Origin of the sequence: Engelhardtia mirabilis (assembly GCF_007748095.1) — a bacterium.
Taxonomy (GTDB): domain Bacteria; phylum Planctomycetota; class UBA1135; order UBA1135.
Map to the genome: position 1 here is coordinate 5,016,081 of NZ_CP036287.1, position 57,671 is coordinate 5,073,751.

The following is a 57,671-nucleotide window of genomic DNA, read 5'->3' on the forward strand; positions in this document are numbered from 1 at the left end:
CCTCGATCGAGCCGAGGGGGTGCCGGTGAGCGAACGACCAGGACCCCCAAGATATGGGGGTGCCGAGCAGGGTCAACGCAAAAGGATGGGGTTTCCCGACCGTGAGGACGTCCATCCAGGTGCCGCGCAACAGCCCTCCAGAAGGGGGTCAGGAAGCTGCGCTCCAACGGGGTCGAGACACCCCTCGGGGGCCCGACCGACGCCGAGAGTCCTCGCCGCGCTCGCGCTCGGCCGGATTCGCCCGCGCGAGGTCAGATTCGCGGGGACCGGGGCAACCGAGAGCCGCCCGCCTGGGAGCGCCGGACCAGCTGTCGGGCCACCGGCGGAGCGGCGCCCATGGCCGCGTCCACGGCCTGTCGCAGGCGCGGCCTCGTCGCCAGGCCGAAGTCGGTCGTCAGCCCCGACGGGCCCTCGCGGAAGACCTCGAGCAGGCCGCCGAGATCCTCGATGTTCCCGACGTCGTAGCGCTGCCCCCAACTCCGCAGGGCCGCCGACACTGCAAGCCGATCGCCCCCACCCCGCGCCAGCAGGAATCGCCCAACCCCCTGGGAGGTCAGACTCTCGACCAGCGCCCGGGCGGCGAGGGGGTCGATCGCCAGCACAGGCCCGAGAAAGTCGAGGGGGCACTCGAGCAAGGCGCCGGGGCAGGCGTCCGCGAGCTCCTGGAAGCCGATCGAGGCGCCGCTGAGGGGTTCTGCAGCCAGGCGCAGGTCCTGATTCGAGAAGCCCGACTGGACCAGGATCCGCAGCACCCGGGCGCGCAGCCGGGGGTCCGAATCGAGCCGCAGCCGCGCGCCCTTGTTGCACTGGGCCAGGACGCCGAGGACCTCGTCCAACGAGGGTTGGAAGCCGTCCTCACCGGCCAGCACCACGTCTCCCTGACCGCCGCGACGAATGGGGATCTCGGCCCATCGCACGGTCGAGCCGAGGAAGGCGTCGAGATCCTCACGGGTCCCCACGCCGCGCCAGGTGACCTCGGGGGGCGCGGGGCGTGGCTCTGAGCCCTCCGCAGCTTCGGCGCCGGCGGGGTGCACCACCCCTGCCCGCACCGTGGCGGTGGGGTTCGCCACGGCCAGGTCGGGGGCCGCCACCACGGCGACCTCCGCGCTTCGATCGCCAGCGAGCGTCTCGGAGCGATCGACGGCATCGCTGCGAGCGTCCACCACCACCGCCGGGCGCCAGCCGGCGCCGCGCCAGTGGTTCAGGTCCAGATCGCCAAATCCGAACAGGTCGCCGGGGATGCGGACCTGGTGCGGGGCCGAAAGGGCCCGCAGCCGTCCTAGGGCCTCGTCGCGGCCCCCTTCGCATCGATCGACACTGATCGCCGCGCCACTTCCTGGCTGGTTCTGGAACCAGCGCCAGGTCTCGATCAGCTCCGCCCCACCCTGTGCCGGGTCGGCGGGGAGTTGATCGAGTCGCAGGACGACGAGGAGGCGATCGGCTCGCGCGCTGCGGCGCAGTCGATCGTGGATGGCGGTGGTGACGTCTGCCCAGGTCTGCATGGATGCCGGTCGCGCGGGTCGGGAAGACCTCGCGGCACATTCTTCTACGACGCCCGATACCATCGGCAACGGCCTGACGACGGCTTTGTCACTTCTTCGTGTGCGCTGTCTCCGAATCGATCCGCCAGGACCAGGCGGCCGCGGGGACGGCGACGGCCTGGTCGCAGGGGCCGCGAGGACCGATAGTGCCGGCATGTCGATCGAAGACCTGCGCCGCGAATACGCCCGACACGAGCTGAACGAGGGGGCCGCGGACCCCGATCCCCTCGAGCTGTTCGCCCGCTGGTTCCGGGAGGCGCTCGCGTCCGAGGTCTCCGAACCCAACGCGATGACCCTCGCCACCGTCGACGCGGACGGGGCGCCGAGGGCCCGCATCGTGCTCTTGAAGGGTGCCGAGGCCGACGGATTCCGCTTCTTCACCAACTACGAGAGCGCCAAGGGTCGCGAGCTCGCCGCCGACGACCGCGCCTGCCTGGTGTTCCTGTGGCACGAGCTGGAGCGGCAGGTGCGCGTCGAGGGCAGGGCCGAGCGGCTCCCCGCCGAGGAGTCCGACCGGTACTTCGCGGCCCGACCCCGCGACAGCCAACTCGGCGCTTGGGCCTCCCCCCAGAGCACCGAACTGGTGGGCCGCGCGGCCCTGGAAGCGCACCTGGCCGCGACCATGGACCGTTTCGGACTCGAGGGTCCGGTTCCTCGTCCGCCCCACTGGGGCGGCTACCTGCTGCGCCCGACCGCGATCGAGTTCTGGCAGGGGCGGCCCGCGCGGCTCCACGATCGGCTGCGCTACCGGCGCTCCGCCGGCGGTTGGGAACGTCAGCGCCTGGCGCCCTGAGCGAGCAAGGTCGACGCTCGGGGCACCCTGACGCAGGTCGGACAGGCCCTGCGACAAGGGGGAGCTACCCCACTCCCCCTCTTTGGACGATACTTGTATCCCCGCGTCGTCCCCCCGTCCGACGCGCCTAGGCTGTCCAGCGACCGCTCAACGACGCCGACTCCGACTCCGGCCCCGTCGGACGTCACGCGCGCCGAGCGTGGGATGACCCCAGCCGGACTTGCAGACACGAGTAGAAGAGTCGGGAGTTCGTCGGTACGCCATGCGCCCGGCCAAGCCACAAGCACAAGAGCGTCCCCTCCATGACCGCGCAGCCCGTGTATCGCCCCTTGCATTCCCCTGATTCCAGATCGCTCGCCCGCGGGTGGGCCCGGGCCCTCCCTGAGCGCGCCCTGCCTGTGTTGGCCTGCGCGGCCCTCGCCGCGGCGCTCGCGACCCCCGCCGTGGCCCAGGTCCAGTACGAGTTGGCTGGTGGCTCGATCGCGTCGGTCACGGTCGGCGGCCAGAAGTTGACGCCCGACGAGCTCAGCACGGGTACGTCGACCGGAGCCGTGCAACTGCTCGAATCCGGCGGCAAGCCGATCACCGCTGCCGACAACCTCGACCTCTACAGCTACTTCGCGCGCACGACCGTCTCGCCCGACCTGTGGGCGATCGACCTCGACCCGACCTGGCGGGACACCTCGGGCAGCGCTGAGGACTTCTTCGTCTTCGAGGTGGGCGGCAACGACCCCCTGCGGGTGTCCGCGCGACTGGTGGACGGCTCACTCGGGCAGGAAGTCACCTTCAGTGCTTGGAACGACCTGTCGTTGATCGCGTTGAACGGCCCGAACAGCGGTCAGCACGTCCACGCCCTGTCCTTCTCCGGCTCCGACCTCCTGGACCCCTCCGGTCTGCCCCTCGGCCCCGGTGATGAGCTGAGCGGCATCGAGATCCGCTCGGCCACGGTCGACGGCGCCGCCTTCGTCCATCGCGCCGTCCCGGCCGCGCCCCTCTATCGCCCGACCATCGTCGCCACCCACAGCGCGGTGCCGTTCCTCGACCTGGGTCAGACCCAGGTCACCCTCACGGCCACCCTGCCGGTGGGCGCGCCTCCGCAGGCCTTCGAGTGGTCGATCGGCGAGGCGACCTTCGTCGGCGGCTCGGGCGCCGGCGACCCCCAGATCACGCTCACGACCCAGGCCTTCGATCCGCTCGAGATCGACCTGAAGACCTACCCCCTCGGGCACCCGGAGGACTTCCAGAAGGCCAGCTACTCCCTCGGGCTGAAGCTGCCCGGTGGCGCGGAGCTGCACGGCTCGGCGAAGAAGTGGCAGAAGCTCGAACTGTGGTTCGACGGCCCCCTGCACGCGCAGGAAGACAGCGCCCCGAACCCCTTCTTGGACCTGCGACTGGACGTGCTCTTCCTGCGTCCGGACGGCACGCCCCTGCTGGTGCCGGGCTTCTTCGCCGGCGACGGGCGCGGCTCGGGCACCGGCCGTGTCTGGAAGGTGCGTCTGGTTCCCGATGCGATCGGGAACTGGACCTACCTGACGTCCTTCCGCTCGGGCCCGAACGTGGCGGTGGCGACCAACCCCCTGGTGGGCGTGGGCGTCGCGTTCGACGGCACCCTCGGCGCCCTCGCGATCGAGAAACGGGACACAGACGCGCCCGGCTTCCTGGCCGAGGGCCGACTCGTCTACGCGGACGGGCCCTACCGGCGGCAGGTGGACGGCGGATACTGGCTCAAGGGCGGCACCAACAGTCCGGAGAACCTGTTCGCCTTCCGCGGCTTCGAGGGCACCGAGGACCAGAACGGCGTCGACGGGCTGCACGAGTTCGGTCCCCACGAGGCCGATTGGACCGCGGCCGACGCCGACATCCCCGGGGGCACCTTCGCCGGCGACCGGGCCCTGCTCGGCGCGCTCAACTACCTGGAGAGCCAGGGTGTCAACGGGCTCTACTTCCTGCCCTTCAACCTGGGGGGCGACGGGTCGGACACGGCTCCCTTCCTGGGCTTCGCCAACACCGGCTACGACAAGACGCACTACGCGATCCGCCGCCTGCACCAATGGGAGGCGATCCTGTGGGAGGCCACCAAGCGCGGGATGCACCTGCAGATCGTGCTCGCGGAGACCGAGCCGGCCAACGAGAACTGGCTCGACGGCGGACAGTTCGGCAACGAGCGCAAGCTGTTCTTCCGCGAGCTCGTGGCGCGCTTCGGCCATCACCTGGCGCTGAAGTGGAACCTGTCGGAGGAGAACGACTTCTCCAACGCACAGCTCACGGCCATGGCCGGCTACCTGCGCGGCATCGACCCCTACGACAGCCCGATCTCCTTCCACGTCAAGCCCAACGAAGTGGCTGTCTACCAGGCCTTCTACGGCAGCCCCCTGTTCGAGGCGGCCTCGGTGCAGTTCTCGCCCGACCTGGCCGGCAGCTTGACCGAGGAGGTCCGCGCCAAGTCGATCGCCGCCGGCCGCCCGTGGGTGGTCGACATGGACGAGACGACTCCGGCCGAGATCGGGTTGTCCGACGCCAACGCGCCGGATCTGCGCAAGCGGGTGCTTTGGGACGTGTACCTGTCCGGTGGCCAGGTGGAGTGGTACGCCGGCCAAAGCCCGCTCCCCGTCGGCGGCGACACGACCCTCGAGGACTTCCGCACGCGCGAGGAGATGTGGACCTACACGCGCCACGCGCGCACCTTCCTCGAGGCGCTGCCCTTCTGGCTGATGGAGCCCTCCGACGGGCTGCTCGCCGGCGAGAGTCCGGCCTTCGGCGGCGGCGAGGTGCTGGCCCTGGCGGGCGAGGCCTACGCGGTGTACCTGCCCGATGCCAGCCAAGCGGCCAGCCTCGATCTCTCCGGGGTCAGCGGCCCCTTCGACCTGCGCTGGTTCGACCCGCGCAGCGGTAACTACGGCCCCACCACGAAGGTCACAGGCGGCGGTCTGCTCGCGCTCGGTACCCCGCCCGCCCAGCCGGGCGAAGACTGGGCCGTCGTCGTGCGGCGCCCCTCGCTGTGGACCACGACCAAGTCGGTCTCTTCGGCCACCGGCGGGACGGTCGTGCTCGAGCTCGACGGTACCCCCGCGATGGCAGGCTGGTCGTACGTGGTGCTGGGCTCGATCTCGGGCACGGCTCCGGGGCTGACCCTGGGCTCAGGGCTCGTGTTGCCGCTCGTCTACGACCTCTACAGCCAGCTGATCCTCTCCGGTGGCGCACCCATCAGTGGCGGCGCGGGGCTCCTCGACGAGGCCGGTCGCGCGACCGCGACCGTCGACTTCCCGGCCGCTCCCGCCGTCGTCGGATTGCGGGTCTACCACGCCTGGATCGGCGCGCCGAACCTGGCCGACATACCGAGCGTGGCGACGATGGTCCTCTACGCCCCGTGATCGAAGTTCTGGGTCCGGCCTTCGGCTGGACCCGGACACGAGTCCGGGGCGCCGCGGACTCGGACGCCCCGGCCAAGCGCGCCCACACGGGCCCGGTGGCGGTTAGGCTCGGAACCCATGTACTCCGAGTCCCGGTGCCGCGCCCCCCAGGATGGACCGCGCCAGCCCCTGCATCCCTCGGCCGCGCTGTCCACGGCCTTGGCCCGAGGGGTGCTCGCCAGCTTCGCGTTCGTTGCCGTGTTGGTCGCGCCTGGGCTCGCCCGTGCCCAGTCCTCGTCCCCTGCGGCCGGCGAGCTGCCCGTGGTCGTCGTCGAACGCGATGACACGGTCGTCGACTCGAGCTGTCGGCTGGTCTTCCCCACCGAGGCGATCGCGGACGTGGCCGGAGACGGCGTGGTCCAGATCCGCGGGGACGGCCTGCGGGTGGTCTGCGAGGGCGGCCCCCTGCGCGGCTCGCCGGGCGAGATCGATCCCGACCGGTACCGAGGAGTCGGTATCGACGTGCGCGGGACCGGGGTGACGGTGACGGGCGCCAGCGTGCAGGGCTTCAAGATCGGCCTGCGGGCCAGCAGCGCCAACGGGCTGCGCGTGATCGACTGCGCCTTCGACGACCTCTTCCGCCAGCGGCTCGACTCCACCTGGAGCGCGGAGGACCCGGCCGGCTGGCTCGCCCCCCACGGCAACGACGACGGTCAGTGGAAGGACCGCTACGGCGCGGCGATCGCCGTCGAGCGCTCGAACCGCATCCGGCTCGAGCGGGTGCGCGTGCGCCGGGGGCAGAACGGGATCCTGCTCGACCGCGTGACCGACGCCACCGTGACCCGCTGCGACGCCTCGTTCCTGTCGGGTTGGGGGCTGGCCCTGTGGCGCTCGAGCGACAACGTCGTGCGTGGCAATCGCTTCGACTACTGCGTGCGCGGCTACAGCCACGGTCGCTACAACCGCGGCCAGGACTCCGCCGGGGTGCTGCTGTTCGAGCAGTCCAGCCGCAACCTGTTCGAGCGCAACTCGATCACCCACGGCGGCGACGGCGTGTTCGGATTCGCCGGCAACGAGGCCCTGGGGCAGCCGACGCCCAAGCTCGGCTTCGACCACCGTCGCGCGGGCTGCAACGACAACGTCTTCCGCCTGAACGACCTGTCCTTCGCGGCGGCCCACGGCCTGGAGCTGACTTTCAGCTTCGGCAACCTGATCGAACAGAACCTGTTCGAGTCCAACGCGATCTGCGGGGTCTGGTACGGCTACGGTCGGGACACCTCGTTCATCGCGAACACCTTCATTCGCAACGGCGACGCCGGCTACGGAGCCGAACGCGGCGCGATCAACGCCGAGCACGGCCAGGGCCTCGTCGTCCTCGGCAACGAGTTCCACGGGGACGCCGTGGGTGTGCGCCTGTGGTCGGACAACGACGCCGGCTTGGTGGATTCGCCCTGGGCGCGCATCAACGGAATCGGCGCCCGGGCCAACGCGATCCTGGCCAACGCTTTCGACGGAGTGGACCCGATCGTCGAACTCGTCGCGGCCCACCAGACCACGGTCTCACCGGCGGATCCGGAATCGATCGCGGCCGACGACGTCTCGCGCCAGAGCCTCACCGTCGAGGGCGCGGACGCGGGTATGGACGCCACGTCCGGCGCGCCGGGCCTGGGGTCGCCCGACCGCGGCAGGCTCGAGGACTCCCTGTCCAGGGCCTTCCACGGCCTCGGTCCGGCCGATCGACTGCCCCTGGAACGCGAACGCAGGCGCCTGCCCGACGCGGGTCGCGCCTCCATCGTCATCGGGGAGTGGGGTCCCTACGACTGGTCCGAACCCATGCTCCAGGCCCTGGAGCGTTCCGGCGACCGCCACCGCTACCGCCTGCTCGGCCCCTCGCAGTTCACTTCGATCACCGTGATCGAGGGTCGCAACGACATCGACGTGGTGGTCGATCGCGCCCTGCCGGAGTTCCCCGTCGGCCCCGACGGCCTCGCGCGCGCCGTCGTGACGATCAAGCCCAAGCGCCGAGGCGGCGTCACCCCCTACCGCCTGATCGTCCGCGCCCGCGGCACCAACCTTCCGGTCGAGGGCGTACTGATCGACACCGAGTGGGACGTCACCTGGTTCAGCTCAACGGTCGATCCGCGCGAGGACGCCGAGGCCTGGCGGGCGGCAGCCGAGGGCGCGCCGAGCTACCGGGTGCGGGGCCTCGACCTCTCCTACTCGAGCGGCGGCCCCGCCAGCGTCGCCCACCCCAGCGGTCTGGGCGGTGCGGCCGCCGACGCCCTGGCGAGCCTCGGCGACGATGGCTTCGGGACCTTGGCCAGCACCTCGCTCGAGCTCACTGCCGGCGATTGGCTCCTGTCGACCCTGTCGGATGACGGCGTGCGCGTGCGCGTCGACGGCGAGCTCTTGATCGACAACTGGACCTGGCACGGGCCGACGCGCGATGAAGCCGTGCTACACCTGGACGGCGCGCGTTCCGTCACGATCGAGGTCGAACACTTCGAGCTCGACGGCTACGCCGTGCTCGAATTCGGCCTGCGCCCCCTCACCAACGGCGGTGAGTTCGTCGAAGCCTCACTGCCGGTGGCCCCGACCGGCAGCGAGTGAGCCCGCGCGAACGGGCCCCGAATCGGCTCGATCAGAAGGCATACCCCAGGTAGAGCACGAAGCGGTTGCTGTCGATGTCGGTGTCGATCCCCCCGAGGGTCACGTCCGTGCCGCGCAGGATGCGGAAGTCGGCGCCGATCTCGAAGTGCTCGGTGACCGGGAAGTTGACGCCGACGTGGGCGTAGAAGCCGACCGTAGTGTCGTCGTCGCTGACGGTCGAGCCCAGGAAGTCGCCGGTGACCTCCACCGACGCCAGGGCCACTCCGCCGCCCACGTAGGGTCGCAACTGGAATCCGCCGGGATCGCCGATGGGCAGGCCCAGGCGTAGGCCGGCGGTGAGATCGGTGAACAGCGCGTCCACGTCCACGCCGACGACGTCGGTCGAGTCGTAGGCCAGGCCCACCGCCGTCTCGAGCGCGACGACCCCCTCGTCATCGAGGGCGATCCAGCCCTGCATCCCGAACACGCCCGGGTTGTCGATCCCGTCCCAGGCCGCAGTGTCGTCCAACTTCTGACGGCCGAGGATCACTCCGATGCCGCCAAGAACGCCGCCACCCTGCGCGACGGGTTTCGCCGCGAGGTAGGGAACCGCGGAGAGCGGCAACGGGTAGTTCGAAACAGCACTGGGGGACGCCGCAGCAGCTTCGACCGCAACGGAAGGCTCTGCACCGGACGCCGCCGCAATCGGCATCCCGACGATCGCCGGCGCGTGAACGGCGGTCGACATGGAACCGGTGGCGCAGGACGATGCCGTCAAGATCAGCGCGAAGGCCGCTCCGACGACGAAGACGGACGGGCACGAACGGGACTCGGTGCGGCTCGGGATAGTTGTTTGCACGTCAATCGGTCGCGTCATGGGTTGGCGGGGTCGGGGAAGGTCTGGGCGAGATCATGGATCCCTGCGGTCAACGCGCTCGCAGGTTGGCGGCGCGACGTGTCGGTGCTGCGAGCCTTTCGATGCCTGATGAGGTCGCGCCGCGCGGGCCTCTTCGAGGCCGCGCCCGGAACTTCACTCGTTCAGCGGCCAGGGCGAGGGGATCGACCGCACCGGACCCCGCTCGCCGTAGGCCTGCTGGGGCGAAGACGTGCCCACCTCGGCCGACGCCCCGTAGCGCGCCGCGACCGGATCCACGGGGTAGAAGTAGGCCTGGTCCGGTCGCCGCGCGCCGATCATCAGCACGGCGCAGGGGCCCCGATCGCCACCGACCAGCACGTGGTTGGTGCCCGGCGGACAGTGGAAGTAGTCCCATTGGCCGAGGCGCCGCTCCTCGCCGTTGACGATCAACCGCGCCTCCCCGTGCAGCACCAGGAAGCCCTCTTGGAGCGACTCGCGGTGGTACAGGCAAGCAGCCTGGCCCGGAGCGAGGACGTGGACGTTGACGCCCACGTCGCCGAAGCGCTCGGCGCCTTCGAAGGCCGCCCAACGCCCGAAGCGCTCCGACTCCTTCCAGGTGGTCTGCCGCAGGTTCACGATGAACCAGCCATCGCCCTCGGGCTTCAGGCCGTCGTCGACCGCGATCAGCTTCGCTTCATCCGTCATGGCTCGCTCCGTCTCTCATCGCTCGGGTGATGGGTTCGTTCCGTCGACGCTCGGTTCGGTGGCGGGGGACGGCTGCTCGAAGACCGGCCCGGCGACCACGAAGGCGCGTCCGGACTGCAAGCCGACCACCGCGCTCCAGGCCGAGGTCAGAAGGAAGTCGACGCCGCCATCGCCGTCCACGTCGCCCAGGCCCGTCGCGTCGAAGCCGAGGGTATCGCCCGGACTGGCGCTGGTGTAGGTCGCGAGCAACGAGCCGTCGGCGCCGGAGTAGAGGTAGCACTTGCCGGCCGAGGCCCCGCCCTCGCCGTTCTGCCAGGCGCCCACGATCAGGTCCCCCGCGCCGTCGCCATTCACGTCGCCCGCGTCCGAGACCGAGGTGCCGAAGCCCTCGCCGGGAACCGGTCCGAACAGCTCGAGGAGCAGCTTGCCGCTGGCGCCGGAGTGCACGACCACGCGTCCATTGCGCGTATCGCTGAAGTCCGAGCCGTAGACGTCCCCCACCCCGTCGCCATCCAGATCGCCCGGAAAGGACACGAAGTACTGGCCCATCGAGCGCCCCGTGGAGCTGGCCGGCATGGTGAAGCGGTGCTCCAGCTTCGCGCCTTCGATGGCGTAGACCTCGACGGTTCCCAAACGTCCCATGCCGGCGCCCGGCGCACCGACGGCGACCAGGGCGTCCGCGTTCATGCTTGCCGCCAGGGCCGTGCCGAAGGCGTCACCGGCCTGTTGCCCTTCGAGGGCCGAGAGCACGTCACCCGATGCCCCCGAGTGCAGGCTGACCCGACCGCTGCCGGCCCCAGCCGCACCCGCGAAACCGGGCGAGCCCACCGCGAGGTCACCCTTGCCATCCCTGTCCACGTCGCCGACCCCGCAGACCATCAGGCCGAATTGCTCGGCCTTCTGGGTTCCGGTCAGGGCCAGGAGCTCACTCCCGTCCGCACCCGACAGCACCAGGGCCTGGCCCGTAGCGGGACTGCCCGGATAGCCCGGCGCACCGACGATCACGTCGCTCACGCCGTCACCATTCACATCGCCAGCGGGCGCGACCGAGGCGCCCAGGCGCTGTCCGGTGGTCCCGTCGCGCCGCCACAGCAGCTCGCCCGAATGGCCGGAGAAGACGTCGAGGCGACCGGCCTGGGGACCGTCGTTCTGACGCGAAGGCGCGGTCAGCGCGAAGTCCGCCACGTCGTCGCCGTCGAGATCGCCCATGTTGCGCCCGACCCAGCCGTACTCCTCGCCCGCGGAGGTGCCCTCGATCGTGTGGATCACCCGCACCTCTTCGACCCAAGCATCCGCGCCCCGCGGCAGGTCCGGCAGCAGCGCGGCGAAGCGCGGATCGCTGCGTAGGCTCTGCAGATCCGGGTCGGTGAGCAGGTTGCCACGGTCGAGAGTTCCCGCGCCGCGCGCGCGCTCGAGCCATTCGAAGGCCTCGTCGGTGCGACCCAAGAGCGCGCAGGCGCAGCCGGCGTTGTAGGACGCGGCGGCCGCTTGGGCGGGGAATTCAGCGGCGCGGGTGTGCAGGGTCAGCGCCTCCTCGAGGCGACCTTGGCTGTGCACGGCGAATCCGAGCAGGAACCAGGCGGGCCCCGAGTCCGGGTGGGCCACGGTCGCGGGTCGCAGGATCGCCTCCGCGCCGGCCGCATCGCCGCCGCCGAGCAAGCGTTGGGCCCGGGCCAAGTCGGTGTTCAGGCCAGCCCCCGCTTGAGGGGCAGCGATCGGAGAGGCTTCGCTCTGGAGCGCACCCCCCTGCGCTGCGGAGCCGCCCTGGGGACGGGCTGCGGCCGACTCCGGACCAGGGGCGGCGACAAGCACGAGGACAGCGAAGGCGGCGGCGGGCGAGTGGGCACGGGCCATGGCGGATTCTCCCTGGGAAGGCGCGGACGACCGGGACGCACGGGGGGTCTGGATGCGTACCCGCAATGGAGCCGGGGGCTCCGGCCGCACTACGATCGTCGGCGGGTGAGGTTTCCTCCCCACTGCGTTTCACGCGGCCGCCGAGCGAACTCGGAGTTCGCGCCGCAGCACTGCGCCGATCGCCCTGTCAGCGGTGATGCGCCGTGTGGCGACTGCGACCCCTGAACCGACCTCCCCCATGCTCGACCTCCTGCTGTTGGCCCTGGCCATCATCCCCAACCAGGACGAGGCTCCCGCCCCCGTCCCGGCGACCGCCGGCGTCAAGGCCGAACGCCTCCCGCCCACGCCCTGGCCGGTGCTGGCCTTCGAGGCCGACCAGACCGACTGGGACGGCCTGATCGATCGCATCGGCCAGGGAGCCCTCGATGACCTCGATGTACCCGGCTTGACGATCGCGGTCAGCCTCGGCGACGACGTCGTCTTCGAGCGCGGCTACGGCTTCGCGAACCTCGAGCACGAAGTCCCGGCGGGCCCCGAGACGATCTACCGCATCGGTTCGGTCACCAAGCAGTTCACCGCGGCCGCGATCATGGGTCTCGTGGAGGAGGGCGAGCTCGCCCTCGAGGACGACGCGCGCGACCACCTGCCCTGGTTCGACACCGACGGCAGGCGGGTCAGCGTGCGCCAACTGTTGACCCACACGTCGGGCGTGCCCAGCTACACCGACCTGGGCCTCGAGTGGATGGCCAAGCTGCACCAGGACGTCACTCCCGAGGAGATCTTCGGCTGGGTCTCGGAGGTCCCCTTCGACTTCGAGCCGGGCACCGATTGGCACTACAGCAACACGGGCTACATCCTGCTCGGCGCCCTGATCAAGGAAGTCGGGCGTCGCTCGCCGCGCACGCAATTGCGGCGCACGGTCACCAAGGGCCTGGGCCTCGCTTCGATCGACTACGACAACTACCGCGAGGTCATCCCCCACCGCGCCGCAGGCTACGACCCGGGCCTGCGCGGGCCGATCAACGCCCAGTTCATCTCGATGACCCAGCCCGGCGCTGCCGGGGCGATCATCGCGACCGCCGGGGACCTGCTGCGCTGGCAGCGGGCCCTGGTCAGCGGCCAGGTGATCTCGCAGCACAGCTACGCGCAGATGACCGCCCCCGCGTTCCTGCCCGACGGGCGCAGCACCGGCTACGGCTTCGGCCTCTCGGTCGGGCGACTCAACGGCCTGCGCCGCATCAGCCACGGGGGCGGGATCATGGGCTTCAGCTCGGCCCTGGCCTGGTATCCCGAGGTCGAGCTGGGCGTGTGCGTGCTCACCAACCGCTCCGGCGTCGATGCCACCGGCATCGAGCGCTCGGTCACGCGCAACGTGCTCGGCATGTTGCGCCCCCTCGACATCGACCTGCCCGTGGACGCCGATCAACGGGCCGCGCTGGTGGGCCGCTACGCGTTCCTGTCCTTCGAGCTGGAGGTCAGCGAGGTCGACGGCGAGCTGCTGCGTACCGTCGTCGGGTCCGACACGGTCCCCCGCCGCCTCGTCCACCGCGGCGACCTGGCCTTCGGGCTGGATGAGGACCCGGACCTGTTGATCCGCTTCCAGGCCGGCCCCGACGGGCGGATCGCGACCGCCGTCGTCGAGGAGGACGGCAACGAGCTCGTCGGGGTCCGGCGCTAGTGTCCTCGGCTCGCGGCCAGCTCCAGGGCGACTCCGGAATCTGGCCCGCGATCCAGGATCTGGATCGCCGAGCGCCCGCCCCCGTTCTCGGGGCCCCCCAGGGCGATGGAACGACCTTTGCCCCGGCCCGCGCGGAACCAACCCGTCCCAAGCCCTCATCGGGGATCCGCGTCGCCATGCTCACACCGTTCCTGCTCTCGTCCCTGTCTCTCGTCGCCCCGATCCAGACCACGCCCTGGGCGCTCACCGACTACGTCCTGCCCGACAACGGGCACGAGTTCGCTCGCTTCGGTACCGCCGTCGCCGTCCACGGCAACCTGGCCGTCGTCGGCGCCGAGAACCAATCGCAGCTGCCGGTCGACAATACCGTGGCCGGCGCCGCCTACCTCTTCGAGCGGCAGCTCGACGGCGGCTGGCTGCAGTTGGCGGAGCTGTGGCCCGAGGACCTGCAGAACACCCCCGCGTTCGGCTCGGCCCTGGCCCTGGAGGGCGGCATCCTGGCCGTCGGCGTACCGGGCGACGACTCCGCGTGCCCGGGACAACTGGGCTGCATCTCCGGCGCCGTCACGATCTTCGAGCAGACGCCTTCGAGCGAGTGGAACCGCCTTCCGCTGATCGTGCCCGCCGACACGATGAAGCTCGCCCGCTTCGGCGCCGCCTTGTCCCTCTCGGGACCCTGGCTGGCCGTGGGTGCGCCCGGTGACGGGAACACGGGCGGCGCCGGCGGCGGCGGGAACGGACCGGGCGCCGTGTACCTCTTCGAGCGCACCGCCGCGGGTCAGTGGATCGAGCGGCAGAAGCTCGCCCCCGCCGACCTGCTGGAGGACGATCGCTTCGGCAACAGCGTGTCGATCCAGGGGGACCGGCTCGTGGTGGGCGCGCCGCCGAAGTCCTTCACCGGTCGCGCCGGGAGCGTGTACACCTTCGAGCTCCAGGGCGGTCAGTGGAGCTCGACCGGCCGCCTGTTCGCGCCGCTCGCCGCGGGCGCGGACGAGCTGGGCTTCAGCGTCGCCCTCGACGGCGACGTGGTCGCCGCCGGCGCGCGCCTGACGACGAACGTCGAGGTCTTCGAGCGGACCGGCGGCGGGGCCTGGGCCCCGGTCCAGACCCTCGACGGCGCCATCGGCGAGTTCGGCTACGCGGTCGCTCTCGACGGGGACGTGCTCGTCGTGGGCGCGCCGTCCGACCTGTCCGCGTCGATCCAGGTCCATCGCCGCGACGCCCAGGGCAACTTCGTCCTGGAGCAGTCGATGGACGCCTCCGGCGCCGGCGTGGTCGCCCAGCTCGGACGCGCGATCGCGATCGAGGGGGGCCTGATCCTGGCCGGGGCGCCCGGCGACACCGTCGGCGGGGCCGAGCCCTCGATGGGCTCCGCCACCTCCTGGGAGCTGGACTTCGTGGTGCCCGAGCCCTCCTGCGACGGAATCCTGGAGCTCTTCGACCCCCAGATCGCGCCGGGCCTCGCCACGGCGCTGGGCCAGTCGATCGACGCCTGGTCCGACGACCTCGTGGCCCTGGGCAGTGCCCAGCACCAGGTCGACGTCCTCGAGCGCCAAGGCTCCCGACTCGCCCTGGCTGCGACCCTCACGATTCCCGGCGCGCCCCTCGGCGACGCCTTCGCCTGGAGCGTGGCCGCCTCCCCCACCACCGTCGCGGTGACGGCCTCCGGCGACGACGAGGCCGGTCCGAACGCCGGCGCGGTCTACGTCTTCGAGAAGCCCGCGGGCCAGTGGCTGCAGACCCAGAAGCTGTTCGGCGCGGGCCCCCTGGGCGACGAGGGCTTCGGCACGTCGGTGGCCACCGACGGAGCGACCCTGCTCGTCGGCGCCCAGAACGCCGGAGTCGGCGGCGCGGCCTTCGTCTTCGAGCGCGACGCCACCGGCTGGGTCCAGGTGGCCGTGCTGTCGCCGCCCGACGTCGGCAGCGGCGACCGCTTCGGCTACCGGGTGGAAGTCCTCGGGGACCGTGCGGCGGTGGCCGGCATCCGCAACGACTCGATCACCTTCGACTCCGGCGCCGTCTGGACCTTCCGCCGCGGAACGGACGGCCAGTGGATTAACGACCAGAAGCTGATCCCGCCCCCCGGCGGCGACGGCGCCTGGTTCGGCAGCGACCTGGCCCTCGACGGCTCGCGGCTGCTGATCGGCGCGCGCCTCTTCGACCTGCCCGCCACCAACGCCGGCGCCGCCTTCCTCTACGCGCTCGACCCCGTCGGCGGTTGGGAGCTCGAGGCCACCCTCGAGCCCCTGGACCCGGAGGCCGAGGCCCTGTTCGGCGCGGCCGTGGACCTGCGCGGGGACAGCGCCCTGGTGGGCGCGCCCCAGAACGACGCCCTGGGCCACGACACCGGCGCGGCCTACCTCTTCCACCGGGTCGGCGGGCAATGGGTGCAGACCGAGAAGCTGCACCGCACCGGCGCCGCCATGAACGAGAACCTCGGCGCCGCCGTCGGCCTGACCGAGGAGCTGGCGTTGGTCGGCGCGTCGGCCAGCGGCCACGACGGGACCATGGCCGTCTTCGTCGACGGGGGCCCGACCCCCGCGCCACGCTTGAGCCTCGACCCCGCGCAGGTGGCCGTGGGCCAGGCGTTCGCCTGGACCGTGTGTCGCGGCGAGCCGGGTAACCCGGTGCTGCTCATGCTGACCGCGGTGGAGACCCTGCCGATCTTCGAGCCCGTGGGCGTCGTGGGCGACGAGCTGGCGCTGCAGGCGCTGGTGGGCGTCTTCGACGACCTCGGCGAATGGCGTGTGCCGGCCACGGCGCCGGCGATCCCGCCCTTCACCCTCCGGTTCGAGGCCTGGGCCCTGGGCTTCGACGCCTCCGTCGTGTCCAGCCCGCCGGCCACGCTCGCGGTGCAATAGCGCGCGGTCCGTCGGGGGGCGGCCCGGGCCGAACCGCGCGCCGCCGCGCCAGCGCGAGCGCCGGGGCTCGACCTCCCTCCGGACCGGGACGGGCTGTGGGGAGCGGGCGCGCGGCGGCGTAGGATCGGCGCTGTGGAAGGTGAGCCCCAAAGCGTCCCCGGTCCCCGTCCCTGGCGCGTCGATGGACCTCGGGCTAGTCGCGACCTGGCGATCGCGCTGGCGCGGCGGCACGCGGCGACGGTGCGTGCGGATCCGCGGGAGCTGGCGCATCCCCTGCGGCTGGTGGTCGCGAGCAGCGCGGCGCGACAACACCTCGCGGCGGACCTCACCGCGGCCCTGGGTCACTCCATCGCGGGCCTGTCGATCACGAGCCTCGAGGGCCTGGCCCTCGAGTGCCTCGAGCGGGGCGGCGTGCGCGCGCCGCGGGGTGAGCGCCTGGCAGGCCTGCTCGTGGAGCGGGCCGCCGCGGACGAACGGGAGCTGAAGCGTCCCCTGGGTGACCTCGAGGGCGGCCTGGCGGCGGCTCGCCGCAGCGTGGCCGACCTCCTGGCCGCCGGCTTCCATCCGGACCACGCGGACTCCCTGGCCGAGCGCCTCGACGACGAGGAGCGCCCGGCCGGCAGCCGCGCCGAGCGCGCGCGGGCAAAGGCCCTGGTGCGCGTGGCGCGCGCGGTCGAGTCGCAGCGCGAGGCCCTGGCCTCTGGCGGGCGTCCGGCGCTCCTGGCCACGGCCGCGGCCACGGTGCGCCGCGGGCTGGTGGGCGGACTGGACCGCACGGTCGTCCTGGCCCTCTCCGACGAGCGCGGCGTGGCCTTGGACCTGGTCGAGGCCCTGGCTTCGCGCGGGGCCACGGTGGTGGTCGAGGAGCCGCTGCTGCCCGGTGAAGAGCAAGTGCTCCCGGGCCCCGAGCGCGAACGCTTCGGCCCGCCGATCGCTCCGCCCGCGGAGCTGGGCGACGAGCTGCAGCTCACGCCGGCCACATTCGAGTACGCCGTGGCCTGCGACGCCGACGCCGAGGCGCGCTTCGCCGCCGACCGTGCGCGGCGCGCGATCGCCGCGGGCGTCGCCCCCGAGCGCATCGCGATCGTCGCCCGTGACCAGCGCCAGCGCGGCGCGCTCCTGCGCGCCCAGCTCGACCGCGCCGGGGTGCCCTGGACCCTGGAGCCCGGCGCCGCGCCCATCGACCCGGGCCTGCACGCCCTGCGCGCCCTCTTGACCCTCGCGGTCGAGGACGGGCGCGCGCCCCTCTCGCGACTGGTCGACGCCATCGATTCCGCGACGTTTCTCGAGCGCGGCGGCTTCGACGTCGGGCCCGAGCCCCTGGCCGACCTGCGCGCGGGCTTCGCCACCCTCGGGCTCGGTCGCCTCGCCGACCTGGCGGCCCTCGACGTGGACGCGCGCCTGCGCTCCGCCGACGGCCTGTCCCTGCCGGTGCGCCGCGGGCTCGAGAGCGACGCGGACGACGACGCGTCGCCCGGCGCCCACGCCCCGCGCCGACGGTTGGCCAAGGGCCTCTTGCAAGCCGCCGCGGACCTCGGTCGCGAGCTGCTCGAGTGCTTGGCCGGCGCGGAACAGGACCTGGTGTCGGTCCACGCCGCGCGCCTGGCCGAGGCCTGCGACCTCTTGGGCTGGGACGCGAGCGGCGCGCCCAGGCGGGTGCTGTCGGAGATCTGCGCGGGGCTCGCGCGCGAGCTGCCCGCCGACCTGGCCCTGACGCGCGGCGAGTGGTTCGAGCTCGTCGCGTCCGCCCTCGAGTCCCGCGGCCGCGCCCAACTGCCGGGCGCCGGTGGCGGCGTGCAACTGCTCTCCGCACCCAACGCCCGGGGCCTGGCCTTCGAGCTGACGATCCTGGTGGGCGTGGAGCGCGACGCGTTCCCGCGCACGCCCCGCGAGGACCCGTTGCTCCCCGACCGAGTGCGCGACCGGCTGCGCGAGGTCTTGCCGGACCTGTCCACCGCCCGCGCGCGCCAAGCCGGGGAGGCGCGCCTGTTCGCCTCACTGCTCGCTTCGGCGCCGACGGTGGTCATCAGCCGCGCGGAGGTTGACGAGACGGGCGCCAACCGCGCGCCGTCGCCCCTCTTGGCGCGCATGGGTGGGGCGCTGCCGGAGCCGGTGGACGTGCGACCCGTACACTCCGCGAGAGGCGCCGACGACGCGCCGCGCTCGGGCCTCGACCACCTGATCCGCGCCAGCCTGGCCGGGGACCGCGAGGCCTTCGCGCCCCTGGCCGCCCTGGCCCTGGCCGAGCTGGACGGCTTGGCGGAGGCGAGCGAACCCCAGCTCGCGGTGGCCGCGGCGCGCGCGGCGGTGCTCGGCGAGGTCGACCGCCCGGCCGCCGGGCCCGAGGGCGAGCGCCTGTCGCCCTGGCTCGGCGCCGTGGGTGCGGCGCGGGCCAACGACCCGCGCGGCGCGCGCCTGTTCGCGACGCTTCTCGAGGACGTGGCCGGCTGCGGTTGGCAGGCCTTCCTGCGGCGGATGCTGCGCCTGGAGCCCGTGGGCGATCCGCTCGAGGCCCTGCCGAGCATCGACACGCGGCTGGTCGGGATCCTGGTCCACGACGTGCTCGAGGCCTGGGTCAATCGCGCGCGCTCGGATGCTGCACCGCGGACCTTGGACGAAGCGCGCGAGGCCGGAGCGGTGCAGGTCCCGCGCCCGGGCGACGCGGAGCTCGAGGCGCTGCTCGTCGAGCGCGCCCAGCGCGTGGCGCGCGACGAGGGCCTGGCCCACCCCGGATTGGTGCGCGTGTTGATCGAGCAGGCGCGGCCGATGCTCAGCATCGCGCGCGAGCTCGAATGGCGCGACGGCGCGCCCCTTTCGACCCTGGGCGCCGAGCTCGAGGGCGAGCTGACCCTGGCCGACTCCGAGGGCGCGGAGCGTCCGATCGCCTTCCGGGCCGACCGGGTGGATCTCGTTGGCGACGGCTCCCTGCGCCTGACCGACTACAAGAGCGGCGCGCCCTTCTCGCGCGACAAGACCGACAAGACGCGCAACAAGAAGCTCATGGCCGCGGTGGCGCAGGGCCAGCGCCTGCAGGCCGCGGCCTATGCGCTCGGCACCGGTGGCGAGGGCCGCTACCTGTTCCTGCGCGCGCCCGCGGACGCCTTCCCGGACGACGCGCGCGAGCTGCGCCTCGCGGCCGGCGACGCAGGCCTCGAGGCGGCCTTCCACGGCGCTGGCGCGGCGGTGCTCGACGCCCTGCGCGAGGGCGCCCTGCCCCCGAGGCTGGTGGACGAGCGGGGCGACGAGCCGGCGCGGTGTAGCTACTGCGAGGTGGCCGAGGCCTGCGTGCGCGGCGACTCGGGCGCGCGGGGTCGCATCAGTGCATTCGTCGAGCGCCTGCGCGGCGCCGGGCCGCCGGAGGACATGACGACCCTCGAGGCCACCTGGTTCGCCCTGTGGGAGCTCGCCTCCGCCAAGGCACCGGAAGCCGCCCCGTCGGCCCAAGAGGATGGGTCGAAGGACGCGGGCAGCGCTCCCGAGCTCGAGGCCGCCGCGAAGCGGAAGTCCGCCAAGAAGAAGGCCGCGAAGAAGCCCTCCGAACCCACGGAGGACGGCCAGTGAAGCTCGACCGCGACAGCCTGCGCGCCGCCGACGCCGCGGCGCGGGTCCACGCCACGACCCAGTTCGACAGCCCGATCGTGCTGCAAGCGGGCGCCGGCACCGGCAAGACGGCGACCCTCGTGGCGCGCATCGTGGCCTGGGTCACCGGTCCCGGTTGGGACTGCGCGCGCGAGCTGCTGGGCGAGGTGGCCGACGCGGGCCAACTGGCGCGCCGCACCCTCTCGGGCGTGGTCGCGATCACCTTCACCGAGGCCGCGGCCTCCGAGATGAGCGAGCGCGTCGGCGGTGCCCTGGCCCAACTCGCGGCGGGCGAGCGCCTGCCGATCGGCCTGCACCGCGAAGCGCTGATCGCGGGTGACGACGAGCTGCGCGCCCGCGCGGCCGCCCTGCGCGGGGCCATGGAGCAGCTGGCCGTCAGCACCATCCACGCCTTCTGCGGTCGTCTGATCGCGGCCCACCCCTTCGAGCTCGGCCGGCACCCGGAGGTGGCCGTGGACGCCGAGGGCGACGCGCTCGAGGCCGTGTCGCGCGAGGTGGTCGAGGACGAGCTGGCCCGCGCCTACGGGGATCCGGGCGACGAGGCCTGGCTGCGTTTGGCGCGCGAGGGGCACGGTCCGGCGGAGATCGCCGAGACCCTGTTCGAGCTGCTCCAGGCCGGGGCGCGGCCCCACCACTTCGAGCTCGATCCCCTGGGCGAGCGGCCGGTGCGCGCCCTGGCGGAGCGGGCGAGCGCGGCCCTGCGCGCCCTGCACGAGCTCTTGGGGCCCAAGGTCGGTGACCTGGGGCGCGCCAAGAAGACCATCGAGCTGGCCCAGGCCCTGTCGGCGGCCCTCGGACACTTCGACCAGGGTCCGCTGGAGCTGGCCGCGGTGCTGCACTGCGTCGACGCGGAGCTGCTCGAGGGCAGCTTCGACGCGAAGTTGACCGAGTTCGCCAAGGGCTCGCTCGGCAAGGCCGAGACCGACGCCCTGGGGGACGACAGCGCCGAGCTCGCCGCGGCGGCGCGCGACGTCCAGGCCCTCCTGCGCCACCTGCGCAAGCTCGACCCGGAGCTGCTGGATGCAGGGCGCGCCGTGATCGCGCCGCTGCTGACCGACGCCCGCGAACGCCTGCGCCGGCGCGGCGTGGCCAGCTTCGACGACCTGCTCGCCGACGCGGCGGACCTGCTCCGCAACGACGCCGCCGCCCTGGAACGCGAGCGCCGGCGCATCGACCAGCTCCTGGTGGACGAGTTCCAGGACACCGACGAGCGCCAGTGCGACATCGTGCGCTGGCTGGCCCTGCGCGGACCGCGCGCCGACCGGCCGGGGCTGTTCGTGGTCGGCGACCCCAAGCAGTCGATCTACGGCTGGCGTCGGGCGGACCTGGCGGCCTTCGAGCGCTTCGTGGCCGACGTGGAGGCCGAGGGCGGCTCGGTGGAGCAGCTGGTGGTGAACTACCGCTCCAGCGAGGCGGTGCTCGACGAGGTCGGGCGCGCCATGGAGTGGGTCATGCTGCCCGAGCCCGGGATCCAGGCGCACTACGAGCCCCTGGTGGTGCCGGCCTCCGGCGCCGACCCCAAGACCGCGCCGCCCGAGGGCGAGCCGGCCCTCGAGTACCGCCTGTACGGCGAGCTGGACACCGAAGGCAGCGCCGCCAAGCTCGGCAAGCTCAGCCGCACCCTGGCCACCCGCCGCGACGCCGAGGCGGTGGCCGAGGACATCGCGGGGCTGCACGCAGCGGGCCGCATCGCCTGGGGCGACTGCGCGATCCTGATGCGATCGACCGGCGACCTGGACCAGTACCTGGACGCCCTCAAACGTCGCGGCGTGCCCTACTCGGTGGCGCGCGACAAGAGCTACTACCGGCGGCGAGAGGTGATCGACGCGGCGGCGCTGCTGCGCGCGATCGCGGACCCCGGCGACCTGCTGGCGCTCGTGACCTGGCTGCGCTCGCCGGCGGTCGGTGTGCCCGACGGGGCGCTGCTACCCCTGTGGCGCGCGGGCCTGCCGGCGCACGCGGTTGCGCTCGACCGCCCGGGTGGCGCGGCCCTGGCCGGGCTCGAGGCCGCGGTGGAGCGCGCTCGGGCCGAATTGCCCGCGGGGCTGCCGGGGCTCGAGCACATCGACGGTTGGCACCACGCGGCCATCGACGGCCTGCGCGCACTCGGCGAGCTGCGCCAGAGCCTGCGCACCGATCCCGCCGAGCTCTTCGTCGACCGCCTGCGGCGGCGCACCCTGGTCGAGGGCACCGAGGCCGCGCGCTTCCTGGGCGCCTACCGCGTCGCGAACCTCGAACGCTTCTTCGCGCGCCTGGTGACGGCCCTCGAGGACGCCGCCGGGGACCAGACCCGCGTGGCCCGCGCCCTGCGCCGCGCCGTGGCCGAGTCGCGCGAGAGCGAGGAGGGCCGCCCGCGCGAGGCCGGCGAGGACGCGGTGCAGGTCATGACGATCCACCGCTCCAAGGGCCTCGAGTTCCGCTGCGTGTACCTGGCCCAGCTCCACAAGGAGAGCGCCGGCAACCGCCTGCCGCCGGTGGAGCTCGAGGGCTACCACGCGCCGTCCGGCGAGGAGCACACCGCCTACGTGCTGTTCGGCGCCCCGAGCCTGGATCGCGACCTGCTCGTGGCCCGCCGCGAGCGCACCGAAGCCGCCGAGCGCGTGCGCACCCTGTACGTCGCCATGACCCGCGCCTCCGCGCGGCTGGTGTGCGGCAGCGGCTGGGTCGACGAGCGCTTCGCGGGCGGGAACGGTCCGCAGTTCGCGAAGAGCCACGCGGAGCTGCTCGATGCCCGGGAGGGCGTGCCCACCGACCTGGGGGCGCTGCTCGCACAGCTGGCGGGCGAGGACCCGGCGGAGGCCTTCGTGGACGACGCCCACGGGGCGCGCTTCCGCCTGGTGGCGCCGGACGACGGGGCCACGGCCGCCGGGCGCGAGGAGGTCCGGCCGACGGACCTGGCCCGCGCCGCCCGCGACGTGGCGACCTTGGTCGCCGCCCGCGCAGCGGCCCGCGAGCGCGCCGCGCGACCCCTGGTGGCACCCGCCTCCGCGGACGCCCACCACCTGCTCGAGCGCGCCTTCGCCGAATCGCGCTTGAGTTCGGAGGACAACCGGACAGCCGCGCCCGCCGACGCGACCAGCCTCGGTTCCCAGGCTGCCATGTGGATCGGCTCCGCCGTACACGGCGCCCTGGAAGCCTTGGACCTGGAAGCGGACCTCGGCCCCCAGCTCGACGCCGCAGAAGCCCAGGCCCTCGAACAGCTCGCGGTGACCTTCAGCGGCGAGACCCGCGACGCCGGGCTGGACCGCGCGCGCGCGCTGTTCGAAGCCCTGCGCACGGGCCCGCTACCGACGCGCCTGGTCGAGCTGCGCGAGGGCCTCCTCGCCCGCGAGCTGCCCGTCCTGCTGCCCCCCGCCCCCGAAGAATTCGCGCCGACGGATCCCCTCGGGGCCTGGAGCGGCGCCATCGACCTCGTCTACCGCGACCCCGGCACGGACGAGGTCGTCGTGGTCGACTTCAAGACCGACGCCGTCGAATCGAAGGCCGCGAGAGTCGAGCGCGAGACCGTCTACGCCCCCCAACTCGCCCGCTACGCCCGCGCCGTGCAAGAAGCCCTGGACCTGCCCCGCCGCCCGAGGTGCGAGCTGTGGTGGATCGCGACGGGCGAGATCTCGACCGTGCTCGATCCGATCGGTTGAGGGGGGAGATCACCCGAGACGGTTGGGCGCTCAGGCGTACGCCACCCCTGTGATGGCGTCGACAACGACCGGGGCTGCGGACCTCTACCGCTTCTTCCTGGTTCGCATTCTTGCAGTCGAAGCCGCCTTCTTCCTGGCCGGCCGCTCGCGATCCACCTTGGCCGCGCCGACTTGGTCTCCGCCGCCTCCCCCGAGCCCAGGAGGAATCCTGGGCGTCTCGTCCGGGGCGGTTGCCGACAGCATCTGCATGACCGAGGCGATGACTTGCAGAATTGTCAGCAGACCGGCGACAACGCCGATCGCTATCGCGAGAGGCATCAGGGAGTCGACATACAACACCCCCAAGCGGGTTGCCAGTCCGAGGTAGATCGCACCTGCGAGTCCTGTGTAGACGGCGAGGTCTCGATTGCTCCTGAAGGCTCCCAGGAGCATGTTCGGGAAGCTCGTGAAGCTCCCAAGGAAGTTCGAGCGGCTGCCGTTGTCCTCTATCGGGTGCACCGGAAGTGGTGTGACCAGGTTGGCAGTCGTCCTGCCTTTCACGGGCCATCCGAAAAGCACCGCGAGGACCGCGACACCCCAGACGACCTTCAGCAGCGCCAGGACCATTGCGATCGCAGGCCGGTAGCTCGAGATAGCCATCGCGTCGCCAGCGGCGGCATAGGCCGAGATCTCGCTCGAATAGACGAATGGCTGGGCCAAGCCGTAGGCCACCCCGATGACCAGAATTGCGGAGGTGCCGAATCGAAGGTAGAAAGCCCAGCCGAGCACGATGGGGCTCAGGAACCCCAGGCACAGTGAGAACGACTCGTGCAGCCTGAAGGCCACCGCGGGGTTGAGTCGGAACACCGAATAGACGACCCCCAGGTACCCAACCACGATCGATGACAGCAGAAGCCACGTGTAGACCGCTCGGCGCAGCCGGAACTGATTCCCGCGAGTCACCACGAAGTAGATCACTACCAGCGTGATCGCATTCAGATTGTCGAGGGTCGAAGCCATGACGCTGCGGAGCATCACCCCCCAATCCTCGAGCAGATACAGGCTCAACCACGCCGCCGCCATGAGCACCCAGAAGACGAGCCAAATCGCGACGGCCAAACGCTGATACTCGTGCAGCACCAGACCCTGGGCGCCGTCCCTCTCGGCGCCGAGTCCGTCACGGGCCTGCACGCCTCCGAGTCGCGCGCGTCGAAAGAGCAACAGCACCCCGAGAAGGGTCGCCAGGGAGAGACTAATGGCGAGGTTTGCCCCCTGGGCGAACCGCGCCGCGGGCGAAGACTTGCCCTGGACCTCCCAACGGTTGAGGAGTTCGTTCAGCCACAGGCGGAGCTCCAACCTCTCTCCCGATGCTCCACGCTTGACGTCTACCAGGATCGTCGCCACCTGACCGGATTCGAACTCCGTCTCGTGCAGCGCGATCAGCGTCGCGTTGCTCCACAGCCTCGAACCGACGCTCTCACAGAGACCCTGGGCCGTTACCTGGACCTTGTCGAGGCTCAACCACTTCAGTCCTGGTACGTGGCGAGAGATTGCGACCTGGACGGGCGCGGAGAGCTTCAGATCCAACGGCAGGAGTTCCCCGTCGGACTTGCGAACCCGCGCGACGACCACTCGATAGGGCTCCTCGCTTTCGAGGTCCCGAATCAGCTCGGGGAGCACCAAGCCCTGGATGAGCTCGAGCAACGCCGCCGATTCTGGCGAGTTGCTCGGCAGTACTTCGGTCGCGGCGCCCGCAGCCTGCGGGTGCCCCGGGGCCCCCGCCGATCCCGTGAAATCCGGATCCGCGGGCGGGCCGCCGCCTGCGGACTTGCCGGGTTCGCGCTCCGCGGCACCAGGTCCCATTCCAGGCATGGTCGCGGCGCTGGCCAGCGAAACGGCCAAGAGGGCCGGCACGAGCACACGCCAAACGGACACCAATGCAATCAATCCCATGGTCAGACCCCATTCCTCCACCTTGCTGCCCGCATCGGCCCGAGAGCCGCCCGGCGTCCACGACCCGGCACCTCCATGAACGCAAAGAGAGGGGGCCGTCGGCGGGATTCTCGATCAGGGCTGCGGCGTGGGGCCCTAGGCCGGTCCGCCAGCGACTGTAGAGGGGCTCTGGTTCCGCTCCAGCGCCCGACAGACAAGCGTAAGGCCAACGTAAACCGACAACCGGCTTCGTGCGGGACGCCGTTCCTGATCTGTGGCGGCGCACGGCCGCACTCCTCGTTCCCTTCTGCTCACTCCTCGCGCGCTCGAGGGCGCCCGCGGGGGTCGCGAGGGACCGGAGGCCATCTACCGGGTCCGATCTCCGTCCCCAAAGCCACACCCATGAACCACGGCAACCTGAGCCGCGACATCACCGCTCCGCGTTCGAAGTTCTACCACGGCCCGTTCGGCCGGCTCTTCCGCGAGCTTCCGCCCTGGGTACCGCCGGGCAAGACCGACGCGGAGCGCGAGCGCTACCTTCGCAATGCGGCGTCGACCATGTTCGAGGCGGCTGGAAGCAGTGACAGCTTCGACAACTCGAAGATCCCTGCGGGCTACACCTACTTCGGGCAGTTCATCGACCACGACATCACCTTCGACCCGACGTCGAGCCTGCAGAAGCAGAACGATCCGGACCGGCTGCAGAACTTCCGCACGCCGCGGCTGGACCTCGACAACGTCTACGGCGAGGGGCCCGGCGACGAGCCGTTCATGTACGACCGGCGCGAGGGTCGCGGGGGCGAGTTCCTGCTCGGCAAGGGGCGCAAGCTTCCGGCGGATCTGCAGGACAGCGAGATCGCCATGTCCGAGCTGGAGGCGACCGGTGAAGACGACCTGCCCCGCAACGAGCAGGGCCGCGCTCTGATCGGCGACATGCGGAACGACGAGAACCTGATCGTCTCGCAGCTCCAACTGGCGTTCCTGAAGCTCCACAACAAGGTCCTGCGTCGCGTCAAGGCCGACGAGGGGCTGACCGGTGACGAGGCGTTCGAGCGGACCCAACAGGTCGTGCGCTGGCACTACCAGTACGTGGTGATCCACGACTTCCTGCGCGACCGGGTCGTGAGCAAGGAGCTGGTCGACGACATCCTGCCGGACCTCGACGCGACCGGTCCGCAGAACGCCAACCTCTACTTCTACGACTGGAGCCACCAACCGTTCATCCCGGTCGAGTTCTCCGTCGCCGCCTACCGGCTGGGGCACAGCATGGTGCGGCCTTCGTACCAGATGAACGCCGGGGTGTCGGCGCTGCCCATCTTCCTGCCCGCCGGCGCCGGTCACGACGAGGACCTGCGCGGCTTCAGGCCCCTGCCGGAGGGACGCACCGCGGACTGGAAGACGTTCTTCGAGATCAGTGGCTCGAACCCGCAGAAGAGCCGCAAGCTCGACGGCAAGCTCTCGCCGGCGTTGATGAACCTGCCGTTCGACGGCAACTCCTCGCTGGCCTTCCTGAACCTGGCTCGGGGCTGGCGCATGGGCCTGCCGAGCGGCCAGGCCATCGCTCGGGCCATGGCCCTCCCGGAGGACCAGATCATCCCGAACTCCGAGCTCGGCATCGCCAACTCGGGGGTCAACGAGGCACCCCTGTGGTTCTACATCCTCAAGGAGGCCGAGCTGCAGCAGGGCGGCGAGCGCCTGGGCGCCGTGGGCGGACGCATCGTGGCCGAGGTCCTGATCGGACTGATCCTCGGTGACCCGCGCAGCTACCTGAACATCCACCCGCGCTTCGAGCCGACGATCGGCAAGACCATGGGCGAGCTGCTCGACTTCGCCGGGACGTCGGTCGCTCCCTGAGACGGCGACCTCGCGTCGACGAGAAGGCCCGCCGGCACATTGCGTGCGCCGGCGGGCCTGTTCACTTCAAGGGGCCTCCCGGCCCCTCGGAATCAGTTGCAGATCGTCGCCGCGAAGCCGGGCGAGATCGAGAAGCCCTCGGGCGCGGCCGCGTCGGTGACGAAGGCCTGCACGAACAGGGTCTGGCCGATCAGGCCGGGCGAGTTCGACAGCGGCACCGACAGCGTGATCTGACCGAAGACGTCCAGCAGTACGCTCGGCGTCAGGATCGGCAGGACCAGCAGCGACCCACCCAAGGCCGGGATGTCGGCGGACTGCAGGCCGACCACGATGGTCGCGACCGATTGAGGCCGACCGTTCTTGACCGCCACGACGAACTCGGTATTGCCCGATTGCGCCGGTTGGCCCTTGGCGTCGATGGTCGGTACCTGACCGCCGAGCCCCGCGACGCCCGCGCCGTAGATCGAGGGCTGGCAGAAGCTCGGGCTCGGGTTGAGGGTGAAGATCTCCAGGTCGTCGATGTTCCAGCCGCCGAGGTTGAGCCCGCCGTCGGACTCGAGCCGGAACTCGAGCTCGACGCTCGGGTCACCGTCGGCGGAGGAGATGTCCAGCTCGAAGTTCGTCCAGGCCGTGTCCACCAGGTTGCCGTTCTGCGGGTTCTCCCACACGGTGGCGCCGTTCAGGCGGATCTGGGCCTGGTCGAAGATGGCCTCCTCGACCGTCAACCAGCGCTGGAAGCGCAGGGTCGCGCCGTTCGCACCGCTGAGGTCGATCAGGGGCGAGCGCAGGAAGTTGATCACGTCCGGCTGGTAGGCGCCGTTGAAGCCGTCCGGCCCCAGGTCGTTGCCCCACACGTTCAGGCCGCTCACGGCCTGGTCCGGATCATTCCAGGCGATACCGCTCGAGACGCCGCCCTTGCCGCCCGGGACGCCGCGCTGCCAGTCGTCCTGGGTCTGCACTTGGGCGTGGGTCCAGCCGTTGTCGGTCGGGCCGTCGAAGTTCTCGGAGAACTGCACCTCGAGCTGACCGACGGTGAAGCGCGCCGGCGCGGCCGCGCCGTCCTCGGGCCAAGTCTTGGTGTTGCCGAGGTTGTCGGTCACCTCGACCCAGTAGTCCACCTGGGCGGGTGAAGGCACGCCGGGGATCAAGCCCGCGTAGGTGGCGCCACCATTGTTCGACATGGCCACGGTCTGGACGCCGGCGCCCGCGTCGAACTTCAGCTCGACTTGGGTCAGCGATCCACCGATCAGCGAAGCTGCGACCACGGCCACTCCGTAGGGACCAGCCTCGTCGAGGCTGTCGGAGACCGCAGCCAAGTTGGCGACCGCGATCAACGAGAGCTCGTAGCCGGGGAAGCCCTGCTCCAGGAAGGCCCCGTCGATCTCGGCGTAGTTGGGCGTGCCGTTGTCGATGTTGCCGTCGTTGTCGTCCAGGGTCAGCAACTGGATCTCGATCACGCTGTCGATCGTGCCTTGGTCGTAGCCGTTCATCCAGCCACTCAGGAGCTGGTCGGCGACCAGGCCGCCGACGGCAGTGCCGTACTTGGTCTGCAGGTTGCGCCGCACCTTCCACATGGCGCCCATGTGGACCTGACCGTCGGTGTGCACCGCGCCGTAGCAGCCGCCGTTGCCGTCGCCGCAGTATTGCAGGGTGTTCTCACCGCTGCGGATGATCGTGCTGCCGCCGGAGAAGCCCGAGCCCACGATCGGGGTGTCGAACAGGTACATGGCGAAGACGTCGGCGTTGCCTTCGCCGAAGCCGTCCGAGCCGTTGAAGCTGCCATAGCGGTCGTTCAGCCAGTGGCCCTGCTCGTGGGCGATCACGGTCGAGTAGGCCGTGTTCACGCAGCCGCCGCCGGGCAGGAAGTAGTTGGTGCTGGAGCCGTCGTAGAAGGCGTTGCAGTTGCTGATCGTAAACGTCCCGAAGTCCGTGAAGTCCTCGTTGACCTCGGAGTTGTTGACGAAGTCCATGGCTCCGTCGGTCGGGTTCAGGCTGCGGATCCAGTCACGCATCGCGTTGAGCGTCACGAAGACGTTCGACTGGGAGGTGACCTGGGCGTCGCCCGTCGGGTTCATCAAGACCGTGTTCCCGGTCCCGCTCAGGGACTGGGTGATCACGTGCTCGGCGCCCTGATCGTTGAAGACGTCGTTGAAGCTGCCCTCGTACTGGAAGGTGACGTTCAACGGCCCGCTGACGCCGGGGAAGTTGAAGAAGCCGTTCTGGTCGGTGAAGACCGAGCCGGCCGAGCTGTCCACGCGCATGTAGGCGGCGGGCACCTGGACCTCGGGGTTCGAGGCCGAGTCGGGCTGGGTGCCGGGGGTGGCGTTGGTCAGCACCTGGCCGCCCACGTCGAAGAAGTGGATCAGGTCCTCGTCGACCACCAGGCGCGGGCTGCCCTCGGCGGCCACCGCGTAGCGCCGGGCGAAGACCGCGCCGGACTGCTCGAAGCGCAGGTCCAGCTCCCAGGCGGCGACCGGCGCGCGGAGCTTGCCCTGCTGCTCCTGCACCATGACCAGGCGCGGCTCGCCGACCTCGGTCGGGGCCAGGCCGGTGGTCTGCACGAAGGACGTCACGGCGGCGGCGCGCGCCATGGCGCTCGACACCGTCGGCCGCACCGAGAACTCGGACAGGTTCGGCAGGCCCGTGCTGTCCAGGGCCAGGAGCGTGCCGTCCATGCCGAGCAGCACGTTGACCTTGCCCCCGCGCACGGGGATGCCGTCGACCACCTGGCCGAAGCTGACCACGACCTTGTCGCTGCTGCCGCCGAAGCTCAGGGGCAGGTAGGTCACGGTCGGCTCGCCGAGGGCCTCGAGGTCCACGCCGAGCAGGCCGTGGGCGCTCTCGAGGAAGCCCAGGGCCTGGGCGACGTAGTCACCGTCGACCCGGGGGGTGGTGCTGGCGGCGACGCTGCCGCCAAAGAGGAAGGCCGCGTGGCCGGTGCCCGCGTCCCGGCGCAGGTGCCAGGAGGGCCCGTGCTCGGCGCGCCAGGTCGCCAGGCCTGCGGTCAGGTCCGGCGAGCGATCGGGGAGCCCCTGGGCCTCCAGTTGGCCGGCGTGGGCGGAGAGGGCGAGGGGTACGCAGAGGACGGCCGCCGAGAGGGCGGTCAGGGTCGCTCGAGTCATGGGTCGGGGAGGGACGGTTGCGGCGCCGCCGGGGAGTGGGGGGTAGCGGCGCCGGGGGGAACGGCGGGGCGCGGTTGCGGCCGATCGGACGGGACTCCGCCCGGGCAGTCCGGCCGCAGGGCCCCGGACCAGTCTTCCCGACGATCGGGAGCGCGCCCTCGGTTCCCCTCAATCCCCGCAGGAGGGACGCCACACCCGCCGCCTGGCCGTCGTTCCAGACCACGCGCACGCCCCGACCGTCTCCGGTCCGGTCGCCGGTTACGCCGATCGAACAGGCCCCGGGGGCCTTCCGGGGGCCGCTTGGGGGTGCCCACTTCGGGACTACTCAACTCGAACGGGTACACGGCGTCCGCTAGGGCCCATGAGCCCTCTCCTAGACCCGTGCCCCCCGAGCAAACATTCCCGCACGAACTCCACGCGCCGATTGCCGGCGCAACAAAAGCTCATGATCGGATCCGCACTCACCTTGTTCGTCGCCGCCCTCCTCAGCGGCTTGATCGGCTACCTCGACCTGATCGGCTCGGCCTCTGTCTTCGCTCAGATGGCCTTCTGGGTCTTCCTCGCGCTCTTCGCCGTGGCGCTGGGCGTCGGCGGCCTACGCCGGCCCGCCTACTGAGCTGACGGTGCAGGGGCTCGGGCCTCGGAGCTCGCGCCTCGGGGGCCTGGGGCGCAGAGACTCGCGCGCAAGCGCTCGAATCCCGTGACTCGAGTTCAGAGGGGCCGACGCAACGCGAAGGGGTGGAACTCCCGACCGTCGCGCACCGTGTACTTGCGCTCGAAGTTGGTCCCGACCATCTCCCCCTCGCGAGCCGACGCCGGGGGCTGGTAGTCGATCCGCTCGAGGGTCGCGCGCTCCAGGACCTCGGCCACCCACTCGGCGTACTCCGGGTGGTCGGTCACGATCCGCAACTGCCCGCCGGGGGCGACGATCCGCTCGAGCTCGGGCAGGAAGGCCGCGCTGACCAGGCGTCGCTTGTGGTGGCGCTTCTTCGGCCAGGGATCGGGGAAGTAGACGTGCACCGCCTGTAGGCTCTGGCTCGGCACGTGGTCGCGCACCAACACCGTCGCGTCCATCGAGGTCGTGCGGCAGTTGAGCAGGCCGCCCCGCCGCAACCGGTCGGCCATGTAGGCCGCGTACTTCCCCATGTACTCGACGCCGAAGAAGCTGACCTCGGGCCGCGCTGCCGCCTCCTGGGCCAGGAACGTGCCCTTGCCCGAACCGATCTCGAGTTCCACGGGCCGCTCGGCCTCGAACAGCGCGGCCCAGTCGATGGGCTTCGCGAGGTCTTCGGGGCGGACGGCGATCGGGCTCGTGTCGAGGAGTCGTTGGAGGCGCATCGTCGGGTTGGGTCGAGGGGCGCAGGATAGCACGGGCTCCCACCGCACCGGACGGCTCGCGACCGCCCTCGTCGGCCTCACCTGCTTGGCCCTGGCGGCCTGCGCAACGCCCGCGGCCGAGGTTCCCTCAGCCGCCGGGCGGCTCGACCGACTCTCGTGGCTCGTCGGCGACTGGCGCCGGTTGGACCGACCCAACGCCGCGGGCGAGCGTTGGTGGCGCGACGGCAACCAACTGCGCGCCGAGGCCTGGCACACCGGCGAGCACGGGCAGGAGCTCGACGAGCGCTTGACGATCGAGGCGCGGGGCGACGAGCTGGTCTACATCGCCGAGGTCGTGGGCAAGGCCGGTTCGCCGACCGAGTTCCTGCTGACCCAGCAGTCCGCCGGCGTGGTCGCCTTCGAGAACCGGGCGCACTTGCGGCCCTGGCGCATCGAGTACGTGTCGAACAGCGCCCTGCTCCTGGCCCGGGTGCACTTCGCGGCCGCCGGCGGCCAAAAGAGCAAGGTGCTGGAGATCCCCTTCGCGCGGCCGGACAAATAGGAGCGCGACGGAGACGAACCATGTCGACCCTCCCGAGCGTCGTGCCGAGCGCAGAGGTGATCTGCGGCAGGCTACTCGGGCCGCGGATCCGTTCCGCCCGCCGGCGCACTTGGTAGGCGCGCCCGATCGCCCGTATCGCCTTGGCCGCGCGAGCGCCGATCGGCCTCCGCGGTGAGGGGACTTCGCGGTCGGAGTCGCCCACGTCCTTCGGCGAGGACGAGAATCCTGCGCCTTCTGATTCAGTCCGGGGCCCGGTCCTCGAACCGCGCGCGGAGCTCGCTCAGGTGCCGCGAGATGTCCTTGCGCTCCAGGGCCTCGAGCCGCCCCAGGACCCGCAGCCCCGCCTCGCGTTCGCCGACCTGCAGGCTGGCGTGGATCAGGTTGAAGCCCGCGGTCGGCCCGTGGACCGCCGGGTCGTAGACGGGCTCGATCAACGCGACCGCGCGGCCGGGGTGCCCGGTGCGACCGAGGTCGCCCGAGATCATCATCAGGGCGTCGCCGTACTCGCGGGCGCGGGGCAGGGCCTGGGCGTAGAGCTCGAGCGCGCGCTCCGGGTCCTGGGCCTCGAGCGCCGTGCGAGCCAGCCAGAGCTGGGCACGCCAGCTTCCGTCGAGGGCCGCGACCCGCTCCAGGGCGGTGATCCAGCCGGCCTCGCCGTCGCGCTCGCGGGCGATGGCCCCCCACCACTCCACGGAGTTGGGCACGTTCGGATCGAGCTGCAGGGCTTCCCAGAGCAGCGCCTCGGCGCCCTCGTGGTCCCCGCGATTCGCCCGCACCTTGGCCAGGTTGGTCAGCACCACACCGCTGGGTCCGGCCGACGCGACCTGGGCCTCGAGCACCGCTTGGGCCTCGTCCAAGCGGCCGGTCTGCATCAGGGCGATGCCCAGCATGGTCGCCGCCCGCTCGCGATTCGGATCGACCTCGATCAGGGCCCGGGCGCTCTCCAGCCCGTCCTCGAACCAGCCGCGGCCGAAGGCGTCGACCAACAGGGCATAGAGCTGATCGGGCTGCTGGCGAACCGACTCGAACATGCGCGGCAGGATCCCCGTGCGGTACTCCTCGGCGTCGATCAGCACCGCGTTGCCCTCGCGGTCGAACATGCGGATCGCGTTCGGCGCGGCCGCGGGCGACTGGGGTTCGACTTCCGCAGTCGCGGACGCTTCAAGCTCCGAGGACGCCGCGTCGAGCACGGGCCGCGATGCCCGCCCCGTTTGATGCGTCGCCTCGGGCGGTTGCCCCGACGCTTCGACCGGACCACGCCGGGCATCCTGCGGCTCCCTTGCGGCGTGCCCGCCGCGGCCGAACAGTCGCTTGAAGATTCCCATGGTGTGCTGCAGATCAAGGGACGCGCGCGGCCGTCGACGCCGAACCGGTCCCGGTGCTCACGCGCCGGTCGAAGCCTCCCAGGCCATCACCAGAACTTCGGAACCGTCCTCATCTCGACGCACCTCGATCGACGCCAAGCCCGACTTCTCGAGGACTCGCTTCGAGGCCAAGTTCTCGGGGCTCAAGGTCGCGATCACCCGCCGCAGCCCGAAGCGCTCGCGCCCCCACTCGATCATCGCCGTGACCGTCTCCGTCGCCAGGCCAGCGCCCCAGTGGGCTCGCAGGAAGGCGTACTTGACCTCGGCCTCCTCCTGCCCGCCGGGGTGCACGAGGCCGCAGTAGCCGACCACCTCGCCGGACTCGGCCAGCACCACGGCCGACATGCCGTAGCCGCGGGTCGCGTAGTTGCGGCGGGTGACCTCGATCCAACGGGTGCAATCCCCGCGCGGGATCGGCTGACCGTCGTCGACCCAACGCATGGCTTCGGGATCGCTGTAGACCGCGAAGAGCGATTCCTCGTCGTCGAAGTCGAGCTCGCGGACGATCAGGCGTTGGGTGGTGAACAGCTCCATGGGGTCCTCGGGTGTGACGGCGGAGCCTAGGACCGCAAGGAGTGCCGTGCCAGCGCCCACGCGCCGATCTGGCCACTCCCCGTGACCGCGGCGTGCCCGCCGCCTAGTCGGTCCCGAGGCCACACGCCCAAGCCCCTCTTCGCCCCGATCGCCCCGATCGGACGTGCCTCGACCAGTCCCCCCACTGGCCCCCGAAGATGCCGATGCGCCCCACTTCCTGGCTCCCGCTCTGTCTGTCGATCCTCGCCGCCCCCGCCCTGGGCGCGCCCCACGACGGCGGGGGTAAGCCACGCCCTCCGGTCGCGATCACCTACGAGCTGGTCGCGGGTTCCGCCGGCGCCACGACGATCAACTACGCGATCGAGCCGCAGCGGCAGGCGACTGCAATCCGCGCGCAGATCCAACTGCCCCACGGCGGCCGAGTGCTCGAGCAGAGCCGTGCGCAGACCGCGTGGCTCGACGCCGGCCAGTCCGTCACCGGCTGGGCTCGCGTGGAGCTGCCCGGCGGTCCGGGGGCCAAGCAGGTCGAGATCGAGGCCAACCTGGTGATCGCGACGCCGGACGGCGGGATTCCGGTCGCGTGGAGCGAGTTCGTGACCGTCGGGACGGGCTCTCTGCCCATTGACGCACCCCTCATGCAGCGCGCCGGCGTCACGACCCGCGAAGTGCGGGCACGCCGCACGCGGGAGGACGGGGACCGGCGGGAGCGGATCCTCGCACCCTGGTCTGAGTCCTCGGCTCCCGTCGTGCGCGGCGTCTTCAAGTACGTCGACCGCGACTACAACATCGACGGCTGGACCGGCGCCGAGCCCGAGCGGCCGATCCGGCTCGCTCGCCTGCAGCTGATCGACACGGCCAGCGACCAGGTCCTGGCGACGGGCGCCACGGCCATGGACGGCAGTTTCGAACTTCCGCTGACCGGCGTGGGCGCGGCGGACCTCCTGGTGCGCTGCGACTCCGTCTGCGAGACCTTCGAACCGGCGTTGCTCGAAGCGACCGACATCGACCTGGTGCCCTACTCGGTGACCAGCGCCACCTTCGCCGGCTGGGACCTCGGCGTCGAGCTCGACGTGGGCACCGTGGTGGCTCAGAAGAGCTTCAGCGGCACCAAGCAGGGCAGCGGCTTCGCCCAGCTCGACGTGATCGTCGACGCGAGCCTGTACCTCGAGCACCTCGGCGCGGCACCGGCAGCAGCCGGGATGCGGTCCATGTGGCCGGGTGGCACCCAGAGCCAAGCGTCGGGCAACAACGTGAACCTCGCCAACGGCGACGGCTACGACGACTCGGTGCTGCTGCACGAGCTGGGCCACGTGGTCGGCTTCCTCTACTCCGACACCGACCACGACGGCGGCGGTCACTTCTTCGGCGACAGCGACCAGTATCCGAGCCTGTCCATGGGCGAGGGCTACGCGAGCTTCTTCGGCGGCGCCGTCCGACAGTTCGCCGGCGTCGAGGACCCCGGGATCTATGCGGATCTGAAGGGCGGACCGTCCACGGGCCTCTCGTCGGTGCAGCTGCGCCTGGACTTCGAGAGCGGTCAGCCCTGGGCCAGCCTGATCGGCGGGGAGGCGGACGAGGTCGCGGTCTGCTGTGCGCTCTGGAACCTGGTCGACACGGCCGCGACCACCGACGGCGACACCGTCGACGACGACGGCATCGACGGCAGTTTCCTGTTCCCCGGCGGCCTCGACGGCGACGCGCTCCTGTGGGCCTCCTACACCGGGCAGACCGTGCTCGAGGCCGAGCAGCTGAACGTGTTGGACGTCTTCGAGGGGCTCTTCGCCGACGGGCACGCGACGGAGTACGACCTTCTGACCCAGGCCTTCGACGAGTGGAAGATCCGCTTCTACGCCGACGCCAGCGAGCCCGACGGCGAACCGTCCCAGGCCACGCCACTCGCCCTGGGAAGCTGGACCGAGACTCACACCCTGTACGCCTCGGACCAGGACCCGCCGGTCCCCGGCGACGGCGACGAGGACCACTACAGCTTCTGGGTCGAAGCCCAGCAGTTGCTCGAGGTGCGCACACGCTACCCCCAGGGTGTCGCCGATGCGGAGACCTATTGCGACCCGCTGCTGGTTCTGATCGGCCCCGACGGACAGATTCTCGAACTGGATGCGGACAGCGGCGTCGGCCGCAACGCGCTGATCGAGCTGGCCACGCCGGTCGCGGGCGAGTACCGCGTCGTCGTCAGGTCCCAGAGCCCCCACCGCCGGACCGGCTCCTACCAATTGCGCGCGCGCGTGACCGGCGCGGTCCAGCCGCCGACCCTGGCGTCGATCGCGCCGGCGGCAATGGTGACCCTCCACGACGGCTCGCTCGACGGCATCACTCTGGCCGGCTCGGGTCTCGCTGCGATCACCGAGGTCAAGCTCGGCTCGACGCCGATTCCGACCTTCTGGATCACGGGCGACGACCAGATCAGCTTCCTGGTCCCGCTGCTCTCGGAGCTGGGCACCCTCGATGTGGTCGTCAGCGGCCCGGCCGGGAGTGCACAGATCCCGATCCAGGTCTCGGCCGCTCCGACGCCGACGATCCTGGCCGGCAACGGGACCCTCTTCTGGTCCCTCGACTCGATCAATGTCCGTGCGGCCGCGGCCCCGGGCGAGACCTTGGTCGTGGTGCTGGCCCTCGAACAGGGCGTGACCCATCTACCGGGCCTGGTCGAGTTCGCGATCGGCAACGGAACCGTCCATCCGATCTGGTTCACGCAACTCAACGCTGCGGGCATGGCCGAGATGGCCTTCCCCCTGCCGCCCGAGTTGGGCGGTGGTCTCGACGTGTGGCTGCAGGGCGCCGCGGTCGCTCCGGGTGGCCCGCTGCCCCTGGTAGCGAGCAACGTCGAGCCCGGGAAGATCTTCTGAAGCCAACAGGGGGGGGCGGGCAGCGAATGCTCGCCCCCCGCGGATCCGGGACACGCCGAGGTCGGGCGGCGCCGCTACCGGGCCCTGGACGGTCCTCGGCTCAAGCCCCGGTGGCGCCGAGCTTGCTGACGATCCAGGCTTCGGCCTCCGGGCGGCTGCGGAAGACCTGGGTCTCCATCGGCGCCGACTCGAGCATGATCTCCCACATCCGGCTGAGTCCGTAGTGGAGGTCCTTGAGCGCCACCACGGCGATGATCATGCCAGGGTTCACCACGCCGGCCCGTCGGTCCCGCTCGGCAATGGCGCGGACCTCGTCCTCCCCGGCCTCGACTTCAGCCACATCCTCGAAGTCGACCAACAGGTAGGTGATCGCTCGCGTGACCTCGTCCGACCCGAAGAGCACCTCCTTGACATCGAGTAGTTGCCGCGCACTGACGGTCCCTCGCCCTCGAAGCAAGATTCCGCCGCCATCCAGCTTTTGAACTTCGATAGCCATTGTTCTAGTCGGCGCCGCTCTGACCGACGCTGCTCCCACGAACCCTCGACGGGTTGATAACACGCAGCGCCGCCAGGGTCCAATGGTGCCGATACACCTCTGCGGCCAGGGGCCCCCTCTGCGGCCGGGCGCCCACCGAGGTCGCGCCATTCGCAGCAGACAGGGCCGCGTCAGGACCTGGGGTCAACTCCAGCGCGACGGCCGGAACGTCGAACCGGCGGTCTCGCACCACCCGCGTGCGATGGCTTCAGGGGTCCAGGAGCTCGCGTAGGCGGGCGATCAGCTCCTCCTCGTCCGGATAGCCGGCGCCGAAGGGGCGCGTGAGCCAGTTGCCGCCCCGCGTCGAGATCAGTTCGCCGTCCGCAGTCAGATCGAATTGGCCCCTGCGCCCCGGCTCGAGGGTGACGTCCTGGCCCAACCATTCCTTGATGGAGGCAGCGAGACCCGCTGCCCTACTCTGGTTGCCGCTTCAGGTCGGGCAGTAGCGGATGGTCAGCTTCATGGTCTGCGCCGGTTGTAGTTCGATCGCGCCGTCCATTCAACGCGCCTCGTCGCTCAGCCTAGCGGCCAGGTCTCGCCTGCCGCGTGGGTCAGGTCCAAGCGCGGCGAGAGCTCGTCGTCGAAGCTCACGTCCCACTCGAGCACCGTGCGTCCGTCACCGACGGCGCTGGGCGCGGGCTGGTAGGGGGGCGCCGACGACGCAGGGCGCATCCAGCACTCGGGGATGTAGACCTCGACCCCCTCGCCCGCGGCGCTGCTGCCGTGCAGGAAGCGGGTGGCGCCGTCATCCAGACGCGCGAGCTCCGGCCGCAGCTCGTAGCACACTCCGCCGGCGCCCTCGATCCAGGCCACGACCTCGTCGATCTCGGCGTGATCGAAGAGCTGCCCGATCAGTCTCACCGCCTGGGATCCCGCCAAGGGTCGATCGAACTCCAGCACGAAGAGCCCTTCGGCCACCTCGCTCAGCCTGGCCCGTCGCGGACCGGGGCGCTCGTGCTTGCAGGCCTCGGACAACTCCAGGGTGGCCCGCTGGATCGCCGCCGGTTCCGCGGTTTGCAGGAGGAAGAGATTGGGCTGGCTCATGGCGCGGCGTGGGCCTGGCGACCAAGTTGTCGAGCGCGACGGGACCCGTCAAGCGACACCAAAGACGCGTCTGCGAAGGCGTCTCCCACAGGCGAAACGCCCGGTTGGCGGCTTTCGAGCCCGACAGGCGCTACGAAGACCGGCTCCAGTGACCGCCAGAGGTCCGTGAGCGATGGCTCGCCGGGCTAGACTCGTCCCATGCTCGCGCCCCCGGGTCTACTGACCTTCGTCTGGTTCCTCTGCTCGGCCGCCACGCAACAGCTCGCGGTCCCGAGCGCTCCGGTCGTCGAGCTCGAGTCCCTGCACTTCGAGCGCATCGTGCTCGATGTCGACTACCACAGCGAAGGTGTCGGCGTCGGAGACTTCGATCGCGACGGCGACCTGGACGTGGTCGCCGGACCCTATTGGTACGAAGCGCCCGACTTCCTCGAGCGACACGCGATCTACCCCGCCTTCGCCTACCCGATCACCTTCTACGCCTTCGACAGCTTCCTGACCTTCGTGGAGGACCTGAACGCGGACGGCTGGGACGACATGTTCGTGGTCGGCTTTCCGGGCACCGCGGCCAAGTGGTACGAGAATCCGAAGGGCCGGTCCGGCCCGTGGGCCGTGCACGTCGTCCTCGACGGCGTCGACGGCGAATCACCTCTGTTGGCGGACGTCGACGGCGATGGAATCTCGGAGCTGGTCTGCGCTCACCAGGGTCGCCTGGGCTTCGCCGAGCGTGATCCGGTCGATGCGACCGCCCCTTGGACCTTCCACCCGGTCAGTGACCCGGCCGGCCCGACACTCTGGGGCCCGTTCTTCCACGGGCTCGGCCTCGGGGACGTGAACGGCGACGGTCGTGCGGACCTGCTGACGGCGATCGGCTGGCTGGAGCAACCGCCGTCCCTCGCGGGCGATCCGATCTGGCCGCTGCACCCGGCCATGCTCGGTCTGGGTGGAGCTCAGATGTTCGTCCAGGACGTCGATCTGGACGGCGACGGGGACGTACTCGCGGGTTGGGCTGCCCACGGCTACGGCCTCCACTGGTACGCCCGGTCCGAGACGCCCGGCGGTACCGTGTTCGAGCCCCGGACGATCATGCCCGCAGCGCCCCCGAGCACCTTCGGCGGCGCCGCGGCCCCCTTGCAGTTCAGCCAGCTCCACGCCCTGGCCTGGGCGGACGTGAACGGCGACGGCCAGCTCGACCTGGTCACGGGCAAGACCTTCTACGCCCACAACGGCACGGACCCGGGCTTCGACGACCCGGCGCTCCTGGTGGTCTGGCTGCTGCGCAATGGCGGCCAGCGCGCGGACTACCGCCCGGTGATCGTCGACGTGGACTCAGGCGTCGGGCGTCAGGTCATGGCCCGCGACATCGACCTGGACGGTCGGGTCGACATCGTCACCTCCAACAAGAAGGGCACCTACGTGTTCCTCCAGCGCTGAGCCGTGGCTGGGGGCGCCGGGGCGCTGTGCCCGCCCGCCGTCGATCTCAGGTAGTGAACGAGAAGCGCGTCATCGGCGCCGCGGCTTCCGGTTGCGTGCGCCGGGGAGCGTGGCCGACGAGGGCGCGCTCGTAGAAGCCGATCGCCGTCGAGTTGGCGTCGAAGACGTCGATCGACCAGGTGCCGGTCAGCTGCGCGCAGATCGCCAGCAGGGCGCGCCGGGCCAGGCCCGTCCCCCGCTGCTCGGGCCGCACGAACAGGTCGTAGAGCACCCATTGAACGTCCTGGCCGATAGCGGCGGCGTAGCGCTCGCCCATGACGAAGGCGAAGCCGACGGGGACGCCGCCGTGCTCGATGACGAAGGGAAACAGGTCGCCCGGACGCTCGACCCAGTCCGCCTGTAGAGGCGCGTCGGCGTCGATGCTCGAATCGAAGCTTGAGATGGTGCGCCGATAGTCGGCGAAGAACCCGCGCAGGGCCGGCAGGTCGTCGGCGGTGGCGGTGCGGACGCAGCCTTCTCCGTCGAGGTCGAGCGGTTCGGTCATGGCGTCCACAATCTCGCGGCCGAGAGAGCGGGCGTCAAGCCCGGGATCGTGGAGGTCTACCGTCCCGGGGGGCGGCGAACCGCGGCCCTCCGCCGGCGCCGTCGGCGGCCCGGCGTCGCTCGACGAGTCCGCGCTCCTGCGCCTCCTCGCCCTGCTCCCATCGGGCGCGGATCGATCCCTCCACGGCCGGAGCCCTGTCCTGGGGCCACGTTGCGCCGCGATGAGCGTGGGCACGCAACGCCTCACCGAGCTCTGGGGATCGCGGCCCGACCGCCCCAATCTTCGCCTGACCCGCCCCTCGCGGGAGCCCCGACGGTCGCCCATGAGTGCCCCCATGTCCGCCCAAGTCCCCCAGAACCGGATCACGTCCCTCAACGGCCGCCCCATCCGAGCCGAGGGCGAGTTCGTCCTCTATTGGATGATCGCCAACCGCAGGCCGCGCTGGAACTTCGCCCTGCAACGGGCGGTCGAGCTGGCCGCGGAGACGGACCGACCGCTCCTGGTGCTCGAGCCCCTGCGCGCGGGCTACCGCTGGGCCAGCGATCGCCACCACGCCTTCGTGCTCCAGGGCATGGCCGCCAACCGCAAGGCCTTCGCGGGCACCCGGGCGACCTACCGGGCCTACGTCGAGCCCGAGCACGGCGCCGGAGCGGGCCTGGTGGAGTCCCTGGCCGCGCGGGCCTGCGCCGTGGTCACCGACGACTGGCCCTGCTTCTTCCTGCCGCGCATGACCGCCGCACTGGCCGGACGCGTCGACGTGGCCACCGAGGCGATCGACTCGAACGGCATCTACCCCCAGCGCTCCACCGATCGGGTCTTCACCACCGCGGCCAGCTTCCGGCGGCACCTGCAGAAGAACCTCTACCAACCGCTGCAGCGCTTTCCCCTGGAGGACCCGCTCGCGGATGCCAAGCTGCCGCGCTTGGGCAGCTTGCCCGCGGAGCTCGATGCGAGTTGGCCGGAGCCGAGCGAGGCCCTGCTGAGCGGCTCGGCCGAAGCCCTGGCGGAGTTGCCGATCGACCACGGCGTGACGCCGGTCGACGATCGTCCGGGCGGCTGGCGCGCGGGGCGTGAGCGCCTGGCTGCCTGGCTCGAGTCGGGCTTCGCGCGCTACCACGAGTCCCGCAACGATCCGGTCGACGAGGTCGCCAGCGGACTCTCACCCTGGCTGCACTTCGGGCACCTCTCGGCCCACGAGGTCTTCGCCGCCATCGCCCGGCGCGAGAAGTGGTCGCCGGACGACGCTGCGGACGTGGCCAGCGGCTCGCGCGAGGGTTGGTGGGGCATGTCGCCGCCGGCGGAGTCGTTCCTGGACGAGCTGATCACCTGGCGTGAGATCGGCTTCAACCGCTGCACGTTGACCGACGACTACGACCGCTTCGAGAGCCTGCCCGCCTTCGCGCGCGAGACCCTCGAAGAGCACACCAGCGATCCGCGCGAGCACCTCTACGGGCTCGAGACGTTCGAGCGTGCCGAGACCCACGACGAGCTGTGGAACGCAGCACAGACCCAGCTCGTGCGCACCGGCCGCATCCACAACTACCTGCGAATGCTGTGGGGCAAGAAGGTGCTCGAGTGGACGGCCACGCCGCGCGAGGCCCTGGACGTCTTGATCGAGCTCAACAACAAGTACGCCCTCGACGGCCGCGACCCGAACTCCTACTCGGGCATCTTCTGGACCCTGGGTCGCTACGACCGCGCCTGGGGACCGGAGCGGCCGGTGTTCGGCAAGATCCGCTTCATGAGCAGCGACAACACGCGCCGCAAGCTCAAGGTCGGCGCCTACCTGGAGCAGCACGGCCCGGGCCAGCTGTTCAACTGACCGCCGGGCACCGCGCGGCTCCCGTGGGACCTCGACCACTTGGCGCGCGCCCCCCCGGTCCCGGGCGGCGTCGACCTGTCGCGCCCGCGCCACGCCCTGCCCGATGCCCCGACCTTCTGGGTCCTGGGCCCGTCGACGCTGGACCTGCCCCGCGCCCTGCGGATCCCGGTCTGGCCGATCGACCCCAACGACCCCAGGGGTTCACCGCCACCCGGGCCTCCACGCTCGACGAGCCGTAGCCGCGCCCCCGAGGTGGCGGTGCACGGCCCCGTGCTGCTTCCGCCGTGCAGCTTCGCGGCGACCGTCGCTGGTGTGCTCGGTCTCGCCGGATCCGCTTGGCGGGTCACCGGGACCTTCCACCCCGACGCGACGGAGCGCCCACCATGCACACTCGAGTCCACGCCGCCCTGTTCCTGTCCCTCTTCGCAACGCTCGCGGCCGCGGCGGCGTCCGCCCAGACCCTGTACACGTTGCACGGCAGCTTCGTGGACGAGCAGGTGGGTAGCGCGGGCCCCTGCGGCTATCCCAACGGCCCCTACCAGGGCTCGTTCCAGACCCTCGCTCCCTTCGGCTGCGCCACGGTCGGGACCTTGCCCGCCCCGCCGAGTCTCCTGGGCGACGTGGCCGTGGACCGCGTGGGCGATCGCATCTGGGTCACGGACGGACCCACGATCACGGGCTACGCCGTCGGCGGCGGCACGCCCCTGGCGTCCTTCGGCTTCGGCGCCGTCCTGCCGACGTTCGGCCCGCTGACGGGCCTGGGGTGCGACGGTGCGAGCGGCATCCTGTGGGTCACCGACGGCGTGCGCGCGGCCGGCCTGCTGCCACCCACGACCGGCTGCGCGGCGTTCCTCGCGGTTCCGAGCTGGACCCTGCCGGACCTGTTCACGACCTACACGGACGTGGACCGCGACCCCGTGTCGGGGGACCTGTACTTCTCCAGCGCGAGCGGCATCGTCGTCGTCCAGCCCCCCGGCGGCGGCCCCTTCGAGAGCTTCGCCCCGGCGGTCACCGGCGCCCTGCCGCCCCACTACGGCATCGCCATCGACCACAGCGCCGGCGCGGGCACCTCGACCCTGCTGCTCACCGACGGCGCGCTGATCGAGCGCGTCGCGCCCGGCGGGGCGCCGCCGACCTTCTACTGGCCCCAACCCGTGACGCCGGTGGTCTTCGGCGCCACCTGCGGCCTGGCCTACAGCGCCCACGGCATCACCTTCGGCACGGCCTTCCCGCCCGTCGGCCCGGTGCACGACTCGCGCGGGCAGAGCACGAGCCCCGCCCCCGGCTTCGAGCTGGGTCTGTTCGGAGGCCCGGCCGGCGCGCCGGCGTTCTTCTTCCTGGCCAACCAGCCCAACTGCCCCAGCACGCCCCTGCTCGGCGGCCAGCTCTGGATCGCCCCCTCGGCGACCCAGGTCGGCCAGGGCCTCGTCCCCGCCAGCGGCGACCTCCTGTTCCCCGCGCCGATCCCCCCGTTCCTGCCGACGCCCCTGACCCTCTACACCCAGGTCCTGGTCTTCGACGCCGGCAGCGCCTCATGGAAGGTCACCAACGGCCACGCCTTCTCCATCGCGCGGCCCTGAGCGGCGACGCCACGCGGGGCGTCAGTTGCGGAAGGCGAAGTACACCGCACCTACAAGGCACAGGGCCGCCCACAGGTAGTCGAGCTTCAGCGGCTCGCGCAGGTAGAAGAGCGCGAAGGGCACGAACACCGTGAGCGCGACCACCTCCTGGAGCAGCTTGAGCTGGGCCACCGAGAGCACGGTGTAGCCCATGCGGTTGGCGGGCACCTGCAACAGGTACTCGAACAGGGCGATGCCCCAGCTCACGAGCGCCGCCACGATCCAGGGTCGGTGCCCGAGTTCCTTCAGGTGGGCGTACCAGGCGAAGGTCATGAAGACGTTCGAGAGGGACAGCAGCAGGACGGTGGCGAGGATCGGGTGCATGTTCGGACGACCTTCGAAGCGGGGGGCGCGGTCGCAACGGCCGCGAGACTATCCGTCCCGCGGCTCCCGGGCGCCACGCCGGCGCGCACCCTGGCGCTCGACGCGCTCCCCCCACCTCGCCCCTTGTCGGCGGCCGGGCGCCACGGCAACCTCGCGCGGGTGAAACGCGACGAATCGATCGACCTGCGGGCCCACTCCCGGCGTGAGGTCCCCTTCGTGGTGGAACTCTGCCTGGAGGCCGCCGCGCGACTGGGTTGGAACACCGAGGTCCTCGACCCGGCCTTCGGCTACCTGTGGGAGGTCGAACTCCCCGGGGGACGGCGGCGCGCGATGGTCGGCGCCAAGACGCCCATCAACGACGCGGCCGCGGCCCAACTGGCGCTGGACAAGCACTACGCCGGGGTCGTGCTGCGGCGCGCGGGGTTCGGAGTGCCGGCCGGGGTGCGCGCCCTGTCGCCCAAGCACTTCGCGGACACGCGCTACGCCAAGGACGTGGGTCTGGATCCCGCCCTCGAGTTGGCGCGGGCCAAGGGCTTCCCCCTGATCGTCAAGCCCAACCGCCTCTCCCACGGGCGCTTCGTGCGTCTGGTCGAGACGGAGAAGGAGCTGCGCCGTGGCATCGAAGCGATCTGGGGCCTCGACCGCGTGGCCCTGGCTCAGACGGTCGTCGACGGCCGCGAGCTGCGGGTGGACGTGCTCGACGGTGAGCTGCTGGCGGCCTACGAACGGCGCCCGTTCACGGTGGTCGGCGACGGCGAGCGGGACGTGGCGACGCTCCTGAGGTCGATCGACTCGCGCTTCGAGTCCTTCGACCCCAAGACCCTCGCCAAACGCCTGGGTGAGACGCGCGAGGCGCGCTCGTCGGGGGGCGGCACGGGCCTCGCCCAACGGGTGCCGGCCCAGGGCGAGAAGGTCACCCTCGACGAGCCGATCCTGAACCTCAATCGCCTTTGCACCGCGGAGCTCTTGCCGCAGCTGCCGGACCGCTGGCGCGACTTCGCCGTACGCGCGGGGCAGGCCCTGGGCCTGCGCCTGGCCGGCGTGGACCTGCGCGTGCGCTCCCTGGCGGCCGACCCGTCGGAGGCCACGGTGATCGAGGTCAACGCCACGCCCCTCTTGGCGCAGTTGGCCCACATGGGGCACCGTGAGTTGGCCGTCTCCGGCCAGGCGCGGATCCTCGAAGCGCTGCTGCGCTCCTGAGGGGCGCACGGGCCGCCGCACGCGACGTCGCCGGCCGGCCCCGCGGGCGCGGGGTGCGTGCTACGCTCCCTCGGCCATGCTCGACAAGCTGCTATCCAAGCTCGGCCAGGGGTCCGGATCCAAGCCCGAGGGCAACCAAGCCGCCCTTCCGGAGCTGCCCTGGTACGACCTCCCGGGCGCCGATGAGCGCCTCGAGTCGGAGGTCGACGCGACCGACCGCGCGACCATCCGCACCTTCCGCACCAACGGCTTCGTGCAACTGCCCGGGGCCGTGGAGCCCGAGCGCCTCGACGCACTCCTGGCCAGCATCGACGAGATGTGGACCCTCGGCGATCCGCGCGTCTGGGTCGAGCACTACAAGCGCGAGCTGGTCGACGGCAAGCTGACCGAGGAGGTCCTGTGCGACCCGGTCGGCCCGCGCTGGCGCGGGGACCCGCACAAGATGCTGGACCTGCACGTGCACTCGGCCGCCGCCCGCGAAGTGCTGGCATCGCCGCAGTTCGCGCGCTGGCTGCACCTCTTGCTGGGTCCGAAGGTGGTCGCGTTCCAGAGCCTGGTCTTCGACCGCGGCACCGAGCAGGGCATGCACCGCGACACCAACTTCGTCGGGCTGCGTCCGGCCTGGCAGATGATCGCAGCCTGGATCGCGCTCGAGGACATCGAGGAGGGCTCCGGCGAGTTGCAGTACTTCACCGGCAGCAACCACCTGCCCGACTACACCTTCCCCCACGGCGGCAACTACCTCGGCGTGGGCCAGCCCCTGCCCGGCGACTACTGCGACCACTGGCACCTGTCGGCGGCCGAGCGCGGCCTCGAGTGCCAACGCTTCCTGCCCAAGAAGGGTGACGTGCTGATCTGGCACGCGGGCCTGGTCCACGGTGGCTCGCCAATCACCAAGCCCGACGCCACGCGACGCAGCTTCGTGACCCACTTCGCACCCGAGGGCGCGGTCCCGGCCTACATCTGGGGCGGCGGCGAGTGCCACCGCGTACGCCAGGACGAGGGTCTGTCGATGACGGCCGTCGTGCGCGGCGCCTGACCTCCATGGGCCTGGTCCGCACTCCCCTGCGCGTCGCCCGCGAGGCTGCGCGGCGCTGGGTGGTCCAGCCACTGTTCCGCGCGCGCGTCGACCCGCGGCTGGGCGAGCGGCCCTGGTACGACACTCCCGACGCCGAGCGGCGACTCGCGGAGCTGAAGTTGGACGCGTCCGACCGCGCGCGGCTCGAGGCTTGGCGGCGCGATGGTCTGATGGTCCTCGAGGGCGCCATCGACGAGGCGCGACTGGAAGCCTTGAGCGCTGCGGTGGAGGCGGCCTGGTCGGGGGCGAATCCCCGCGTCTGGGTCGAGCACTACACCGCCGACGAGGTGCTGTTCGACCCACTCCAGCCCCACTGGCGCAGCGAGCCCCACAAGTTGCTCGACCTGCACCTGCACTCCGCGGCGGCCGGCGCGGTCCTGGCTGCCCCGGGGCTCGCGCGTTGGTTGCACCTGCTGCTCGGCCCTCGCGTGGACGCCTTCCAGTCCCTGGTCTTCGAGCGCGGCACAGAGCAGGCCATGCACCGCGACACCAACTTCGTGGGCCTGACTCCGCCCTGGCAGATGGTCGCCACCTGGATCGCCCTGGAGGACATCGAGCCCGGCTCGGGCGAGCTCGAGTACTACCTGGGCAGCAACCACCTGGCGGACTATCGCTTCGCGGACGGCGGTCACTACCTGGAGCCCGGCGCCCCGGTCCCCGACGACTACTCGGATCACTGGCACGGCCTCGCGGCCGAGCTCGGCCTGGAGCGGCGCCGGTTCCTGCCCAAGCGCGGCGACGTCTTGATCTGGCATGCGGGCCTGGTCCACGGGGGTAGCCCGGTTACCGTCGCGGACTCCACCCGGCGCAGCCTGGTGACGCACTTCTGCCCCCGGGGAGCGGTGCCGGCCTACGCCTGGGATCGCCGGCGCCGCCTGACGCGCCGTCTGGACAGCGGCCTGCGCCTGACGGCCTTCCCCCGCCGTCGCCGCCGGGAGCGCCTGACGGGATAGGATCGAAGGGCCCATGGGTGTCCCCTCGTCCCCCCCCTCCCGCCGTCGCCCGCTGCTCGCCGTCGCCCTCGGCCTCGCGGCTGCCCTGCTCGCCGCCGAGCTGGTGGTGCGCCTGGCCCCCGAGCGCTTCGGCCTACCGCCGAGTTGGAATAGCGTCCAGGCCGGAGCTCCCGACTTCGAGGCGCGGCCGCACCTGCTCTACACCCACCGTCCCGCGGATCCGGCGGTGAACGAGCGCGGCTTCCTGGGCGCGGAGTGGCCGGGCGAGAAGGGCGCCGGCGTGCTGCGCGTGCTCTGCCTGGGCGCCTCGACCACGGAGGTGGGCAACGACGGCGGTCCCGAGGCCTCCTATCCGTTCTTCCTCGAGCGCGGCCTGAACCCGTACTTCGAAGGCAGCGGCGAGAGCGTCGAGGTCGTCAACCTGGGCCTCGCCGGCTGGACCACGGCCGAGACGTTGGTGCACTGGTTCCTCGCGGCCAAGGACCTGGAGCCGGACCTGGTCCTGATCCACCACGCCGCCAACGACGTGGCGCCGCGCATGTGGCCCGGGTTCCGCTCGGACTACGCCCACTACCGGCGGCCGTGGAGCCTGGAGCGGGGGGACCGCGGCCTGTTCTCTGGCAGCGCCCTCGTCGCGGCCATCGCCGGTGCGCCGCCCACGCCGACCCTCGACGACGCGGTCGTGCGTCCGAAGCGCTCGGAGGTGGCGGAGCTCGCGCCGGCCGGCCGCGCCGCCTTCCGCCGCAACGTCGAGTCCATCGCCCGCGACGCCACCGCCCAGGGCGCGCGGGTGGCGCTGGTGACCCTGCCCATCGCCAGCCGCGCGCAGTTCGGCTCCGCGGACCTCGAACCCTGGCGCATGGGCATCGCCGAGCACAACGACGAGTTGCGGTCGCTGTGCGCGCAAGAGGGCTACCTGCTGATCGACCTGGCCGCCGAGGCCGAAGCCGGCCACGAGCTGCTCGACGGCGCGTTCATCGACCTGGTCCACGTGGACGCGGACGGAAACCTCTGGAAGGCGCTCGCGATCGGCGCGGCGCTCGCGCAGGGCTGGGAGCCGTTCGCGCGCGTCGCGCAGACGCACTGAGCTCCGCGCGCACGGCGAGGACAGTCGTGGATCGCCGCGCCAGTGATCGTGGCACAAGGCCTGCGCGGCGGCGCTGCCACGGCCCGCGAAGATCGCCCGGACATGGGGGTTCCGGACCTGGACCTCGACGTGATCGAGGGCAACCACGGCCTGCGCGCTGCGACGGCTTGGCCCCTCCGCTCGCCCACCTCGAATGGGGCAGTGCCGAGCTGCAACCGGGCGATCGGGTCACGCTGGGCGACCTGCTCGGGCGGATCGATGCTCCGGACGGTCGATGGCCGCGTGGTCGTGAGGGACGTGGTCTCCGACGCCGCCCCCCGCAAGACCGGCCGAGATTCGGGATCGTCCGAGACACGGCAGCCGGGTCCCTGATTCCCAGCTCTGGCGGCGCCGCAGGGGCGCTCGCCCCAGCATCCAAGGAGTCCAACCCCATGACCGCCACGCGAACCTGCGCCGCCGCCCTCCTGCTCGCCCTCTCCGCCCAGGCCCAGACCGGCCCCTTTGCCGACGGTGAAGTGCTGGTGCGGGGCAATCTGATCGCCTTCGACTACGGCCTGTGGCGCGTGAACTTGACCACTGGCGAGGCGGACACGGTCGTGACCGGGCTGCTCCCCAGCTACAGCAAGTCCGGCTGGATCGCCTACGACCCCTGGCGCGAGGGGGTCCTGGCCTACACCTCCTGGGCCCCCGTGGGCATGTTCTCGGCGAGGCTGTACCTCTTCCGCGCGGACAAGACCGTGACCCAGCTCGGCTTCGTGGGCGAGAAGCTCACCGACCTCGCGCCGGTCGGCGACGGCCGCGTCTACCTGCGCCGCGACGGTGTGCTGCACCTGCTCGACGCCTCCAATCAGCTCGTACCGATCCCCGACGCCGCCGGTCAGCCCGTCGACATCGCGGCGGAACACCTCGTCTACCACGCGCCCAGCAACAGCCTGATCGGTGCGACGGGCACCGGCTACATCCAGCCGTGCAGCGCGTTCAACCAGCTCGTCGTCCACCGCCTGCCCCTGACCGCCGACGGTCTGGCCCTGTCGGGTCCGCCGACCTGCCAGACGTGGAATCACGGCTCGAGCGGCGCCCCGGTCGGCCTCGACCCCCTGCCCGACGGCGGGTTCTTGATGACGATCGCGGGCGGCGTGCTACTCGCCGACGACCGGATGGTGCGCGTCGATCCCTGGACCCTGGCCGTGACCCCCTGGGCCAAGTCGGAGTTCAACGATCTGGACGGCGGCTTCTGGTCCCAGGCGATCGGCGCCGCGGTGGTGCTCGAAGACAAGGACGACCTGCTGCGCGCCTACCAGAAGGGACAGCAGGGACCGGGCACGTTGGTTCCGGTCGCCGTCTCGATCGGCGAGAACACCTCCGGCTGGAGCTCGGACAACCAGATGATCGACATCGAGGTCGGCGCCGACGCCTGCGCCGGGTCCGTGATCGCCTTCGGTCAGGGCTCCAGCGGCAAGGCGGGCGTGGTGCCGCTGCTCGGTGCGGGCACCTGTCCCGAGGTCGGTGGAACGTTGCACCTGACCCTCGGCAACGGCGTGGCCGGGGCCACCGCGGTGATCGCCCTGTCCGCCGCCAGCGCGCCCTACCCCCTGTTCGGCGGCACTGGCTACCTGCTCCCGCCCCTGTTCGCGACCTACCCGCTGACCTTGAGCGGCTCCGGCGCCAGCGCCGCCATCGGCTTCGGCGCCGTGTCGATCCCGATCCCCTCCGTCGCGGCGCTGACTGGGCTGACGGTCTTCGCGCAGGGAGCCGTGGTCGACGCCGCCGCGCAGGAGGGCTTCGCGCTGACGGCTGGCCTGGCGGTCATCATCGGGTGAGGCTAGCGACTGCCCGTGAGCGATAGCGAGCGCACCCGGCGCGTCTCGCGGTGACGGGCGACTCGAGCGTCGGGTCGAGCGATGGAGTCCTGCGCCGGGCTGTCGATCGACGGCCCGGCGCACGACGGCAAGGCCTACTTCGTGACCGTCGCGATCGCATTGCTGGCCGCGAAGCCAACGGGACCGCCCGGATCGAGGATCCAGGACTGGACCCAGAAGGGCACGCCGGCGGGCAGGGTGACCGGCAGGGGCAGGGTGACCAAGAGGCTACCTGTGGCGCCGACCAGTTGAGGTCCGATCAAGAGTTGCGGGTTGGGCACGAGCGTCCCCCCGAACAGGGGCAGTCCGACCGCGTTCGCTCCGATGGCCAGGATCGTCGGGGCGCCGGGCAGCGCATTCGAGAGTTGGAAGACGGCCTGACCGCCGGCCACCAGGGGCGCCGACGAGGCCAGGTACGGCGCGCCGCCTGTCCCGGCGAGGGACTGGCCGAGGTTGATCCAGGGGTTCGGCGACAGGACGCCGACCGCGTCGATGTCGGCTCCAGGGCTGCAGCCCGTGGCGTCGCCCTCGAGCGGGTCGTCGGTGAGCCGCACGTAGCGGTACAGGTCGAAGGGCCCGATCCCGAAGCCGTCGAGGTCCAGACTCGAGGTGGCGCCGAAGACCTTGCCGAGCGACACCCAGCTCACCAGGTCGGCACTGAGCTCGACGAAGGTGTCCTCGACGTCGGGACCGACCTCGAAGATCCAGAGGTCCGGCTCGGGCGAGCCGTCACCGGAGATCGACACGCTCGTGAAGTCCAGCGTGATCGAGCCACCGGAGCCGAGGGTCACACTGGTCGGGACCTGGAGGCAGCAGGCAACCGATGCGTTCGGATCGGCGTCCGGGGCGCCCAAGGAGCGGCTCGAGTCGAGGTTGCAGGGGTTGGGCTCCACTCCCACGACCACCGGCGCAAAGCTGGCGACGGCATTGGCGTAGCTCACTCCCCCTTCAACCTGGACCACGAGCGCCGGCCGCCACGACTCCAACGACGCTTCGGCCAGGTTCAGTCCGAGCCCGTCGGTGGTGTTGGCGAGGATCGCGAGGCCGTGGTTCGGCGCGCCATTGGCCCAGGCCTGGACCGCGGCCGTGATGTCGACGGCCACGGTCTTGCTCGCGGACGTCACGGGGATCGTCGCGACCGCTGCGACCTCGGCCTCGATCCCGTCCGCGTCGACCCCGTCGCCGCCGAAGCTTCCGGCCCAGGTGGCGGTCGCCGCGTTCCAGGGCTTCAGCAGCCGGTGCACCGAGTGGGTGCCGTTGCTCGCCCCCGCTCCGGGCCCGCTCGTGAGGTACAGCAGGGCCCGCTGCACCTGGGCGCCGGTCGGGATCTGCCCGGCCCCCGAGCCCACGATCCCGTCGAAGCGCAGGAGCAGTTGGTGCTCGGGCGAGGAGTCCGAGTACTCCAGCGCGGACGCTCCGAAGGCCGTGGTCGGGAGGTCCGACGCCAGGCAGGTGTCGGCGGCGCCCAGGTAGGGCCCGGCGCCCGCGTCGATGCCCTGCTGGAACTGGAGCAGGCAGGGGGAGGGCACCGCACTGGCCGGGTCAGAGTGCAAGGCGAGCACCGCGGCCGGATCGGCGCCCACCGCGCCGCCATACACGCCCTTGTTGTCGAGCAGCACCCGCCGCACCGTCGCGCCCGGCAGCACGCCGAAGTCCGACAGGTCGATGGCCGCGGCGTTGATCGGCTGGCTGCCGGTCCCGCACAGGTCCTGGGTGAACCCCGTCGCCACCGGCACGTAGTTGCGCGGGGCCGTCCAGGTGCACAGGGACTCGACCAGGATCGACAGGGTGAAGGCCTCCGCCCCGCCGATCTCGAACACGACCAGGTCGGGGCCGGGACCGTTGCGCACGACGTTGTCGACGAAGTCCAGCCGGACCATCAGCTTGCCGAAGCACCAGGCCTCGGTGCTGTCGCCGTCGAAGAGGGCCGAGATGCTCTGGGGCACGGTCAGGCCCGGCAGGGTGTTCGCCGTGACGCAACCGGTCGCGAGCCCGCCGAACTGCGGGTTGGCCCCGGGCTGCAGGATGGCGAGGTCGGGCCCGGCCGCGTCGTCGAAGACGTAGCCGGCGATGGAGATCTGGGCCGAGGCCGCCGCTCCGAGCAGCAGCAGACAGGCGGCCGTCGAGAGGGGCCGAGCGAGGCGGGACATGGGGTTTGGATCCGGGTCAGGTCGCCGTGAGATCCGGCGATGGGGACGGGTTCGGCGTTCGGCGCAACGGCGCCGCTCGCAGGTCCGCGCTCTGAATCCGCGGGGAGGCAGGTGCGTCCCGGCAATACTCGCGGATCGAGCCCAGGTCACCGAGGGCGAGAGGCCACTCAACTGCCCCGCCTTGGTTCACCGCGACTCTCGCGGCCACGTCCGCCCGATCCCTCGGACCGCCCCCTACCCCACCCCCGTCGGCGGGCAGCGACGCACCGGCTCGCCCCACCAGCCCTGTCGGATCCTCGCGCGGACCCGGCGGCGCCCTCGTCGATGACGCCCATCCACCGGTCGTCGCGACCAACTCCCGCGCCAAGCGCCCACTAGCGACCGATCGCCGAGCCGCCCATCCTCCCGATGTGCCAGCGCCCGACCCCTGCCGCCGACCTCTCGATCGAGGGAGCGAACTCCAAGATCGCGCGCCCGCTCTACGCCATCCGGCTCGATCTCGCGCCCGATCCAGTCGGCTCCCAGCCTCGCCCGGAGCCCGAGAGGTAATGCCGACCTCTGATCGAGATTCACTGTCCAGCGCCGTGTTCGCCTTGTTCCAACGGAACAGGTCTTGGCGGCAATGGGGCAACTCCGCTCTCACCAGGGGACGATCGGCCACCCCGCGGAAGCTCCATCGGTGGCTCCAGCTCCAGGACACCAGCCTCCTCGAGAAGCTGGAGAATGCCGTAGTCACGCCGAGCTTCGTACCGCCATTCGGGGTACTCCACAGTCCGAAAGATCCCCGACGGATCGGAGGCGAGAATGCCGACGATCGTCTCGGCAACGATGGTGTTGCCGACCGGGCCCAGGGCGGGCCCCGTCGCGTCTCCGTGCTTCCGAGCCCCCAGCGGGCATCTGCGCTCTGGGGCCTCCCGCAGAACGTACTCCCACAGCGGCAACTCCTCGCCCCCGCGGACCGGCGCCTTGATCGCCTTCGCAAGCGTCTGACCGGAAGGCAACCCCTTCTCGAAGCCGGCCAGAAGTGTCCGCGCCGGCAGCGACGGCGCGCCTCCATCGTGAATCATTCCAAGCCTCGAATCGACGCAAGGAGCAATCCCATGAGCCATCTGAGGCGGCGGATCGACGTCAGAGACCTGAAAGAAGCGCCGCCAGTCCACACTCCAATCGGGTGGAAGCTGCTTGCCGCCCCGCAGGTCCTCCTGCGGATGCACCATCGCGCCCGGCGCGAGAATCGGGATGCCACGGACGCGAGCGTTCAAGTCGTAGGTCGTGCGAACCATCGCGTGCCCGAAGCGGAAGCCGGCCAGCGCGAACTCATCGGGGATCCGGGGCTCCCGAATCAGCGACCCAAGGGACCCGCCCCCGGCCTCGCCCTTCAACACCGTCACGGCCCGCTCGACCACTCGATCCACCACCTCCTTCGAGCAGATCTCCAACAAGTAGTCATGCAGGATGGCGTGTTGGAACCGCAGCCGGACCTGTGACCGCGCCCATTCGAAGGCCTCCGCGTCGCTCTCGTTCTGGGCCGACTCGCGCGCCTCCTGCATGAGGCGGTTGTGAAGCTGCAGGAATGCCAGGTGCATCTGCCCGACGAGAACGTTCTCGTCGTTCCTGGGGTCACCAATGAGGGCCGAAGTACGCAAGATCACGACGGAATCCGAACCACAGCGAAGGATCTCTCCGCCGACGAGCCGAACCCACGGGCCATCCATGGCGGGTAGGTGGCGCAACCGGCCCACGGTCCGCTCGAGGGGCTTCGCCAGCTCTCGGTAGCGCTCCGAACTCATGAGCTCGCGCCTCAGACGCGCGCTCTGAATGACCATGGCTCCGACTCGCGGGAGGTCCCACTCGACACGTGGCGTGGCCTCAGGTCTAGGATTCCACTGGGCGTGCCCGATCCTCAGTCGGTAGCGGTCGTCGTCGTCGTACAGGTGCGGCGACCCATGCGGCCCGTCGCCGTAGACCGAGTCGAGGTCGAAGCACACGCTTCGACGGTTCTTCCCCCCGCCGATGGCCGGACGGTGGAAGCTCACATCGTGGACGATGAATTGGCCGAAGTAGGTGTAGCCGGCCGGGATGCACCCTTCGACGCACTCCGCCGACAAGAGAGCCTCCGCCCGTTGCTCGAGCCAGCGCGTCTGATCCAAACGCCCAGACCCAGGGGGTACGAACGCTGGCTTCAGGCCGATCCAATCGGAGGCGGACTGCATGGTCGTGCCCTCCTCCTACTCGACATCCCGGTAGGTCAAGAGTAGCGCCAGATATCCGATCTCCGCACCTCCCTCGTCCACGACGGGGATACTGCCCGTCTCACCCTGCCGTGAAAGAACGAAACGGTGGTAGCAGTCGGCGGGCCGAGGCGGGATGCAATAGAGATCGTCAGAAATCTCGACCCCAGCGTTCGTCGCCAGGACGAGGCCTGGATCTGACTCTTCCAGCTGCGGAAGGATGCGTATCTCGCCGGCACGCCTCTGCGCCGCGGCCACCACAGCAGCGCGAATCCCTGGCGCACCGACTGACAACGCCTCTTCCACCGACCAGTCGTAGATGTCGATCTTGGTCCGAGGCGTCATCTCACCTCGGAAGATCGCGATGTCTTCGTCAACGATTCGCTTGTGCTCAGCGATCATCGCAGCTGAGGTCGCGTTGCTGTAGACGGCTGCGTCGTTGACGGCGACGAACTTGGTGGTGAAACGGTAGTTCGGCATTGCTCGGGTGGGTCAGGGTTCAGTCGATCGACTTGGCGCACCGGAATCCGACAGTGATCCCGGGCAGAACGACGCGGCGGGGTGAACGGCTCCAGAGGGGCCGCAGAGGGTCCTCGAATGAGCTTCCTAGGGTCAGGACCTCGGTCGGCGACGGTACGAAGTGGTCTTCTGTCGAGCGAGCGAAGTCCCTCACGGGCGAGACCGTCCATTCGCGGACGTTCCCGTGCAAGTCGGCGATTCCCTGGCCGTTGCGATCGGCAACGTAGGTATCGACCGGCGCCACGAGGGCGAGGTAGCGGTTCCAGTTGACAAGCCCCTTGTCCTCGGGCGAAAGCTCGACGAAGACCAGCGACGCGAGAGACGGCGCCGCAGCTCTGCGTTCGGCATCGTAGACCCGAGCCCAATCGACACGCAGTGCATCGGCGGGTACTGGACCGAGGCAAGCGTCGGCCTCCGGTCCGCGGGCAGCGGCATCCCACTCGATAGCCGTGGGCAATCGCTTCCCCGCCCAGTGGGCGTAGGCCATCACTGATGCTAGGTCGAGCCCCACCACCGGCAGATCATCCCAGGCTGACTCCCAGCCATCCGTGGGCCAAGCAATCGGGCGGGCAGCGTCCGGAACGACCTCCAGATAGGCTCGGTACTGCCCATTGGTGACTTCATGCCGGTCGATCAAGAAGGGCGGAACTCGGGGTCGGTCCGGAAGGGCTTCGGCTCCGTCCCACACACCTCGGCGCGCGTCGTGCTCGAATCCACCGACGTTGACCATCGAGGTCAGCACGACATCGTCTGGTCGCTCGGGCGGCAACTCCACGATGGCCTCGTCACCACTTGCGAAGAGCAGTAGATCGACCTCACCTCGTCGATCGCCCGAACTCGAGTATTCCAATCGGTAGTGCCCGGGAGGGCATTCGATTCGATCGCCTGCCTCGACGCTCTCCTCGACCAACGGAATCCCGTTCCAAGGATCAACCGTGACTAGGCGCAACGCGGTGCCCCGAGGAATCGCCGCCAGATCGATCGTGACCCGCGGCAACGCCGCATCTACCGCCTGGCCGCCGATCCACGCCGCGAGGGCCAGGGCCAGAGGGACTCCGACCAAGGTCATCGCCCTCGAGTTCCGTCGGATCCAGTCTTCGCTCCGCTCCACGATCCCCGGAGGACGAGCCTGCGGCTCGCGACCGTCCAAGAAGCGCCGAAGGTCCTCGGCGAACTCCCCGGCCGACTGGTAGCGCCGGTCGGGATCCTTGCGCAGGGCCTTGTGGCAGATCGTCTGTAGGTCCGCCGGGATCGACGGGTTGATGTGGCTGACGAGATCAGGCCGGCACTCTTCGATCAGCGCGAATACCTGCTCCTTGGTCTTGCCATTGAAGGGGCGTTTGAGCGTCAGGAACTCGTAGAGAACCACTCCCAGGGAATAGATGTCGCTGCGAGCATCAACGCGCCCTTGCTGGAGACGAGCCTGCTCCGGGCTCATGTAGTAGGGAGTTCCCACGACTCTGTCGCCGACCGTCTCGCGCGCGAGCTCCTTGGCGATCCCGAAGTCCGCCAGCTTGGGGCTCCCATCGGACCCGATCAGAACGTTGCTGGGCTTCACATCGCGGTGGACGATCCCGCAGCGATGGGAATGCTCGAGGGCGTCGGCAATCTGGGCCGTCACCCGGGCGGCGACCCGAACTGGATCGGACTCGCCTCGCGCCAGCCCGTCCGAGAACGCCTCAATCGCGCGCTGTGGCCCCTTCTCGCGCGCTCGGGTGATGACGTCCTCGAGGTTCTCCCCGTCGACGAACTCCATGACGAAGTAAGGAGTCGCCTTCGATCGGCCGACCGAGAAGATCCTGACGATTCCGTCATGCTCCAGGCTGGAGGTTCGTGCAGCCTCGACGAGGAAGTCGGCCACCGTTGACTCGCTGACGCCCGGCCCCTGCCGAAGAGCCTTGATCGCCACATGACGGCCGAGGACTCGGTCCCGCGCGAGAAAGACTTCGCCGAATGAGCCGGCTCCGAGAGCACGGAGTACGTCGAAGCCAGGGAACGGCTCCTGATCGCCGTACTGATTGCGACCTTCACTACCGTCTTGCCCGCCGCCCTGACCCCAGCCCTTCGCGCCCACCCCACCCCCCGCACCCCTCCCTTCGCTGCCCTCGCTCTCTTCGTCGTCGACGAGAGATTCATCGTCGTCGTACCGCTCCAGGAGAGCCCTGACCCGGCTTGCGATGCTTTGGGACGAGCGCTCGATCTCCGCAAGGCGGGCCGTGCGCTGATCGCCGTTCTGCTCGACGAGCTCGTCGAAGAGGCGCCTTACCTCGGACCATTCGTTG

38 protein-coding genes (1 of these 38 only partly in view) are annotated in these 57,671 nt (G+C 71.0%); 20 read left to right on the top strand and 18 right to left on the bottom strand.

What is annotated here, in order from left to right; translation table 11 throughout:
• Positions 1–251 precede the first annotated feature (251 nt).
• Positions 252–1,502, bottom strand: coding sequence for a hypothetical protein (locus Pla133_RS18465; protein WP_145067948.1), 1,251 nt, complete (start codon positions 1,500–1,502; stop codon positions 252–254).
• Positions 1,503–1,695: 193 nt separating this feature from the next.
• Here Pla133_RS18465 and pdxH point away from each other — a divergent pair, with 193 nt between their 5' ends.
• The 3 genes from pdxH to Pla133_RS18480 all read left to right on the top strand — a co-directional run bounded on the left by pdxH (position 1,696) and on the right by Pla133_RS18480 (position 8,294).
• Entirely contained in the window at positions 1,696–2,334 is a 639-nt protein-coding gene (gene pdxH, locus Pla133_RS18470; protein ID WP_145067950.1) for a pyridoxamine 5'-phosphate oxidase, read from the top strand.
• Between the two features lie 302 nt (positions 2,335–2,636).
• Positions 2,637–5,705 (top strand): DUF5060 domain-containing protein, encoded by a 3,069-nt coding sequence (locus Pla133_RS18475; protein ID WP_145067952.1) that lies wholly within the window; start codon positions 2,637–2,639, stop codon positions 5,703–5,705.
• A 117-nt stretch (positions 5,706–5,822) separates the two neighbouring features.
• Entirely contained in the window at positions 5,823–8,294 is a 2,472-nt protein-coding gene (locus Pla133_RS18480; RefSeq protein WP_145067954.1) for a right-handed parallel beta-helix repeat-containing protein, read from the top strand.
• Between the two features lie 31 nt (positions 8,295–8,325).
• On the opposite strand, the gene Pla133_RS18485 is transcribed toward Pla133_RS18480, so the two are convergent.
• The 3 genes from Pla133_RS18485 to Pla133_RS18495 form a co-directional block, all read right to left on the bottom strand.
• Complete coding sequence (locus Pla133_RS18485; RefSeq protein WP_145067956.1) at positions 8,326–9,150, bottom strand: outer membrane protein; 825 nt, start codon at positions 9,148–9,150, stop codon at positions 8,326–8,328.
• 153 nt (positions 9,151–9,303) lie between these two features.
• Entirely contained in the window at positions 9,304–9,834 is a 531-nt protein-coding gene (locus Pla133_RS18490) for a cupin domain-containing protein (protein ID WP_145067958.1), read from the bottom strand.
• A gap of 15 nt (positions 9,835–9,849) precedes the next feature.
• Positions 9,850–11,688, bottom strand: coding sequence for a TPR end-of-group domain-containing protein (locus tag Pla133_RS18495; RefSeq protein ID WP_145067960.1), 1,839 nt, complete (start codon positions 11,686–11,688; stop codon positions 9,850–9,852).
• Between the two features lie 238 nt (positions 11,689–11,926).
• On the opposite strand from Pla133_RS18495, the gene Pla133_RS18500 reads away from it, so the two are divergent.
• From Pla133_RS18500 to Pla133_RS18515, 4 genes are all read left to right on the top strand, one after another.
• Positions 11,927–13,366 (top strand): serine hydrolase domain-containing protein, encoded by a 1,440-nt coding sequence (locus Pla133_RS18500; protein WP_145067962.1) that lies wholly within the window; start codon positions 11,927–11,929, stop codon positions 13,364–13,366.
• A gap of 176 nt (positions 13,367–13,542) precedes the next feature.
• A complete protein-coding gene (locus Pla133_RS18505) occupies positions 13,543–16,227 on the top strand; it encodes a hypothetical protein (RefSeq protein WP_145067964.1) in 2,685 nt (894 codons plus the stop codon).
• A 132-nt stretch (positions 16,228–16,359) separates the two neighbouring features.
• The gene (locus Pla133_RS18510) at positions 16,360–19,788 is read left to right on the top strand and encodes a PD-(D/E)XK nuclease family protein (protein WP_145067967.1); all 3,429 of its coding nucleotides are present in this window, start codon (positions 16,360–16,362) and stop codon (positions 19,786–19,788) included.
• Positions 19,785–23,465 (top strand): UvrD-helicase domain-containing protein, encoded by a 3,681-nt coding sequence (locus Pla133_RS18515; RefSeq protein WP_145067969.1) that lies wholly within the window; start codon positions 19,785–19,787, stop codon positions 23,463–23,465. Before Pla133_RS18510 ends, Pla133_RS18515 begins: the two co-directional genes overlap by 4 nt.
• 84 nt (positions 23,466–23,549) lie before the next feature.
• Here the strand turns inward: Pla133_RS18515 and Pla133_RS18520 are convergent, their stop codons facing one another.
• Positions 23,550–25,148, bottom strand: coding sequence for a hypothetical protein (locus Pla133_RS18520; protein WP_145067970.1), 1,599 nt, complete (start codon positions 25,146–25,148; stop codon positions 23,550–23,552).
• Positions 25,149–25,778: 630 nt separating this feature from the next.
• On the opposite strand from Pla133_RS18520, the gene Pla133_RS18525 reads away from it, so the two are divergent.
• Complete coding sequence (locus tag Pla133_RS18525; RefSeq protein WP_145067973.1) at positions 25,779–27,230, top strand: peroxidase family protein; 1,452 nt, start codon at positions 25,779–25,781, stop codon at positions 27,228–27,230.
• Between the two features lie 92 nt (positions 27,231–27,322).
• Here the strand turns inward: Pla133_RS18525 and Pla133_RS18530 are convergent, their stop codons facing one another.
• A complete protein-coding gene (locus Pla133_RS18530; protein WP_145067975.1) occupies positions 27,323–30,352 on the bottom strand; it encodes a hypothetical protein in 3,030 nt (1,009 codons plus the stop codon).
• Positions 30,353–30,797: 445 nt separating this feature from the next.
• On the opposite strand from Pla133_RS18530, the gene Pla133_RS18535 reads away from it, so the two are divergent.
• Positions 30,798–30,968, top strand: a complete 171-nt coding sequence (locus tag Pla133_RS18535; protein WP_145067977.1) for a DUF1328 domain-containing protein — start codon at positions 30,798–30,800, stop codon at positions 30,966–30,968.
• 95 nt (positions 30,969–31,063) lie between these two features.
• On the opposite strand, the gene trmB is transcribed toward Pla133_RS18535, so the two are convergent.
• Entirely contained in the window at positions 31,064–31,690 is a 627-nt protein-coding gene (trmB, locus tag Pla133_RS18540; protein WP_145067979.1) for a tRNA (guanosine(46)-N7)-methyltransferase TrmB, read from the bottom strand.
• 181 nt (positions 31,691–31,871) lie between these two features.
• On the opposite strand from trmB, the gene Pla133_RS18545 reads away from it, so the two are divergent.
• Positions 31,872–32,231, top strand: a complete 360-nt coding sequence (locus tag Pla133_RS18545) for a hypothetical protein (RefSeq protein ID WP_145067981.1) — start codon at positions 31,872–31,874, stop codon at positions 32,229–32,231.
• A 239-nt stretch (positions 32,232–32,470) separates the two neighbouring features.
• On the opposite strand, the gene Pla133_RS18550 is transcribed toward Pla133_RS18545, so the two are convergent.
• Together Pla133_RS18550 and Pla133_RS18555 are read right to left on the bottom strand one after the other, a co-directional pair.
• The gene (locus tag Pla133_RS18550) at positions 32,471–33,331 is read right to left on the bottom strand and encodes a tetratricopeptide repeat protein (RefSeq protein WP_419191712.1); all 861 of its coding nucleotides are present in this window, start codon (positions 33,329–33,331) and stop codon (positions 32,471–32,473) included.
• A gap of 282 nt (positions 33,332–33,613) precedes the next feature.
• Positions 33,614–34,129, bottom strand: coding sequence for a GNAT family N-acetyltransferase (locus Pla133_RS18555; protein ID WP_145067987.1), 516 nt, complete (start codon positions 34,127–34,129; stop codon positions 33,614–33,616).
• Positions 34,130–34,332: 203 nt separating this feature from the next.
• Between Pla133_RS18555 and Pla133_RS18560 the strand changes: the two genes are divergently transcribed.
• On the top strand, positions 34,333–36,993 hold the full coding sequence (locus Pla133_RS18560) for a hypothetical protein (protein ID WP_145067989.1): 2,661 nt from the start codon (positions 34,333–34,335) through the stop codon (positions 36,991–36,993).
• Between the two features lie 100 nt (positions 36,994–37,093).
• On the opposite strand, the gene Pla133_RS18565 is transcribed toward Pla133_RS18560, so the two are convergent.
• The 3 genes from Pla133_RS18565 to Pla133_RS18570 all read right to left on the bottom strand — a co-directional run bounded on the left by Pla133_RS18565 (position 37,094) and on the right by Pla133_RS18570 (position 38,572).
• Complete coding sequence (locus tag Pla133_RS18565; protein WP_419195402.1) at positions 37,094–37,450, bottom strand: hypothetical protein; 357 nt, start codon at positions 37,448–37,450, stop codon at positions 37,094–37,096.
• Positions 37,451–37,736: 286 nt separating this feature from the next.
• On the bottom strand, positions 37,737–37,907 hold the full coding sequence (locus Pla133_RS26520; RefSeq protein WP_419191713.1) for a SelT/SelW/SelH family protein: 171 nt from the start codon (positions 37,905–37,907) through the stop codon (positions 37,737–37,739).
• A 137-nt stretch (positions 37,908–38,044) separates the two neighbouring features.
• Positions 38,045–38,572, bottom strand: a complete 528-nt coding sequence (locus tag Pla133_RS18570) for a hypothetical protein (protein WP_145067994.1) — start codon at positions 38,570–38,572, stop codon at positions 38,045–38,047.
• A gap of 198 nt (positions 38,573–38,770) precedes the next feature.
• On the opposite strand from Pla133_RS18570, the gene Pla133_RS18575 reads away from it, so the two are divergent.
• Complete coding sequence (locus tag Pla133_RS18575) at positions 38,771–40,003, top strand: FG-GAP repeat domain-containing protein (protein WP_145067997.1); 1,233 nt, start codon at positions 38,771–38,773, stop codon at positions 40,001–40,003.
• Between the two features lie 46 nt (positions 40,004–40,049).
• Here the strand turns inward: Pla133_RS18575 and Pla133_RS26525 are convergent, their stop codons facing one another.
• On the bottom strand, positions 40,050–40,547 hold the full coding sequence (locus tag Pla133_RS26525) for a GNAT family N-acetyltransferase (RefSeq protein WP_419191714.1): 498 nt from the start codon (positions 40,545–40,547) through the stop codon (positions 40,050–40,052).
• A 334-nt stretch (positions 40,548–40,881) separates the two neighbouring features.
• Between Pla133_RS26525 and Pla133_RS18585 the strand changes: the two genes are divergently transcribed.
• Positions 40,882–42,369 carry a deoxyribodipyrimidine photolyase gene (locus tag Pla133_RS18585; protein ID WP_145068001.1) on the top strand — a complete coding sequence of 496 codons (1,488 nt, stop codon included), beginning with the start codon at positions 40,882–40,884 and terminating at the stop codon, positions 42,367–42,369.
• A 383-nt stretch (positions 42,370–42,752) separates the two neighbouring features.
• Positions 42,753–43,949, top strand: a complete 1,197-nt coding sequence (locus tag Pla133_RS18590; RefSeq protein ID WP_145068003.1) for a hypothetical protein — start codon at positions 42,753–42,755, stop codon at positions 43,947–43,949.
• Between the two features lie 21 nt (positions 43,950–43,970).
• Here the strand turns inward: Pla133_RS18590 and Pla133_RS18595 are convergent, their stop codons facing one another.
• Entirely contained in the window at positions 43,971–44,312 is a 342-nt protein-coding gene (locus Pla133_RS18595) for a DMT family protein (protein ID WP_145068007.1), read from the bottom strand.
• A 159-nt stretch (positions 44,313–44,471) separates the two neighbouring features.
• On the opposite strand from Pla133_RS18595, the gene Pla133_RS18600 reads away from it, so the two are divergent.
• The 6 genes from Pla133_RS18600 (at position 44,472) to Pla133_RS18620 (ending at position 50,450) form a co-directional block, all read left to right on the top strand.
• Complete coding sequence (locus Pla133_RS18600; RefSeq protein WP_145068009.1) at positions 44,472–45,512, top strand: ATP-grasp domain-containing protein; 1,041 nt, start codon at positions 44,472–44,474, stop codon at positions 45,510–45,512.
• Between the two features lie 76 nt (positions 45,513–45,588).
• A complete protein-coding gene (locus Pla133_RS18605) occupies positions 45,589–46,551 on the top strand; it encodes a phytanoyl-CoA dioxygenase family protein (protein WP_145068011.1) in 963 nt (320 codons plus the stop codon).
• A gap of 5 nt (positions 46,552–46,556) precedes the next feature.
• Positions 46,557–47,543 (top strand): phytanoyl-CoA dioxygenase family protein, encoded by a 987-nt coding sequence (locus Pla133_RS18610; RefSeq protein WP_145068014.1) that lies wholly within the window; start codon positions 46,557–46,559, stop codon positions 47,541–47,543.
• Between the two features lie 13 nt (positions 47,544–47,556).
• On the top strand, positions 47,557–48,630 hold the full coding sequence (locus tag Pla133_RS18615; protein WP_145068017.1) for an SGNH/GDSL hydrolase family protein: 1,074 nt from the start codon (positions 47,557–47,559) through the stop codon (positions 48,628–48,630).
• 42 nt (positions 48,631–48,672) lie between these two features.
• Entirely contained in the window at positions 48,673–49,002 is a 330-nt protein-coding gene (locus tag Pla133_RS26530; protein WP_145068021.1) for a hypothetical protein, read from the top strand.
• Positions 49,003–49,061: 59 nt separating this feature from the next.
• Positions 49,062–50,450 carry a hypothetical protein gene (locus Pla133_RS18620; RefSeq protein WP_145068023.1) on the top strand — a complete coding sequence of 463 codons (1,389 nt, stop codon included), beginning with the start codon at positions 49,062–49,064 and terminating at the stop codon, positions 50,448–50,450.
• A 134-nt stretch (positions 50,451–50,584) separates the two neighbouring features.
• On the opposite strand, the gene Pla133_RS18625 is transcribed toward Pla133_RS18620, so the two are convergent.
• From Pla133_RS18625 to Pla133_RS18640, 4 genes are all read right to left on the bottom strand, one after another.
• The gene (locus tag Pla133_RS18625; RefSeq protein WP_145068025.1) at positions 50,585–52,639 is read right to left on the bottom strand and encodes a DNRLRE domain-containing protein; all 2,055 of its coding nucleotides are present in this window, start codon (positions 52,637–52,639) and stop codon (positions 50,585–50,587) included.
• 569 nt (positions 52,640–53,208) lie between these two features.
• A complete protein-coding gene (locus Pla133_RS18630; protein ID WP_145068027.1) occupies positions 53,209–54,852 on the bottom strand; it encodes a peroxidase family protein in 1,644 nt (547 codons plus the stop codon).
• A 15-nt stretch (positions 54,853–54,867) separates the two neighbouring features.
• A complete protein-coding gene (locus Pla133_RS18635; RefSeq protein WP_145068029.1) occupies positions 54,868–55,350 on the bottom strand; it encodes a hypothetical protein in 483 nt (160 codons plus the stop codon).
• A 19-nt stretch (positions 55,351–55,369) separates the two neighbouring features.
• Positions 55,370–57,671, bottom strand: partial view of a bifunctional serine/threonine-protein kinase/formylglycine-generating enzyme family protein gene (locus tag Pla133_RS18640; RefSeq protein ID WP_145068031.1) — the 3' portion only. The gene runs 5 nt beyond the window's last position; 2,302 of the gene's 2,307 nt are visible here — the last part of the coding sequence; its start codon lies beyond the right edge, outside the window; its stop codon occupies positions 55,370–55,372.

Coding starts and splice junctions, on each gene's coding strand:
- Pla133_RS18465 (WP_145067948.1), bottom strand. CDS start 1,502: ATGCAGACCTGGGCAGACGTCACCACCGCCATCCACGATCGACTGCGC.
- pdxH (WP_145067950.1), top strand. CDS start 1,696: ATGTCGATCGAAGACCTGCGCCGCGAATACGCCCGACACGAGCTGAAC.
- Pla133_RS18475 (WP_145067952.1), top strand. CDS start 2,637: ATGACCGCGCAGCCCGTGTATCGCCCCTTGCATTCCCCTGATTCCAGA.
- Pla133_RS18480 (WP_145067954.1), top strand. CDS start 5,823: ATGTACTCCGAGTCCCGGTGCCGCGCCCCCCAGGATGGACCGCGCCAG.
- Pla133_RS18485 (WP_145067956.1), bottom strand. CDS start 9,150: ATGACGCGACCGATTGACGTGCAAACAACTATCCCGAGCCGCACCGAG.
- Pla133_RS18490 (WP_145067958.1), bottom strand. CDS start 9,834: ATGACGGATGAAGCGAAGCTGATCGCGGTCGACGACGGCCTGAAGCCC.
- Pla133_RS18495 (WP_145067960.1), bottom strand. CDS start 11,688: ATGGCCCGTGCCCACTCGCCCGCCGCCGCCTTCGCTGTCCTCGTGCTT.
- Pla133_RS18500 (WP_145067962.1), top strand. CDS start 11,927: ATGCTCGACCTCCTGCTGTTGGCCCTGGCCATCATCCCCAACCAGGAC.
- Pla133_RS18505 (WP_145067964.1), top strand. CDS start 13,543: ATGCTCACACCGTTCCTGCTCTCGTCCCTGTCTCTCGTCGCCCCGATC.
- Pla133_RS18525 (WP_145067973.1), top strand. CDS start 25,779: ATGAACCACGGCAACCTGAGCCGCGACATCACCGCTCCGCGTTCGAAG.
- Pla133_RS18530 (WP_145067975.1), bottom strand. CDS start 30,352: ATGACTCGAGCGACCCTGACCGCCCTCTCGGCGGCCGTCCTCTGCGTA.
- Pla133_RS18535 (WP_145067977.1), top strand. CDS start 30,798: ATGATCGGATCCGCACTCACCTTGTTCGTCGCCGCCCTCCTCAGCGGC.
- trmB (WP_145067979.1), bottom strand. CDS start 31,690: ATGCGCCTCCAACGACTCCTCGACACGAGCCCGATCGCCGTCCGCCCC.
- Pla133_RS18550 (WP_419191712.1), bottom strand. CDS start 33,331: ATGTTCGACCGCGAGGGCAACGCGGTGCTGATCGACGCCGAGGAGTAC.
- Pla133_RS18555 (WP_145067987.1), bottom strand. CDS start 34,129: ATGGAGCTGTTCACCACCCAACGCCTGATCGTCCGCGAGCTCGACTTC.
- Pla133_RS18560 (WP_145067989.1), top strand. CDS start 34,333: ATGCGCCCCACTTCCTGGCTCCCGCTCTGTCTGTCGATCCTCGCCGCC.
- Pla133_RS18570 (WP_145067994.1), bottom strand. CDS start 38,572: ATGAGCCAGCCCAATCTCTTCCTCCTGCAAACCGCGGAACCGGCGGCG.
- Pla133_RS18575 (WP_145067997.1), top strand. CDS start 38,771: ATGCTCGCGCCCCCGGGTCTACTGACCTTCGTCTGGTTCCTCTGCTCG.
- Pla133_RS26525 (WP_419191714.1), bottom strand. CDS start 40,547: ATGACCGAACCGCTCGACCTCGACGGAGAAGGCTGCGTCCGCACCGCC.
- Pla133_RS18585 (WP_145068001.1), top strand. CDS start 40,882: ATGTCCGCCCAAGTCCCCCAGAACCGGATCACGTCCCTCAACGGCCGC.
- Pla133_RS18590 (WP_145068003.1), top strand. CDS start 42,753: ATGCACACTCGAGTCCACGCCGCCCTGTTCCTGTCCCTCTTCGCAACG.
- Pla133_RS18595 (WP_145068007.1), bottom strand. CDS start 44,312: ATGCACCCGATCCTCGCCACCGTCCTGCTGCTGTCCCTCTCGAACGTC.
- Pla133_RS18605 (WP_145068011.1), top strand. CDS start 45,589: ATGCTCGACAAGCTGCTATCCAAGCTCGGCCAGGGGTCCGGATCCAAG.
- Pla133_RS18610 (WP_145068014.1), top strand. CDS start 46,557: ATGGGCCTGGTCCGCACTCCCCTGCGCGTCGCCCGCGAGGCTGCGCGG.
- Pla133_RS18615 (WP_145068017.1), top strand. CDS start 47,557: ATGGGTGTCCCCTCGTCCCCCCCCTCCCGCCGTCGCCCGCTGCTCGCC.
- Pla133_RS18620 (WP_145068023.1), top strand. CDS start 49,062: ATGACCGCCACGCGAACCTGCGCCGCCGCCCTCCTGCTCGCCCTCTCC.
- Pla133_RS18625 (WP_145068025.1), bottom strand. CDS start 52,639: ATGTCCCGCCTCGCTCGGCCCCTCTCGACGGCCGCCTGTCTGCTGCTG.
- Pla133_RS18630 (WP_145068027.1), bottom strand. CDS start 54,852: ATGCAGTCCGCCTCCGATTGGATCGGCCTGAAGCCAGCGTTCGTACCC.
- Pla133_RS18635 (WP_145068029.1), bottom strand. CDS start 55,350: ATGCCGAACTACCGTTTCACCACCAAGTTCGTCGCCGTCAACGACGCA.